The 57,671-nt window shown below is 36.5% G+C and carries 46 protein-coding genes (1 of these 46 running past the window's edge); 40 read left to right on the top strand and 6 right to left on the bottom strand.

Annotated features, from left to right (window positions below):
- The 8 genes from QZ657_RS10130 to QZ657_RS10095 form a co-directional block, all read left to right on the top strand.
- On the top strand, positions 1-2,662 hold the 3' portion of the coding sequence (locus tag QZ657_RS10130) for a TAT-variant-translocated molybdopterin oxidoreductase (RefSeq protein WP_291966665.1). 458 nt of this gene lie to the left of the window's left edge; only the last 2,662 of its 3,120 coding nucleotides appear in the window; its start codon lies off the left edge, out of view; the stop codon is at positions 2,660-2,662.
- A 32-nt stretch (positions 2,663-2,694) separates the two neighbouring features.
- A complete protein-coding gene (gene nrfD, locus QZ657_RS10125) occupies positions 2,695-4,440 on the top strand; it encodes an NrfD/PsrC family molybdoenzyme membrane anchor subunit (RefSeq protein ID WP_276471552.1) in 1,746 nt (581 codons plus the stop codon).
- 2 nt (positions 4,441-4,442) lie between these two features.
- Positions 4,443-4,973 carry a DUF3341 domain-containing protein gene (locus QZ657_RS10120; protein WP_276471553.1) on the top strand — a complete coding sequence of 177 codons (531 nt, stop codon included), beginning with the start codon at positions 4,443-4,445 and terminating at the stop codon, positions 4,971-4,973.
- Positions 4,974-4,975: 2 nt separating this feature from the next.
- Positions 4,976-5,536 (top strand): c-type cytochrome, encoded by a 561-nt coding sequence (locus QZ657_RS10115; RefSeq protein WP_291960446.1) that lies wholly within the window; start codon positions 4,976-4,978, stop codon positions 5,534-5,536.
- Positions 5,537-5,551: 15 nt separating this feature from the next.
- Complete coding sequence (locus QZ657_RS10110; RefSeq protein WP_291966664.1) at positions 5,552-6,886, top strand: quinol:cytochrome C oxidoreductase; 1,335 nt, start codon at positions 5,552-5,554, stop codon at positions 6,884-6,886.
- 32 nt (positions 6,887-6,918) lie between these two features.
- Positions 6,919-8,022: a cytochrome c oxidase subunit II gene (locus tag QZ657_RS10105; RefSeq protein WP_291966662.1), complete on the top strand. Its 1,104-nt coding sequence runs from the start codon at positions 6,919-6,921 to the stop codon at positions 8,020-8,022.
- A 59-nt stretch (positions 8,023-8,081) separates the two neighbouring features.
- Positions 8,082-9,911: a cbb3-type cytochrome c oxidase subunit I gene (locus tag QZ657_RS10100; protein ID WP_276471557.1), complete on the top strand. Its 1,830-nt coding sequence runs from the start codon at positions 8,082-8,084 to the stop codon at positions 9,909-9,911.
- A 136-nt stretch (positions 9,912-10,047) separates the two neighbouring features.
- On the top strand, positions 10,048-10,875 hold the full coding sequence (locus tag QZ657_RS10095; protein ID WP_291960448.1) for a GIN domain-containing protein: 828 nt from the start codon (positions 10,048-10,050) through the stop codon (positions 10,873-10,875).
- Here QZ657_RS10095 and QZ657_RS10090 read toward each other — a convergent pair.
- Positions 10,872-13,136, bottom strand: a complete 2,265-nt coding sequence (locus QZ657_RS10090; protein ID WP_291966660.1) for an acyl-CoA dehydrogenase — start codon at positions 13,134-13,136, stop codon at positions 10,872-10,874. The genes QZ657_RS10095 and QZ657_RS10090 overlap by 4 nt on opposite strands.
- 129 nt (positions 13,137-13,265) lie before the next feature.
- Here QZ657_RS10090 and ruvB point away from each other — a divergent pair, with 129 nt between their 5' ends.
- The 27 genes from ruvB to tsaB all read left to right on the top strand — a co-directional run bounded on the left by ruvB (position 13,266) and on the right by tsaB (position 46,134).
- The gene (gene ruvB, locus QZ657_RS10085) at positions 13,266-14,288 is read left to right on the top strand and encodes a Holliday junction branch migration DNA helicase RuvB (protein ID WP_276471560.1); all 1,023 of its coding nucleotides are present in this window, start codon (positions 13,266-13,268) and stop codon (positions 14,286-14,288) included.
- A 2-nt stretch (positions 14,289-14,290) separates the two neighbouring features.
- Complete coding sequence (gene queG / locus QZ657_RS10080; RefSeq protein WP_291966681.1) at positions 14,291-15,214, top strand: tRNA epoxyqueuosine(34) reductase QueG; 924 nt, start codon at positions 14,291-14,293, stop codon at positions 15,212-15,214.
- 230 nt (positions 15,215-15,444) lie between these two features.
- Complete coding sequence (gene gtfA / locus QZ657_RS10075) at positions 15,445-16,899, top strand: sucrose phosphorylase (protein ID WP_291966658.1); 1,455 nt, start codon at positions 15,445-15,447, stop codon at positions 16,897-16,899.
- 120 nt (positions 16,900-17,019) lie between these two features.
- On the top strand, positions 17,020-18,336 hold the full coding sequence (locus QZ657_RS10070; protein WP_291966656.1) for an MFS transporter: 1,317 nt from the start codon (positions 17,020-17,022) through the stop codon (positions 18,334-18,336).
- A gap of 122 nt (positions 18,337-18,458) precedes the next feature.
- The gene (locus QZ657_RS10065) at positions 18,459-20,753 is read left to right on the top strand and encodes an NADP-dependent malic enzyme (RefSeq protein ID WP_291960453.1); all 2,295 of its coding nucleotides are present in this window, start codon (positions 18,459-18,461) and stop codon (positions 20,751-20,753) included.
- 73 nt (positions 20,754-20,826) lie between these two features.
- Positions 20,827-21,408 carry a Holliday junction branch migration protein RuvA gene (gene ruvA, locus QZ657_RS10060; RefSeq protein ID WP_291966653.1) on the top strand — a complete coding sequence of 194 codons (582 nt, stop codon included), beginning with the start codon at positions 20,827-20,829 and terminating at the stop codon, positions 21,406-21,408.
- A 5-nt stretch (positions 21,409-21,413) separates the two neighbouring features.
- Positions 21,414-28,598: a cell surface protein SprA gene (gene sprA, locus QZ657_RS10055; RefSeq protein ID WP_412759685.1), complete on the top strand. Its 7,185-nt coding sequence runs from the start codon at positions 21,414-21,416 to the stop codon at positions 28,596-28,598.
- 122 nt (positions 28,599-28,720) lie between these two features.
- The gene (gene gcvH, locus QZ657_RS10050) at positions 28,721-29,101 is read left to right on the top strand and encodes a glycine cleavage system protein GcvH (RefSeq protein WP_276471565.1); all 381 of its coding nucleotides are present in this window, start codon (positions 28,721-28,723) and stop codon (positions 29,099-29,101) included.
- A 34-nt stretch (positions 29,102-29,135) separates the two neighbouring features.
- The gene (locus QZ657_RS10045; RefSeq protein ID WP_366934165.1) at positions 29,136-29,486 is read left to right on the top strand and encodes a VanZ family protein; all 351 of its coding nucleotides are present in this window, start codon (positions 29,136-29,138) and stop codon (positions 29,484-29,486) included.
- Between the two features lie 62 nt (positions 29,487-29,548).
- Positions 29,549-30,253 carry an energy transducer TonB gene (locus tag QZ657_RS10040; RefSeq protein ID WP_276471566.1) on the top strand — a complete coding sequence of 235 codons (705 nt, stop codon included), beginning with the start codon at positions 29,549-29,551 and terminating at the stop codon, positions 30,251-30,253.
- Between the two features lie 226 nt (positions 30,254-30,479).
- Positions 30,480-31,382, top strand: a complete 903-nt coding sequence (gene cyoE, locus QZ657_RS10035) for a heme o synthase (protein WP_291966652.1) — start codon at positions 30,480-30,482, stop codon at positions 31,380-31,382.
- Positions 31,383-31,384: 2 nt separating this feature from the next.
- The gene (locus QZ657_RS10030; RefSeq protein ID WP_276471568.1) at positions 31,385-31,966 is read left to right on the top strand and encodes a heme-copper oxidase subunit III; all 582 of its coding nucleotides are present in this window, start codon (positions 31,385-31,387) and stop codon (positions 31,964-31,966) included.
- A 97-nt stretch (positions 31,967-32,063) separates the two neighbouring features.
- On the top strand, positions 32,064-33,041 hold the full coding sequence (locus tag QZ657_RS10025) for a cytochrome c oxidase subunit 3 (RefSeq protein ID WP_276471569.1): 978 nt from the start codon (positions 32,064-32,066) through the stop codon (positions 33,039-33,041).
- A 52-nt stretch (positions 33,042-33,093) separates the two neighbouring features.
- The gene (locus QZ657_RS10020; protein WP_276471570.1) at positions 33,094-33,477 is read left to right on the top strand and encodes a cytochrome C oxidase subunit IV family protein; all 384 of its coding nucleotides are present in this window, start codon (positions 33,094-33,096) and stop codon (positions 33,475-33,477) included.
- A 125-nt stretch (positions 33,478-33,602) separates the two neighbouring features.
- Entirely contained in the window at positions 33,603-34,232 is a 630-nt protein-coding gene (locus QZ657_RS10015) for a hypothetical protein (protein ID WP_291966650.1), read from the top strand.
- The gene (locus QZ657_RS10010) at positions 34,232-34,966 is read left to right on the top strand and encodes an SCO family protein (RefSeq protein ID WP_291966648.1); all 735 of its coding nucleotides are present in this window, start codon (positions 34,232-34,234) and stop codon (positions 34,964-34,966) included. Before QZ657_RS10015 ends, QZ657_RS10010 begins: the two co-directional genes overlap by 1 nt.
- Positions 34,967-34,970: 4 nt before the next feature.
- Positions 34,971-35,504: a DUF420 domain-containing protein gene (locus QZ657_RS10005; RefSeq protein WP_291966646.1), complete on the top strand. Its 534-nt coding sequence runs from the start codon at positions 34,971-34,973 to the stop codon at positions 35,502-35,504.
- Entirely contained in the window at positions 35,494-35,712 is a 219-nt protein-coding gene (locus QZ657_RS10000; RefSeq protein WP_291966644.1) for a hypothetical protein, read from the top strand. The genes QZ657_RS10005 and QZ657_RS10000 overlap by 11 nt, the downstream gene beginning before the upstream one ends.
- 115 nt (positions 35,713-35,827) lie before the next feature.
- Positions 35,828-37,075 carry an ABC transporter permease gene (locus QZ657_RS09995; RefSeq protein WP_291960467.1) on the top strand — a complete coding sequence of 416 codons (1,248 nt, stop codon included), beginning with the start codon at positions 35,828-35,830 and terminating at the stop codon, positions 37,073-37,075.
- A gap of 36 nt (positions 37,076-37,111) precedes the next feature.
- Positions 37,112-38,368, top strand: a complete 1,257-nt coding sequence (locus QZ657_RS09990; RefSeq protein ID WP_291966642.1) for an ABC transporter permease — start codon at positions 37,112-37,114, stop codon at positions 38,366-38,368.
- A gap of 30 nt (positions 38,369-38,398) precedes the next feature.
- Complete coding sequence (locus QZ657_RS09985; protein ID WP_291966640.1) at positions 38,399-39,514, top strand: efflux RND transporter periplasmic adaptor subunit; 1,116 nt, start codon at positions 38,399-38,401, stop codon at positions 39,512-39,514.
- 95 nt (positions 39,515-39,609) lie between these two features.
- A complete protein-coding gene (locus QZ657_RS09980) occupies positions 39,610-40,311 on the top strand; it encodes an ABC transporter ATP-binding protein (RefSeq protein WP_027064946.1) in 702 nt (233 codons plus the stop codon).
- Complete coding sequence (locus tag QZ657_RS09975) at positions 40,304-41,533, top strand: ABC transporter permease (protein ID WP_291966638.1); 1,230 nt, start codon at positions 40,304-40,306, stop codon at positions 41,531-41,533. The genes QZ657_RS09980 and QZ657_RS09975 overlap by 8 nt, the downstream gene beginning before the upstream one ends.
- A gap of 1 nt (position 41,534) precedes the next feature.
- A complete protein-coding gene (locus tag QZ657_RS09970; RefSeq protein WP_291963747.1) occupies positions 41,535-42,791 on the top strand; it encodes an ABC transporter permease in 1,257 nt (418 codons plus the stop codon).
- A gap of 43 nt (positions 42,792-42,834) precedes the next feature.
- On the top strand, positions 42,835-43,959 hold the full coding sequence (locus tag QZ657_RS09965; RefSeq protein WP_291966636.1) for an efflux RND transporter periplasmic adaptor subunit: 1,125 nt from the start codon (positions 42,835-42,837) through the stop codon (positions 43,957-43,959).
- Positions 43,960-44,026: 67 nt separating this feature from the next.
- A complete protein-coding gene (locus tag QZ657_RS09960; RefSeq protein ID WP_291966634.1) occupies positions 44,027-45,367 on the top strand; it encodes a TolC family protein in 1,341 nt (446 codons plus the stop codon).
- A gap of 86 nt (positions 45,368-45,453) precedes the next feature.
- Positions 45,454-46,134, top strand: coding sequence for a tRNA (adenosine(37)-N6)-threonylcarbamoyltransferase complex dimerization subunit type 1 TsaB (gene tsaB, locus QZ657_RS09955; protein WP_291963105.1), 681 nt, complete (start codon positions 45,454-45,456; stop codon positions 46,132-46,134).
- Positions 46,135-46,192: 58 nt separating this feature from the next.
- Here the strand turns inward: tsaB and QZ657_RS09950 are convergent, their stop codons facing one another.
- From QZ657_RS09950 to QZ657_RS09935, 4 genes are all read right to left on the bottom strand, one after another.
- A complete protein-coding gene (locus tag QZ657_RS09950; protein WP_276472119.1) occupies positions 46,193-47,020 on the bottom strand; it encodes a mechanosensitive ion channel family protein in 828 nt (275 codons plus the stop codon).
- Positions 47,021-47,097: 77 nt separating this feature from the next.
- Entirely contained in the window at positions 47,098-49,149 is a 2,052-nt protein-coding gene (locus QZ657_RS09945) for a thioredoxin domain-containing protein (protein ID WP_291966631.1), read from the bottom strand.
- A 67-nt stretch (positions 49,150-49,216) separates the two neighbouring features.
- Positions 49,217-49,417 (bottom strand): dodecin family protein, encoded by a 201-nt coding sequence (locus tag QZ657_RS09940; RefSeq protein ID WP_036151958.1) that lies wholly within the window; start codon positions 49,415-49,417, stop codon positions 49,217-49,219.
- Between the two features lie 71 nt (positions 49,418-49,488).
- Positions 49,489-50,400 carry a NifU family protein gene (locus tag QZ657_RS09935; RefSeq protein ID WP_291966629.1) on the bottom strand — a complete coding sequence of 304 codons (912 nt, stop codon included), beginning with the start codon at positions 50,398-50,400 and terminating at the stop codon, positions 49,489-49,491.
- A 123-nt stretch (positions 50,401-50,523) separates the two neighbouring features.
- Between QZ657_RS09935 and QZ657_RS09930 the strand changes: the two genes are divergently transcribed.
- Positions 50,524-51,546 (top strand): type IX secretion system membrane protein PorP/SprF, encoded by a 1,023-nt coding sequence (locus tag QZ657_RS09930; RefSeq protein ID WP_276471584.1) that lies wholly within the window; start codon positions 50,524-50,526, stop codon positions 51,544-51,546.
- A gap of 37 nt (positions 51,547-51,583) precedes the next feature.
- Here the strand turns inward: QZ657_RS09930 and QZ657_RS09925 are convergent, their stop codons facing one another.
- Positions 51,584-52,759, bottom strand: coding sequence for a vWA domain-containing protein (locus QZ657_RS09925; RefSeq protein WP_291963100.1), 1,176 nt, complete (start codon positions 52,757-52,759; stop codon positions 51,584-51,586).
- Positions 52,760-52,961: 202 nt separating this feature from the next.
- Here QZ657_RS09925 and QZ657_RS09920 point away from each other — a divergent pair, with 202 nt between their 5' ends.
- The 4 genes from QZ657_RS09920 to fabD all read left to right on the top strand — a co-directional run bounded on the left by QZ657_RS09920 (position 52,962) and on the right by fabD (position 57,378).
- Entirely contained in the window at positions 52,962-55,166 is a 2,205-nt protein-coding gene (locus tag QZ657_RS09920; RefSeq protein WP_291966627.1) for a histidine kinase, read from the top strand.
- Complete coding sequence (locus tag QZ657_RS09915) at positions 55,163-55,894, top strand: LytR/AlgR family response regulator transcription factor (protein ID WP_291966625.1); 732 nt, start codon at positions 55,163-55,165, stop codon at positions 55,892-55,894. Before QZ657_RS09920 ends, QZ657_RS09915 begins: the two co-directional genes overlap by 4 nt.
- 10 nt (positions 55,895-55,904) lie before the next feature.
- A complete protein-coding gene (locus QZ657_RS09910; RefSeq protein WP_291963761.1) occupies positions 55,905-56,414 on the top strand; it encodes a gamma carbonic anhydrase family protein in 510 nt (169 codons plus the stop codon).
- A gap of 76 nt (positions 56,415-56,490) precedes the next feature.
- On the top strand, positions 56,491-57,378 hold the full coding sequence (gene fabD, locus QZ657_RS09905; protein WP_291966622.1) for an ACP S-malonyltransferase: 888 nt from the start codon (positions 56,491-56,493) through the stop codon (positions 57,376-57,378).
- The last annotated feature ends 293 nt before the right edge of the window (positions 57,379-57,671 follow it).

Below are 57,671 nucleotides of genomic sequence, written 5' to 3'. Positions count from 1 at the left end.
GTTGGCAAATGGAGAGCCGGTAGAATGGGATGTACTTAAAGCTACCGTTAAGTCTAAAATGGGTTCGCTTAAGGGTTCTGCTAAAAAAATTGCTGTTCTTACACAGACATATGCTAGTCCATCAACCGATCGTCTTATGGCTGATCTGGTCGCTGCCAATGAAAATGTGGTTCATGTTACCTATGATGCTATATCTGAAGATGCGGCATTAACTGCGTTTGAAAATAAATACGGAGAGCGTGCTTTAGCTGATTACGATTTTGAAAAGGCAGAGCTTATTGTTTCTTTTGGGGCAGATTTTATTGCCGACTGGCAAGGCGGTGGTTATGATGCGGGTTATTCTAGAGGGCGTGTTCCTAAGAATGGTAAAATGTCCAGACATATACAGGTTGAGGCAAATATGTCATTGACCGGTGCAAATGCCGATAAGCGCGTGGCCATGAAGCCAAGTGCTCAAAAGGTTGTTTTGGCTAAATTATACGGAAAATTAAATGGTACTTCTGTAGGTGGTAACACTTCAGAGTATGATGCTTTGGTTGATTCCATTGCCGTAGAGATAAAGAAAGCTGGTTCCAATGCTGTTGTTGTAACGGGATTAGACGATGTTAATGCTCAAGCTGTTGTTTTGGCAATCAATGAAATGCTTTCCAGTAAAGCCTATGATGTTGCAGCTCCTAAATATATAAGAAAAGGTAGTGTGAAGGCGGTTAATTCGCTGATTGCAGATATGAAGGCCGGTAGAGTTGGCGCTTTATTGATGGATGGTGTTAATCCTATATATTCATTGCCTAATGCAGCTGATTTTAAAGAAGGTCTGGAAAAGGTTGATTTATCTGTTGCTTTTTCTACAAATTGGAATGAAACTACTGAGGCTGTGCAATATGTGGGCGCTACAAACCACTATTTGGAGTCTTGGGGAGATATTCAAATTAAGAAGGGGCATTACAGTTTAATGCAGCCTACTATTAAAGAATTATTTGATACAAAGCAGTTTCAATCCGTAGTTTTAGGGCTACTGGGAAGTGAGCAAACGTATTATGATTATATAAAAGATACTTGGACTTCATCTGTACTTAACGGTGCAAGTTGGAATCAAGCGTTGCAAGATGGTGTTTTCAGTACCAAAACTATGGTGGTGAATACTGAAGGGGCAGCTCAAGATATTACGACTACGGAGGATACAATTGAGGTTGTTTCCAATACTTCTTTATCTTCTGCTGTACGTAGTTTAGCAAATACCACTAGTGATGGAATGGAGCTTACGTTGTATTCTAAAGTTGGTATGGGCGATGGCCAGCAGGCAAGTAACCCTTGGTTGCAAGAATTTCCGGATCCAATTACAAGAGTTTCTTGGGATAACTATGTTACTATTTCAAAAGCAGATGCTGCTGAGCTTGGTGTAGAAAATGTAAACGTTGCAAACGGCGGTATGGATGGTAGCTATGTAAAGCTTACCGTTAATGGTGTTAGTTTGGAGAGGGTGCCGGTGGTTGTTCAGCCTGGGCAGGCAAAAGGTACTGTAGGTCTTTCATTCGGTTACGGTAAAACTGTAGGATTGAAAGAAGAAATGCAGACTGGTGTAAATGCTTTTAAACTATATGACGGATTTAGCAATATTCAATCTGTAAGTGTAGAAAAAGTTGGAGGTAATCATGAGTTTGCTTGTATTCAATTACATAAAACCTTAATGGGTAGGGGAGATATCATTAAAGAAACAACTTTAGAGATATTTAATACTAAAGACCATGCGGAATGGAACGAGGTTCCTGTGGTATCTTTGGACCATCAAGAAGTTCCTGCAACTTCTGTTGACTTATGGGATAGCTTTGATCGTTCTATCGGTCATCATTTTAACATGTCTATTGATTTAAATGCTTGTACCGGTTGTGGTTCTTGTGTTATCGCTTGTCATGCAGAAAATAACGTACCTGTTGTTGGTAAGGCGGAGGTAAGAAAGTCTAGGGATATGCATTGGTTGCGTATCGATAGATATTACTCGTCTGAAGAAACCTTTGAAGGTGATAATGCCAAAAAAGATGGTTTCGACGGTTTGTCCGGTGATAATGGTTCATTAGGTGGTTTCGGTGAGTTAGAAGATCCTTCTGCGAATCCTCAGGTTGCTTTTCAGCCTGTAATGTGTCAACACTGTAACCATGCTCCTTGTGAAACTGTTTGTCCTGTAGCGGCAACTTCACATGGTAGACAAGGTCAAAACCAAATGGCTTATAACAGATGTGTAGGTACAAGATATTGTGCTAACAACTGTCCTTATAAAGTACGTAGATTTAACTGGTTCTTATATAATAACAATGACGAGTTCGATTTCCATATGAACAATGATTTGGGTAAAATGGTATTGAACCCAGATGTAAACGTTCGTTCTAGAGGTGTTATCGAGAAATGTTCTATGTGTATTCAAAAAACACAAAAGACTATTCTTGATGCTAAGAGAGACGGTCGTGTTATTGAGGATGGAGAATTCCAAACAGCTTGTTCTTCGGCATGTAGTAACGGTGCCATTGTATTTGGTGATGTTAATGATGAGAAGAGTAAAGTTGCAGAATTAAAACAAAGTGACCGCATGTATCATTTGTTGGAGCATGTAGGTACACAACCAAACGTTTTCTACCATGTTAAGGTTAGAAACACCAACGAAGCATAAACAATAGTAGAAAGTAATTATAACAAAAGTCTATGGCGTCGCATTACGAAGCACCTATACGTAAACCCCTAGTAACTGGAGACAAAGGCTACCACGATGTAACAGTGGATATTGCCGCACCAGTGGAAGGCAGAGCTAATAAGCACTGGTGGATAGTTTTTTCCATTGCCCTAGTGGCATTCCTTTGGGGAGTAGGTTGTATTATTTATACGGTCTCTACCGGTATCGGTACATGGGGTCTTAACAAGTCTGTAAACTGGGCTTGGGATATTACCAATTTCGTTTGGTGGGTAGGTATCGGCCACGCTGGTACTTTGATATCGGCGGTATTATTGTTGTTCCGTCAAAAATGGAGAATGGCAATTAACCGTTCTGCTGAGGCAATGACAATTTTTTCCGTTGTTCAAGCTGGTTTGTTCCCTATTATTCACATGGGTCGTCCATGGTTGGCATATTGGGTATTACCTATTCCAAATCAATTTGGGTCGTTATGGGTAAACTTTAACTCTCCACTTCTTTGGGATGTATTCGCGATATCAACATATCTTTCTGTTTCATTGGTATTTTGGTGGACAGGTTTACTTCCTGATTTTGCTATGATTCGTGATAGGGCCGTATTGCCTTTTCAAAAGAAAATCTATAGTCTTTTAAGTTTTGGGTGGAGTGGTCGTGCCAAAGATTGGCAACGATTTGAGGAAGTGTCATTGGTACTTGCAGGTCTTGCAACTCCGTTGGTATTATCTGTACACACCATTGTATCTTTTGACTTTGCTACGTCGGTTATACCAGGTTGGCATACAACAATTTTTCCACCTTACTTCGTGGCAGGGGCAATTTTCTCTGGTTTCGCAATGGTAAACACGTTGTTGATTATAATGAGAAAAGTATGTCATTTAGAAAATTATATTACTATTCAGCATATTGAATTAATGAATATTGTAATCATGTTAACCGGTTCTATTGTAGGTTGTGCCTATATTACCGAGTTGTTCATGGCATGGTATTCTGGTGTGGAATATGAGCAATACGCTTTCTTGAACAGGGCAACCGGTCCTTATTGGTGGGCATACTGGTCAATGATGACTTGTAATGTATTCTCTCCACAATTTATGTGGTTCAAGAAATTAAGAACTAGTATCATGTTCTCTTTCTTTATTTCTATTGTGGTAAACATAGGTATGTGGTTCGAAAGATTCGTAATTATCGTTACTTCATTGCATAGAGATTATCTTCCTTCTTCTTGGACAATGTTCTCTCCAACTTTTGTAGATATCGGTATTTTCGTAGGTACCATTGGATTCTTCTTTGTGTTGTTCTTATTGTACTCTAGAACTTTCCCTGTTATTGCACAGGCAGAGGTTAAATCTATTTTAAAATCTTCTGGGCAGAAGTATAAAGTTCTAAGAGATTCAGGTAAGCCGTTATATGAAATCAAAACGACTAATGTAGAGATTAAAGAGCCTATAACTGATGATGTTCTTATGGGCGAAGTTGTTCCTACGGTAGGTGATAAAGTAGGTGTTTCTGATCTTTTAAGTGCGGTGGGTACTTTTGATGCCACTACACAAGAGGCAGATGATTTGAAGAGGGTTAAGGGTATTGGTCCTCAGATGGAAGCAACATTAAATGAAATAGGAATTTACACTTTTGCTCAAGTAGCTAGAATGACAGAGAGCGAATATAATTTGTTAGATTCTATTACAGGGTCTTTCCCAGGTAGAGCACAACGTGATGACTGGGCAGGACAAGCAGCAATTTTATTAAATAACAAAAGATAAATATGGCATCTAAAGTTATACACGCTTTTTACGATGATGACGATGTGCTCATGCTTGCCGTTAAAAAGGTAAAGGCAGCAAAGCTTCACATAGACGAAGTATATTGTCCTTTCCCTGTGCACGGATTAGACAAAGCTATGGGCTTAGCGCCTACAAGATTGGCTATTACAGCTTTCTTGTATGGTTTGGTTGGTTTAACTGTGGCAACTCTTATGATGAATTTTATCATGATAGAAGATTGGCCGCAAGATATAGGTGGTAAGCCTAGCTTCAGTTATTTGGAGAACCTACCTGCATTCGTGCCTATTATGTTCGAGTTGACGGTGTTCTTTGCGGCTCACTTAATGGTTATTACTTTTTATTTAAGAAGTAGACTATGGCCTTTTAAAGAAGCCGAGAATCCTGATGTAAGAACTACGGACGATCATTTTTTGATGGAAATAGAAATCCATGACAACGAGCAAGAATTAAGAGATTTGTTAATGAATACTGGTGCAGTAGAAATTAATATTTCAGAAAAAAACAGTCATTAAATATGAACAGTTTTAAGAAAATAGCGATAATATTCGGGTTGGCTATCGTAGCAACGTCTTGTAAAGATGACAGCGTACCTAACTATCAGTATATGCCTAATATGTATGAGTCCGTAGGTTACGAGACTTATAGTGAGGTGGACTTTTTGCCAAACGAAGCAGAGGCTTTGGTTCCACCTGCAAATACGATAAACAGGGGTTGGTTGCCATATGAAATTGAAAATTCCCCGGAAGGTAAAGAATTATCAAGATTGCAAACAAGTCCGCTTGATACAATGAATGTTGAGAAAAATTTGGCTAAAGGTGGTCAGTTGTATACCATTTATTGTGCTATTTGTCATGGGGATAAAGGCGATGGTCAGGGTACTCTTGTTAAAAGAGAAAAGATACTAGGTGTGCCTAATTATGCTGACGAAGTAAGAAACATTAATGTAGGTTCCACATACTATACAATTCATTATGGATTGAACTCAATGGGTTCTTATGCTTCACAGATGAACACTGAAGAAATGTGGCAGGTGTCAGAATATGTAATGAAATTGAAACAAGATTTAACCAAATAATAGGTAAACAATACTATGTATACGTTTTCAAATAGACTTAAAATAGCTTCCATCGTTCTAATGATAGTAGGTGCATTAGGAATCATTGGTGGGTTTGTTATGGCTCCTGGAACTATAGCAGAGGCAAAAGAAATGGTAGCAAGTCATGACGGAGGTGATGGTGACGCCCATGCAGCTGAAGCTGAACATGCAACAAAAGAAAGTGATCACGGGGTTGCTGAATCTCATGGTGAAGAACATGATGCTTCTCATGATCAGCATTTATTGGATCAATTAAAAAATAGACCTTGGGCGGCTTTATATGTTGCGGCGTTCTTTTTTATGATGATATCATTAGGGGTATTGGCTTTTTATGCTATACAACGTGCTGCGCAAGCAGGTTGGTCTCCACTGTTATTCAGAGTAATGGAAGGTATTACGTCTTACTTGGTTCCTGGTGGAATCATTGTATTTGTAATATTGCTTCTTTCTGTTTTGCACATGAACCATCTATTTGTCTGGATGGATGCCGATGTTGTAGCACATGATGCATTGTTACAGGGTAAGTCTGGGTATTTGAACCCTACCTTCTTTTTAATAAGAGCAGCTATATTTTTAGCTGGTTGGATTGGTTATAGAGAGTATTCTAGAAAACTTTCTATTGCGCAAGATGATTCAGATGACAATTCTAACTTTAAATTAAATTTTAGAATATCTGCTGGTTTCTTGGTGTTTTACCTTATCAGTGAATCTATTATGTCCTGGGATTGGATTATGAGTGTAGAACCACACTGGTTCAGTACATTGTTCGGTTGGTATATTTTTGCCAGTATGTTCGTTTCAGGAATTACGGTTATAGCAATGGTGACCATCTATTTAAAGTCTAAAGGTCATTTGCCGGATGTTAACGACAGTCATATACATGATTTAGCAAAGTTCATGTTCGGTATCAGTATATTTTGGACATACCTATGGTTCTCTCAATTTATGTTGATATGGTATTCTAACATACCTGAAGAAGTAACATATTATGTTACTAGAATAGCAGATTACAAATTACCATTCTTCGGTATGGTAGCAATGAACTTCTTGTTCCCGGTGCTTCTTTTAATGAATAGTGATTACAAGAGAATTAATTGGTTTGTAGTTTTAACAGGTATCGTAATACTTGCTGGGCACTATATGGATATCTTTAATGCTATTATGCCTTCTACGGTAGGTAAGAACTGGTACATTGGTATTCCTGAGATAGGTTCTGTATTGTTTTTTGCAGGATTATTTATATTCTGGATTTTTAGAGCACTTTCAACGCAGCCGCTACAACCAAAAAGAAATCCTTTTATTGAAGAAAGTAGACACTTTCATTACTAGTAATTAAGTAAAGTATAACATTTATATATACAATGACGACATTATTAACTTTAGCTGTACTTGTTCTTGTAGCCATTGCCATTTGGCAATTGACTAAAATCTTTGAATTGTCACAGCTTAGAACTGAGCAGCACCAAATAGCAACGGATAGCGATAATAAAAATAACGGTTACATGTTATTTGGATTTTTGGTATTCATTTACGGAATTACCATATTCAGTTTTTGGAACTATGGTAAGTTTCTTTTACCAGAAGCTGGATCGGCACATGGTGAGGAATATGATAGCTTAATGTTGGTTTCTTTCATTATTATCTTTATCGTGCAAACCTTGACCCAAGCGTTGTTACATTATTTTGGTTATAAATATGCCGGTAAAAAAGGGCAAAAAGCGTTATTTTATGCGGATAATGATCGTCTAGAGTTTATTTGGACCATTATTCCGGTAATTGTATTGGCAGGTCTTATTCTTTGGGGATTATATACCTGGACTACTATTATGGATGTAAACGATGAGGATGATCCGTTGATTGTTGAACTTTATGCACAACAATTTAATTGGACAGCCAGATATGGTGGTGATGATAATGTTTTAGGTGGAGCCAATGTTAGAATGATTGATATTGACAAAGCAAACGTTTTAGGCTTGGATGAAGCCGATACCTATGCACATGACGATATTATTGTAAAAGAATTGCACTTACCGGTAGGTAGAAAGGTGAATTTTAAAATGCGTTCTCAAGACGTATTACACTCAGCTTACATGCCTCATTTTAGAGCGCAAATGAACTGTGTACCTGGTATGATTACCGAATTTTCTTTTACTCCTATTTATACAACAGAAGAAATGAGGACCAATCCAGATGTTATGGATAAGGTTAAAAGAACTAATAAGATTAGAGCAGAAAAATCTGCAAGTACAGGAGAGGCTCTAGATCCTTGGCAGTTTGATTATATCTTGCTTTGTAATAAGATTTGTGGTAAATCTCATTATAACATGCAAATGAAGATTATTGTAGAGACCGAAGAGGAATATAATCAGTGGATCAAATCACAATCAACTTTTGCCGAAACGGTTATGAAGGATGATACTAACCCTGCTTTTAACATGGTTAGTGCGGTTTCAGTAGCAGAGTAATTTTACTCTCAGATTAATATAGCTATAATTAGAAAATTAATATAAATAAGATTACGATTATGTCAGCAACAGCACATGCACATGTAGATGATCATGCACACGACGATCATGGACATCATCATAAAGAAACTTTTGTAACAAAGTATATCTTTAGCCAAGACCATAAAATGATTGGTAAACAATACCTTATTTTAGGTGTGTTTGTAATGGGTTTTATAGGTATTGCAATGTCATTATTGTTTAGAATGCAATTGGCTTGGCCAGGAGAGTCTTTTCCAATTTTTGAAGCTCTTTTAGGCAAGTGGGCACCTGGTGGTGTTATGGATGCCGATGTTTATTTGGCATTGGTTACCATGCACGGTACTATAATGGTATTCTTTGTACTTACTGCAGGTTTAAGTGGTACGTTCAGTAATTTATTGATTCCATTGCAGATCGGTGCACGTGATATGGCATCTGGTTTCTTGAATATGGTATCCTTTTGGTTGTTTGCAATAGCTTCTGCAATTATGATAATTTCTTTATTCGTAGAGGCAGGTCCGGCAGCTGCTGGTTGGACAATTTATCCACCATTAAGTGCTTTGCCAATGGCTCAACCAGGTTCTGGAATGGGTATGACGTTATGGTTAAGTTCAATGGCAATATTTATTGCATCATCTCTTTTAGGTTCTTTGAACTACATTGTAACGGTAATTAATTTAAGAACCAAAGGTATGTCAATGACAAGATTGCCTTTAACAATTTGGGCATTCTTTGTAACAGCTATAATAGGTGTAATTTCATTCCCTGTTTTATTATCTGCCGCATTATTATTAATAATGGATAGAAGTTTTGGAACTTCTTTCTTCCTGTCAGATATTTTTATTCAGGGTGAGGTTCTACATTATCAAGGTGGGTCACCAGTATTATACGAGCACCTTTTTTGGTTCTTAGGTCATCCGGAGGTATATATTGTATTATTACCGGCATTGGGTATCACTTCTGAGGTAATGTCTACAAATGCGCGTAAACCAATTTTTGGTTATCGTGCTATGATTGCTTCCATTTTAGCAATTGCCTTTTTATCTACAATTGTTTGGGGTCACCACATGTTTATCTCAGGTATGAATCCGTTTTTAGGATCTGTATTTACATTTACAACGTTATTGATTGCTATACCATCTGCGGTAAAAGCATTCAACTATATAACTACCTTATGGAAAGGTAACCTACAATTGAACCCGGCAATGTTGTTTTCAATTGGTTTAGTATCGACATTTATTACTGGTGGATTAACTGGTATTGTTTTAGGAGATAGTACGTTGGATATTAACGTTCACGATACATACTTCGTAGTAGCTCACTTCCACTTGGTAATGGGTATCTCTGCACTTTACGGTTTGTTTGCTGGTGTCTATCACTGGTTCCCTAAAATGTATGGTGGTAGATTAATGAACAAGAACTTGGGTTATGTTCACTTTTGGGTAACAGCTATTTGTGCCTATGGTGTTTTCTTCCCTATGCACTTTGTAGGTATGGCAGGTGTTCCAAGAAGATATTACGAGAATACAGCTTTTCCAATGTTTGATGAGTTAACTGATATTCAAGTATTAATGACTGTCTTTGCCATAATAGCAGCAGCTGCACAATTGGTTTTTGTTGCTAACTTCTTCTACAGTATATTTTACGGTAAGGTTGGTCCAAAGAATCCATGGAAATCAAATACTTTGGAATGGACTGCTGAGCAAGAACATATTCATGGTAACTGGGCGGGTCCTATTCCTGAAGTTCATAGATGGGCTTACGATTATAGTAAGGTTTATGAAAACGGAGATTATATTATTGAAGGTCAAGATTATGTTCCACAACATATTCCTTTACAGGAAAATGAAGAAGAAATGAATCATTAAAAATATTTAAGTTTTATAAAGCCCAACTAGCTATAGTTGGGCTTTTTTTTTTGGTTAAATTCTTAAGATATTATCAAGTTGTTCTAATTTTACTTAAAATTGGATAACTTCAGATAATTAAACATAAGTAAACACTATGAGAAAGTTCACCCTATTGATTACAGTATTTGTCATCTCTATTAATGGTTACGCCCAACGTAAACCCAAGATAAAAGGAAATAAAAATGTCATTGAGGTACGTGAAGATTTAGAACCTTTTAATGCTATTGAATTAGTGGATGATTTAGATATCGTTATTCAAAAGGCTACATCTGAAGGTTATGCATTAGAATTGGATGATAATTTGGTAGACGTTCTTAAATTCAGGGTAGATAATGGAACGTTAAAAATATCGTCGTTTTATAATATTACCGGAAAAAAGAAACTGGAGATTACAATTTTCTTTCAAGAGCTAAATAGTATTAAAATGATGAACGGTAAAATTAGTATGAAGGATGTCATTTCTACTGATAGGCTAGAAGTACAAACGTACGGTACTTCTAGGTTAGAACTAAATGCTACCGCTGATATTATGGATATTAATATGGAGGAAATTAGTTCTGGTGATTTTAATTTAGCGAGCGACTCATTAAACCTTACATTGAAAGATAGGATCGATGTTAAATTATACACTACGGGTGCCAGCAATAATATATATATGTATAAAAATGCATCGGCTAAAGTGGAAGGCACATCAGAATATTTAATGACAAAATTATATGGTAATACCTCATTAAAAGCATCTGATCTTCAGGCGAATCATGTACTCGTAGTTGCTGAAGATTCACCTGATATAGAAATAAGAGCCTTAAATACATTGCAACTTAGCTCAAAGGGGTCCGCTAGGACCAAACTTTATGGCGATGCAGAAATAACTATCCTTGATTTTATGGATACATCTAGATTGGAAAAAGAACGTAATTAATTTGCAATGGGAGCGGTCATTAAATGAACGGGTATGCCAAAACCATCTACCAAACTATTAAGATGTGGTCTTAATTCTGTACATAGTCGTTCTACTCGTTGTCGTATAGCTTTAGATTTGGTTCCGCTTATATATCCTTGTTCTAAATACCATGATGCATTTTTTCTAATTTCATGCAGGGCGTATAGCGTACCCAGTTTTTCAAATAATTCCTTATAAGCTGGGTCTTTAATAGTCCTATTGTGTTCAATAAACGATTTGTAAGCCAGTTCTGCGCTATAAGCTTTGCCAAGTGTCATTAAATGTGTTTGTACCTTTAAAAAGGCTTGATATGAAGGAATACCTTTTTTAATATACCCTCTAATGCGCATTGCAAGGGTATAGGTCAATCTTCTAGTTCTATGTTCTAAGGCATGGACATGAAATTTAGGGTTGTACAAGTGGTCCTTGTCGGTCTTGTTAGTGTATAGCGGATTAATAGTTGATAGCTTATCGCTAAGTTGAGAGCTCAATAATTTTAAAACAGTTGAAAAACCTGCGCTATTAAACTCAGCCTTAAAATCTGACAGAACGCCTTTGGCCGCCAATTGTAGTAATACATTGTTGTCCCCCTCAAACGTGGTAAAAATATCAACGTCACCTTTTAAATCCGCAATTCTGTTTTCTAATAGATACCCTTTACCGCCACAGGCTTCGCGGCATTCCTGTATGGTGTCGTTTGCATACCATGTAATAATGGATTTCAGTCCTGCAACTTGTGTTTCAACCTTTCTCTTGTCAGGTTGCGTTTCATCGCAATATACCGTCATCATTTTATCTAATGTAATGTGGTATACATATGCGCTTGCAACTAATGGAGTTAAACGAAGTTGGTGCGATGGGTAATCCATAAGCAGGTCTTCCTGTATTTTGACACTGTCATTGAATTGCCTTCTTTTTAATGCATGTTTTATAGCTACGGTCAGTGCAAATTTTGCACCGCCTAAGCCTGCTCTTGCTACACAAATTCTGCCGCCCACTAAAGTGCCCAACATAGTAAAGAATCGTTTGTTCGGATTCTTTATTTCTGAATAATAATCTCCATTCGCTAGAATAGTACCGTACTTGTTCAATAGGTTTTCTTTTGGCACTTCAACTTGATTGAACCAAATTTTACCATTATCAACTCCGTTAAGACCTAATTTATAGCCATTATCTTCAACTGTTACACCAGGTAGTAATTCATGTTTCTCGTTTCTCAGGGGTACTAGAATAGCATGTACGCCTTCATTTTTTCCGTTTACAATGAGTTGGGCAAATACAGATGCCATTTTTGAATGTATGGCATTACCTATATATTCTTTGTTGTCATTTTTTCCTGGTGTGTGTATAACAATGGTTTCTGAGTCTTTGTTATAAGTAGCCGTAGTTTTAATTCCTCGTACATTAGATCCGTGCCCGGTTTCCGTCATGGCAAAACATCCTAATAATTCAGCTTTACCGGTGTCTTTTAAATACTTGTCATGGTGTTTTTTTGTTCCAAGTTTCTGAATACTTCCACCGAACAACCCAAATTGAACTCCAAATTTTATAGAAAGACTTCCGTCCGCCCACATCATATTTTCAAAGATGTATGCATAACCTTCCATATCATTGGTGCCGCTATAGGCATCTGGGTAGGCCATTGCTCCGTATCCTTTATCTGCCAAAAATTTAACTTGTTTTAAAACATGATTACGAAAATCCTCTTTGTTTCGTCTTACTTCCCAAGAGAAAATTGGATCTTTTAATGCGGTTCTAAAAGAATCTATTGCTTCCGCATGATTTCCCTTTAAAATTGTGTCTATGGTTTTTGACGAATATTGAGATGATTTATTTTCTAGATCAATATGCACGTCAAATAGATAATTGTAATGATTGGGTTGAATGCCCAAGTTTATTTCAATACTTTTTATTTGATCGTTGTACGATATTTTATCGTGATAGTGCGATGCTACTTTTTGGCTAAAAGCTGTTAAGGGATAAGTTTCATGCTCCACTAACTTAACACCACTGTTATTGATTAATTGTTTCCAGTATTTAAAGGTCTCGTTCTTTGGTGGATTTTTAACGTTCATCCACGCTTTAAGCTGTTTTTTATCCTCTGTGGACAAGGTGTCATCATCAGAAATGGCTTTCTCAACCACATTTATTTCAGATGCCGATAACAGATCGTCTGACCATATGATATAAAATATAGGAATATATTGTAGTACTTGTGCTGGGTAATTTTCTTTTGTCATGCCATGAATTTACAATTTTTAGTTAGATTTCTTACAGGTATTTAACGGTCATTTAGGTATTTTAATAAATTGAATTAGCTACCGTTATAAGTTTAAAGTTATCTGGTGTTTGTCTATCTTTGTTAGTGTATGAACGAGTATTTAGACCCATCTGCTGATGGTTTCTCTAATGAGGAACTTGATATTGAAAGAGCATTAAGACCTGTAAATTTTGATGATTTTACCGGTCAGGACCAGGTTCTTGAAAACCTGAAGGTTTTTGTTGAAGCTGCGAATAGAAGGGGCGAGGCATTGGATCATACCTTGTTTCACGGTCCCCCAGGTTTAGGTAAGACTACTTTGGCGAATATTCTTGCCAATGAACTAGGGGTTTCTATTAAAATTACTTCGGGTCCTGTTCTAGATAAACCTGGAGATTTAGCGGGCTTGCTTACCAATTTAGACGAACGTGATGTTTTGTTTATTGATGAAATTCATAGATTAAGCCCTATAGTTGAGGAGTATCTATACTCTGCAATGGAAGATTATAAAATAGATATCATGTTAGAATCTGGGCCAAATGCCAGATCTGTTCAGATAAATTTAAATCCATTTACGTTGATCGGTGCAACTACAAGGTCAGGATTGTTGACCGCTCCTATGCGTGCCCGTTTTGGTATTCAAAGTAGGTTGCAATACTATTCAACCGAATTACTTTCAACTATCGTGGAACGTAGTGCAGAAATTCTACGCGTACCAATTTCTCAAGATGCGGCAATTGAAATTGCTGGCAGAAGTAGGGGTACGCCCAGAATATGTAATGCTTTGCTGAGAAGAGTGCGAGATTTTGCCGAGATCAAAGGGAATGGCTCTATAGATATGGAAATTTCAAAATTTAGTCTGAAGGCCTTGAATGTGGATGCCCATGGTCTAGATGAAATGGATAACAAGATTTTGACCACTATAATCGATAAATTTAAGGGCGGTCCTGTGGGGATTACCACTTTGGCCACGGCGGTATCCGAAAGCGCAGAAACTATTGAAGAGGTGTATGAGCCATTTTTAATTCAGCAGGGTTTTATCATGAGAACTCCACGAGGTAGAGAAGTGACAGAATTGGCATACAAACACCTAGGAAGGATTAAAGGAGGAATTCAACCTGGATTGTTTTGAGTATCGATATTAAACATAAATGGACCAATAGTATTAAAACCGAAGCCAAACGCCTCGGTTTTTTATCATGTGGAGTGTCCAAAGCAGATTTTTTAGAAGAAGAAGCTCCTAGGTTAGAGAGATGGCTCAATAATAATATGAACGGCGAAATGAGCTATATGGCAAATCATTTCGATAAAAGATTGGATCCAAGAAAGTTAGTAGAGGGGTCAAAGTCCGTAATTTCCCTTTTGTTAAATTATTATCCTAAAGAAACTCAAGATGAAGATTCATACAAAATTTCCAAGTACGCATATGGTCATGATTACCATCATGTAATTAAAACAAAACTCAGACAATTACAAGAATTTATAACGGATGAAATAGGCGAAGTCAACGGGCGGGCCTTTGTAGATTCTGCACCTGTGCTTGACAAAGCTTGGGCTGCAAAAAGTGGCTTGGGTTGGATCGGTAAGCATAGTAACCTGCTAACCCAACGGGTGGGGTCGTTTTACTTTATAGCAGAATTAATAGTTGATTTAGAACTGGAATACGACCATGCGGTAACAGATCATTGCGGTACATGTACGGCTTGTATAGATGCGTGCCCTACGCAGGCAATTGCGGAGCCATATGTAGTTGATGGCAGTAAGTGTGTTTCATATTTTACCATTGAGTTAAAAAACGAATTGCCAAACGAAATGAAAGGTTCTTTTGATGATTGGATGTTTGGCTGCGATGTTTGCCAAGATGTTTGTCCTTGGAACCGGTTTTCAAAGCCGCATAATGAACCTTTGTTCAATCCTAATCCAGAATTGCTCAGCATGACCAGAAAAGATTGGGAGGAAATTACCGAAGATGTGTTTAGAAAGGTATTTCAAAAATCTGCAGTAAAGCGAACGAAATATGACGGACTTAAAAGGAACATTGATTTTTTAAAAGAATAGTTCACTTTTTTGGAAATCTTAATATGTTTTTAGTATGTTTCCATCTTGCTGAAAATTATTTTTAATACTCTAACGTTTGAGTTTTTGCCAGGGCGTTCTAATCTTCATTTCGTCCCTAACTTTAAGCTTTTAAGTACTATATTGGATTCCTGTTTTAACAAAATGGCACTATAGCTTATTTCATTTGCAAGTGCTCATTTAAGAAAATTCGATAGAAAGAAAGATTTAAGATGAAGAATAAAGTTCAATTAATTACTTATGTAGATAGGTTGGGTAAAAGTGACATTAAGGGGCTTGACCTTTTGTTGAAAAATCAATTCAAAGATTTGTTCGGTGGTGTTCACATGCTTCCCTTTTATTATCCTATAGATGGAGAAGACGCTGGGTTTGATCCTATTGATCATAAACAAATTGATAAGAGATTAGGTAGCTGGGCCGATGTTAAAGAGTTAAGTGCATCTGTAGATGTTATGGCAGATTTGATCGTTAACCATATGTCCGCCAAATCACCTGAATTTCAGGATTTTTTGAAAAAAGGGGAAGATTCTGAATTTGCAGAATTGTTTTTGACTTTTGATACAGTTTTTCCGAACGGAGCTACTGAAAAGGATTTAATAGAAATTTATAGGCCACGATCTGGATATCCATTTACAAAAGTAAAATTTGATAACGGTCAAGAAAGGCTTATTTGGACCACTTTTACCACAAATCAAATTGATATAGATGTTCATTCTAAAAAAGGGATTGATTATTTAGAGAGTATTTTAGTTGAGTTTCAGAAGTCTGGGGTAAACATGATTCGCCTAGATGCTGCCGGATATGCTATTAAAAAAGCAGGTACTAGTAGTTTTATGATAGAAGAAACCTTTGCTTTTATAGATGAACTTACAACAAAGGCCAAGAAAATGGGCATTGCTGTATTGGTAGAGATTCATTCATTTTATAAAACTCAAATAGAAATTGCAAAAAAAGTTGACTTTGTCTATGACTTTGCTTTACCAGTGTTGGTCTTGGATACCCTATTTAACGCCAGTGCAGAGAATTTAAAAAATTGGTTGAACGTAAGTCCAAGAAACGCAATTACGGTTTTAGATACCCATGACGGTATTGGCATAGTGGATGTAGCATCTGAAAATGGACAAAAAGGGCTGATAGATGATGCAACTTTAAATGCCATTGTAGAACGTATGCACGAAAATAGTGGCAATACAAGCAGAAAGGCAACAGGAGCTGCTGCTTCAAATCTAGATTTGTATCAAGTAAATTCAACTTATTTTGAAGCGCTAGGTAAAGATGAGAACGCGTATTTAGCGGCAAGGGCCATTCAGTTTTTTGTTCCAGGTATTCCTCAAGTTTATTATGTAGGACTTTTTGCCGGTGAAAACGATATGGACTTATTGGCCAAGACCAACGTGGGTAGAGACATTAATAGACATTACTATTCCCAAGATGAAATAAATGAATATGTTGAGACGTCTTTCTTTGCAAAGTTTAAACAATTGATCATTTTAAGAAATACACATACCTCTTTTAATGGTGAGTTTATTTTGAAGGAATCGTCTAATTCTATTTTAAATATTAGGTGGGAAAATGACAGGCAATGGTCAGAATTGTACCTGGACTTAAAATCAATACATCTAAAAATCACCTATTCTAACCGTGATAAGACAGATTCATTATATTGAATTCGTGCTAGTTAAATTGCTATAACGTTATAGTGCCGGGAATTTCAAATTTCTTACCAACATTTTATGTTCTAAATTATTTAATATGCTATCTTGTTAAGCTAGTTATAATAGGATATTATGAAAATAAGCAAACCAAGTTTAAGTTTTTGGCAAATATTCAATATGAATGTTGGGTTTTTAGGAATTCAGTATAGTTTTGGATTGCAGCAAACAGCTATAAACCCAATCTTCCTATACCTGGGTGCCCCAGAAGATATGCTTCCTATTTTAAATATTGCAGGTCCTGTAACCGGTTTGATCGTACAGCCAATCATAGGTGCAATGTCAGATAAAACTTGGTCTCAGCGTTGGGGTAGAAGAAAACCTTATTTTTTGATCGGGGCAATTTTGGGCAGTTTGTGTTTGTTCGCTTTCCCAACGAGTCCTGTTTTATGGTTTGCAGTTGGTTTGTTATGGATTTTAGATGTGGGCAATAATATGGCAATGGAGCCCTACAGGGCATTTGTTGGAGATAAATTGCCGGACAATCAATTAAGTTTAGGGTACCAGATGCAGAGTCTTTTTGTAGGTGCCGGTATTCTTTTGGCGAACGGATCTATAGTGCTGTTTCAATATTTGTTCGGTGGCGAATCTGTAGAGGTTGCGGGTACAATTCCTACTTGGTTGTACTATTCATTCTACATTGGAGCCATTCTTTCTATTACGACTATTCTTTTTTCGGTTTTAAAAACTCCTGAAATTCCGCCTTCATCTGAAGAGTTGACAGATATCCTCAAAGCAAAGTCCAAACCTTTGACGGAGCGTATTGCCTTGCCCTTTAGAGAAATTGCAGAATCTATAAAGAAGATGCCAAAATTCATGTGGAAGGTAGGCGCCGTGTATTTGTTTCAATGGTATGCTTTATTCATTTATTGGCAGTATACTACACCATTGTTTAAATTGACTATGGGTTATACTACGGGAGAAGCTGCTTCACAATCCGCACAAATGAGTTTAACGTACAATATTGTCACCATGGTCGTGGCTTTGGCCTTGGTACCGCTTACACTTAAGTTTGGTGGAAAAAAGGTATATGCGTTAAGCTTGTTCGGTACTGCCATTTCTTTATTCACTATTCCGTATATCACAGATCCCGTAATGGTTTTGGTGCCAATGGTTTTATTTGGTATCGGTTGGGCGGCTATGATGGGTATACCTTATACGATGGTATCAAAAGTAGTTCCTCAAGAAAGACGTGGCGTATATATGGGAATCCTAAATATGATGATAGTAATTCCTATGGGGATAGAGACCCTTACCTTTGGTCCAATTTATAAATTCTTACTTGGAAATAATGCAATTAATGCCATGTTGTTTGCAGGAGCCTTTTTTGCGATATCTGGTTTTCTGGCATTAAGACTTAATGTTTCGAGTAAAGAAAGTATGGTTGATTAGTGATATCATATTTAGCTAAAAGCTTTTTTGATCGGTGGTATTTATTTTGTTTGTATAAATACGTATCCTCATAATGCTTTCTTACAGAATACCTTTAAATTTGTTTTTTTAAATAGAAGCGTATGAGCAATGAAAAGCTAAGAAGAGAAGCACTTATTTATCATGCCAAGCCACAACCTGGTAAGATAAAAATAGTTCCTACTAAACCTTATAGTACACAACGTGATCTGGCTTTGGCATACTCACCTGGTGTTGCAGAGCCATGTCTAGAAATAGCAAAGGACAAGGATAACGCCTATAAATATACATCTAAAGGTAATTTGGTTGCCATTATTTCTAATGGTACCGCTGTCCTTGGACTAGGAAATATTGGTCCTGAGGCATCAAAACCTGTGATGGAAGGTAAAGGTCTTCTTTTTAAGATTTTTGCAGATATAGACGGTATTGATATTGAAGTGGATACTGAAGATGTAGATAAGTTTATTGAAACCGTTAAAATGATCGCCCCAACATTTGGAGGCATAAATCTTGAGGATATTAAGGCTCCAGAAGCTTTTGAAATTGAAAGAAGGCTAAAAGAAGAGCTGGATATTCCTGTTATGCACGATGACCAGCATGGTACGGCCATAATTTCTGCAGCTGCATTATTGAACGCATTAGAGCTTTCCAACAAAAAGATGGAAGAAGTTCGCATTGTTATCAGTGGTGCGGGTGCTGCCGCAGTATCATGTACTAAATTGTATAAGGCGTTTGGCGCTAAAGCTGAAAATATAGTAATGCTTGATAGTAAAGGTGTTATTAGAAAGGATGCCGATAATTTATCACCTGCAAAGAAAGAATTTGCTACCGATAGAAAAATAGACACGCTAGATGAGGCTATGGTAGATGCCGATGTTTTCGTTGGTCTTTCTATAGCCAATATTGTTACTCCGGCCATGTTGAAATCTATGGCGGAAAACCCTATTGTGTTCGCTATGGCAAATCCAGACCCTGAGATTGCCTATGATTTAGCAATTGCTACACGTAAGGATATAATTATGGCAACGGGAAGATCCGATCATCCTAATCAAGTAAATAATGTACTTGGTTTTCCATTTATTTTTAGAGGTGCGTTAGATGTCCGGGCAACAGCAATCAATGAAGCTATGAAAATGGCGGCAGTAAAAGCTTTGGCAGATTTAACTAGACAGCCCGTACCAGAGCAAGTAAATATTGCTTATGGCGAAACAAGATTGACTTTTGGTAAAGAGTATATTATTCCCAAGCCTTTTGATCAAAGACTAATATATGAAATACCACCTGCCGTAGCCAGGGCAGCAATGGAGAGTGGTGTTGCTAAGGCACCAATAGATGATTGGGATAAATACAGAGAGGAGTTGATGCTTCGCTCGGGCAACGATAATAAAGTGGTTCGTCAACTTCATGCCAGGGCACGTAGCCATACCAAGAAAATTGTATTTGCCGAAGCTGACCATTTAGATGTTCTAAAAGCGGCCCAGATAGTTTATGAAGAAGGTATTGCAATTCCTATTCTGTTAGGTAGAAAAGATATCATTCTTGAATTAAAGAAAGAGTTGGAGTTTGATGCTGACCTTGCCATTATTGATCCAATGTCAGAAGAATTCGATGAACGCCATATACGTTATGCTACCAAATACTGGGAAAGTCGAAAGCGAAGCGGAGTAACCTTTTACAGCGCAAAAATAAAAATGCGCGAGCGTAATTATTTTGGCTCCATGATGGTAATGGAAGGCGATGCGGATGGAATGATTTCTGGTTATTCAAGGGCATACCCTACGGTGGTAAAACCAATTTTAGAAGTTGTTGGTAGAGCAAGTCAGGTTAAGAAAGTGGCTACGGTAAACATTATGATTACCGATAGAGGGCCGTTGTTTTTGGCCGATACTTCAATAAATATAGAGCCCAATGCAGAAGAATTGGCTGATATTGCACAAATGACAGCTAATGTTGCCTCTAATTTTGGCTTTAATCCCGTTTTGGCAATGTTGAGCTATGCTAACTTTGGTTCCTCAACACATCCTAATGCTAAAAAGGTTAGAGAAGCGGTTCGTATTCTTCATGAAACTCAGCCAGATTTAGTGGTAGATGGGGAAATACAAACCGATTTTGCATTAAATAGAGAACTTCATGAAAGTAAATTCCCGTTTTCTAAGCTTGCAGGCAGAAAAGTAAACACTCTTATATTCCCAAATTTAGAATCGGCTAACATTACCTATAAATTACTGAAAGAATTGAATAGTGCAGATTCTATAGGACCTATTATGGTAGGTTTGCGCAAAGCGGTTCATATTATGCAATTGGGTGCCAGTGTAGATGAGATAGTTAACATGGCGGCAGTAGCGGTAATTGATGCTCAAGAGCGCGAAAAGCGCAAAAAAGCTAAAGGTTCAAAATAATTTTTACGTAATTAATAACTGAAATAGGGAAATTGGTAGCTATACTTATTTCCCTTTTTAATTTAAATAGATCATGATACATCACTTAAAAGGAAAACTAGTAGAGAAAAACCCAACTCATGTTATTATTGAATGTGGTGGTGTAGGGTATTTTGTAAATATTTCTTTAAATACTTTTTCCAAGTTGCCGGAGCAGGAAAATATTTCCATTTTTACGCACCTTCAAGTGAAAGAAGATTCTCACACATTGTTCGGGTTTGTGGAAAAATCTGAACGTGAAATTTTTAGGTTATTGTTATCTGTCTCGGGTATTGGGTCAAGTATAGCCAGAACCATGCTTTCATCTATGTCTCCCTCTCAGGTCAGGGATGCCATTGCCAATGGGGATGTTGCTTCTATACAAGCGGTAAAAGGTATCGGTGCCAAAACGGCACAACGTGTAATTTTAGATCTTAGGGATAAGGTCTTAAAAGTTTACGATATAGACGAACTTTCGTTAAGTACAAACAATACAAATAAAGATGAAGCGTTATCTGCTTTAGAAGTTCTGGGCTTCGCACGCAAACAATCAGAGAGGGTTGTCGATAAAGTGCTTGGTCAGGATGCTTCGCTAAGTGTCGAGGGCATAATAAAACTCGCGCTCAAAAATTTGTAAAAAGTTTGAAAAACGGGGTAACTAAATTTCTTAAAATTTCTTTTAAGCACGTCTTTGTATTCTTTATGTTTTTGGGTTCTATAACCAGTGTTGTAGCTCAAGGAACAGAAGAACAGCAGGTAGACTCGGTAAAGACAGGATACGATCTTGGAAGAATTCTTATTGAGAATCCAGAAAGCATTGTGTCTAAATATATTTATGACCCTAAACTTGATCGTTATATCTATAATGAGAGTGTGGGCGATTTTAATATTGGTTATCCTATAATTCTTACACCGGATCAATATTTTAAATTGATCAGGGAAGAAGGAATTAAATCATATTTTAAAGAAAAATCCGATGCTTATTCGGGTAAAAAAGAAGGTAGTGAAGAAGCACGTAAAAATTTACTTCCCAACTTCTATGTAAATAATGATTTCTTCTCTACAATTTTTGGAGGTAATACTATTGAGATAATTCCCCAAGGATCCGTTGCAATGGATTTAGGTGTTATTTGGCAGAAAAATGACAACCCTTCTTTATCGCCTAGAAATAGAACTAACCTTTCGTTTGATTTTGATCAACGTATAAGTCTTAGTATGTTAGGTAAGATCGGTGAGCGCTTGCAAGTGACCGCTAATTATGATACCGAGGCAACTTTCGATTTTCAGAACATTGTAAAATTAGATTATACGCCTACTGAAGATGATATTATCCAGTCTATAGAAGTAGGTAACGTGAATATGCCACTTAATAGCTCTTTGATTCAGGGAGCCCAAAGTTTATTTGGTGTAAAAACAAAATTACAGTTTGGCAAAACCTCTGTGACCGCAGTTTTTTCTGAACAACGTTCACAAAATAATACCGTAGTTGCTCAGGGTGGGGGTACTTTAAATGATTTTACGTTGACCGCCCTGGACTATGACGAAAATAGACACTTTTTCCTGGCACAATATTTTAGGGACAATTATGATGATGCCCTATCTGCCTATCCGTATATACAGAGCCAAGTACAGATTACCCGAATAGAAGTATGGGTTACCAACAGAACTCAGCAAACATTGAATGTACGTAATGTAGTGGCAATTCAAGATTTAGGTGAATCTAATATTGCCAAGACCAGGGTAGGTCAAAATAATGGTAGTGGGGCTGGCTTCTTCAACGGTCCGGCAGATGTAAGACCTAGAAATAACGCTAATGACTATGACCCCGCTTTAATACTTTCTGGAGGTGGTGCCTTAAACGATAATATTAGGGAGATTGCAACTGTTGAAAGTGGATTTAATGCGGGTAGTTTTGCCGGAGGATATTCTCCAAACCAGGGTTTTGATTATGCGTACCTAGAGAATGCAAGAAAATTAGAGCAGGGTAGGGATTATGATTTCAACTCACAATTGGGTTATATATCCTTAAATCAACGCCTAAGTAACGACGAAGTTTTGGGTGTTGCCTATCAGTACACCTTTCAAGGTCAAGTTTATCAAGTAGGTGAATTTGCAAATGGAGGTATAGAAGCTACTACCGTTACACAAGACGTTAGTGCCGTAATTGAGAATAATACATTAATACTTAAACTTCTTAAAAGTAATATCACCAATATCTCTGATCCTATTTGGGACTTGATGATGAAGAATATTTATGCTACAGGAGCATATAGTTTAAGTCAGGAAGATTTTAAGATGAATATTTTATATTCTGATCCTACTTCAAGAAATTATATAACCCCGGTAGAAGAAGGTCCGGGTTCTGGTTGGCCAGAAGGTTTAGAAGAGACTATTCTATTAAATGTATTTAACTTGGATAGATTAAATGTCTATAACGATATACAACCTGGTGGAGACGGATTTTTCGATTTCATTAGTGGGCAGACTATAGATGTGCAAAACGGCCGAATCATCTTTACCAAAGTAGAACCTTTTGGAGAGTTCTTATATGAAAAGCTACAGAATGGTAACAGTGGCCAGTATGATGTTACTTCTGGTTATAATGCCAACCAAGAGCAATATGTATTCAGGGATATGTATGCTTTAACAAAAACTGCGGCACTTCAAGATCCGGAGAAGAATAAGTTTTTGCTAAAGGGCTCTTATAAATCTGAAGGAAGTAATGGTATTTCTATAGGTGCATTTAACGTACCTCAAGGTTCTGTGACGGTGACCGCAAATGGTAGGACTTTGCAAGAGGGTATAGATTACACGGTTAATTATCAATCTGGTACGGTTCAAATTTTAGATCCAAGTTTAGAGGCTTCAAATGTGCCTATTAACATATCGGTAGAGAATAATGCTGTGTTCGGTCAGCAAACGCGTCGTTTTACCGGTGTAAACGTAGAGCATCAATTCAATGAAAAATTTGTTTTGGGCGGTACGTTATTGAATATGAACGAACGTCCGTTAACACAGAAATCTACCTATGGTGTAGAGTCTGTAAACAATACTATTTTTGGTTTAAATACTAACTTTTCTACAGAGGTGCCTTTCTTGACCCGTATGGTGAACAAGCTGCCAAATATAGATACAGATGTGCCTTCCAATATATCGGTAAGGGCAGAAATGGCGGCCTTGATACCCAATTCTCCTAAAAATGCTGATTTTGAAGGGGAAACAACTACGTATTTGGATGATTTTGAAGGTGCGCAGGCATTAATAGATATTAGGGCATCGTTAGGGTGGTCTCTTGCGAGTATGCCTTTGGAGTTTGGTAATGATGATCAACCGTTTGGTAGTTCGCCGGAAGATTTAAATAACTTATTGAACGGTTACGGTAGGGCCAAGTTATCTTGGTATACTATTGATCCCATATTTTATACTACGCAAAGACCGGCTTCTGTTAGTGATGACGATCTTTCCATCAACGCTACCCGTAGGGTTTATATTGATGAAGTTTTTCCAGAAACAGATGTGGCGCAAGGGCAAACCCAAGTACAGACCACTTTGGATATGGTTTACTATCCAAATGCTAAAGGACCGTATAATAACAACCCGGATTTTGAAACTGAAGCTCCGTCGGAAAAATGGGGCGGTATGATGCGTTCTTTGAGTAGTACGGATTTTGAGCAGAGTAATGTGGAGTTTGTTCAGTTTTGGGTAATGGACCCATATGTTGATGGTATTGCCAATGGTGCGGGTGAATTGGTGCTTAACCTTGGTAATATATCCGAGGATATTTTGCGCGATGGTAAAAAGCAATATGAAAACGGTTTGCCCGGTGTAAACAGTAACGATTTTGTTTCGCCTACCTCTTGGGGCGAAGTGCCCGCAACGCAATCTTTGGTCTATGCTTTTGATGCTGACGAAAATAATAGGGTTTTGCAGGATACCGGTTTTGATGGTTTGGATGATGTGCGTGAAGCAGATGTATATACCAGTAACCCGGGCAGTGATCCTGCATTGGATAATTATGTATACTATTTAAATAGAGAAGGTAGTATTTTAGAAAGATATCAAGACTTTAATAATCCACAAGGGAACTCGCCTGTTTCGGTAACAAATACGGACAGGGGCTCAACTACATTACCAGATGTGGAAGATGTAGATAGAGATTTAACAATGAATACCGTAAATAGCTATTATGAGTACCGTATTGCTATTAAGCCGAATACTACTATTAACGATAAGTATGTAACCGATATCATTGAAGGTACAGCAAGTGGGGAACCAAGAATATTAAACGGAGATGAGGTTAATTACCGTTGGATACAATATAAAGTTCCATTGAGCGACTTTACAGATGCCATAGGCGGTATAACAGATTTTAGGTCTATCAGTTTTATGCGTATGTACATGACAGGGTTTAATAGTCCTACAGTTTTGCGTTTTGCAACTTTAGATTTGGTTAGGGGAGATTGGCGTACCTATACAAGTACATTACAAGATAAAAATATTGATAGTGATCCCTCTGACGACGGTACTACCTTAGATGTAAATACCGTAAACATAGAAGAAAATAGTAGTAGAACCCCAATACCGTATGTATTGCCTCCTGGTGTGGTTAGGGAACAGTTAAATAATAACAACACCATTATTCGCCAGAACGAGCAATCCCTTTCATTGACAGTTTCTAATTTAGAGTCTGAAGATTCACGCGGAGTGTTTAAAAATTTGAACGTTGATATTCGTCAATATGAGAAATTGAAAATGTTCATACATGCCGAAAAAATTATAGATAGTGATTATGCGGATACCTCTACACCTTTGGTAGGTTTCTTGCGTATGGGTACAGATTTTACCCAAAACTACTATCAAATAGAATTACCGTTAGAGTTTACGCCTTTTACGGCGGTTTCAGATGATGAAATCTGGCCAGAGAACAACGAGATGAATATTTTGCTTAGCGATTTGACAAAAGTAAAGTCGCAATGGATTGCAGATGGTGAGCTTAGTGATGTTCGGTTCTTTGAAATTGATAATGGTGAAGTAATACCTGTTGGTGAGTTTGATGTTCGTACACCAGGTAGAATACGTATTGGTATTAAAGGTAACCCTTCTTTAGGTAGTATACGTACTATGATGGTGGGGGTTAAAAACCAGGATATTTTACCGGCAAGAGGTGAAGTATGGTTTAATGAACTACGCCTTGCAGGATTGGATAATAACGGTGGTTGGGCCGCAATTGCCGCAGTTGACGGTAATATTGCAGATTTTGCCAACTTTAGTGCAACGGGTAGTAAGAGTACTTCTGGTTTTGGTTCAATAGATCAAATGCCAAATGAGCGTGCACGTGAAGATGCCGTTTCATATGATGTTGTTACCAATGTTAATGTTGGGCAATTGCTTCCTAAAAAATGGGGTATTCAATTACCGTTTAATTACGGAATATCAGAACAGATGATCACACCGGAGTTTGATCCTGTATATGATGATTTAAAACTAGCGGATAGAATAGCAGCCGAAGATACCCAAGAAGGTAAAGATGAGGTTTTAGAGCAGGCAGAAGACTATACAAAGCGTACCAGTATTAACTTAATTGGTGTGCGTAAAGACCGTAGTGAAGAGGCCGATGCTAATTTCTACGATATTGAAAACTTCACCTTTAACTATAGTTATAACGAAACAGACCATAGGGATTTTGAAATTGCTGAGTTAAAAGAACAGAATGTAAATACCGGTTTTGTATATAATCATAGTTTTGAACCGGTTGAAATTGCACCGTTCGCCAAAAAGGATTCGCTCTTAACGGGTAAATATTGGAAATGGTTGAAAGATTTGAACTTAAACTTGTTACCGTCAAATATTGGGGTTACCTCAAATATCAATAGGCAGTTTAATGCACAACGTTTTAGGGATGTTTATACCGATGGTGAGGACAGAATAGAATTGCCGGAGCTTCAGCAGCGTAATTATTTATTTAATTGGCAGTATGCGGTCAATTATAATTTGACCAAATCACTTAGATTGAACTTAACAGGTTCCAATAATAATATCGTTAGAAATTACTTGAACGAAGATGAGCCTGTAGAATCAATAGATAGAATTAGAAATGAATTAGGTTTATGGGATGGCTTTTTTGATGTAGGTGAGCCAAACAGACATTCTCAGCAAATGCAATTGAACTATGAGGTGCCATTTTCTAAAATACCTGCGTTAGATTTTATTAGTACACAATATTCTTACACCAGTAATTTTGATTGGCAAAGGGGTGGTGATGCATTGTTCGAGGTTGCCGGTGAATATATCAACACCGTGCAAAATGCAAATACACATACAATAACTTCGTCTTTGACCATGCAAAAGTTCTATGATCTTATCGGACTTAAAAAGCGTTCCGCTCCAAGAGCATCAACTGCCGGTCCTATACGAAGGGATAAATCTGGTGCTGTCTCCGAAGATCAAGAAAAAATTAAAGGTAAAACAAGTGATTTGTTCAATACCGTAGTAGATATTGTTACCATGGTAAAAAGATTGAATTTCAACTACAGTGAGAACAATGGTACCGTACTTCCTGGGTATACACAATCTGTAGGCTTTGTAGGTACTACGAAACCCACTATTGGTTTCTTGTTCGGTAGTCAGTCAGATGTTCGTTATGAAGCGGCTAGAAATGGTTGGCTAACCGGTTTTCAAGAATTTAATGAGCAATTCATCCAAAGAACAAACAAACAATTGAACATTACCGCTACTGCGCAACCAACCAAAGATATTACTATAGATTTGGTCGCGGACAGACAATATTCTGATAGTTATCAAGAGAATTTTAATGTTGTTGATCAAGAATATAATCTTCAGTTGGGCAATAACTATGGTAGTTTTAGTATCTCTACTATGATGATCGGTACTGCATTTGGTAAGAGTGATGAGTTTGACTCAAGTACCTTTCAACAGTTTAAGGATAATAGGATTACAATAGCTAATAGATTAATTTCCGATCGTTCACAACCTGTAGGTGAGTTAGATGAAGATGGTTTCCCGCAATTGTATGGTAAAACGCAACAAGATGTTTTGTTACCGGCATTCTTTGCAGCATATACGGGCCAAGATGCCGAACGCGTAAACTTAGATACGTTTAGAGATATTCCAATACCTAACTGGAGTATTAAATATACGGGTCTAATGAAGAGCAAATGGTTTAAAAAGAAATTCAAGCGTTTTTCTTTAAGCCACGGGTATCGCGCATCATATAGTATAAACTCGTACCAAACGAATTTAGAAAAGGTTCAATTGATCAAAGATGGTGAAAATGCTATTAATGCAGAGAATCTAGATGTTTTGCCCGATCTTATTTTAAACAATGTGGTGCTTACAGATCAATTTAACCCATTGGTAAGGGTAGATTTTGAAATGAAGAATTCTGTTAGTGTATTGGCGGAAGTAAGAACAGATAGAACATTGTCATTAAGTTTTGATAATGATTTAATGACCGAGATTAATGGTAAAGAATATACGGTTGGTTTAGGGTATCGTTTTAAAGATGTAAAATTTGTAACCAATATTGGAGGTAATAAAACAAGGCTAAAAGGTGATTTAAATCTGAAAGCGGATGTAACTTTAAGAGATAACATTACTATTATTAGAAATTTAGATATTAATAATAATCAAATAACCTCTGGTCAGAATCTAATGTCATTGAAGTTTACTGCAGATTATGCGCTAAGTAAGAACTTAAATGCATTGTTCTTTTATGATCATTCATTCTCTCAATTTGCAGTCTCCACTGCTTTTCCGCAAACAACCATTAATACCGGGTTTACAATTCGCTACAATTTTGGCAACTAATTTGGAAACTTAATAAAAAGTTGAATACAGATTAAATGAGGCCTTATTAAACATTTATAAATGTTTTGATAACCTAAGTTGAAAACTTTACATTTGCCGAAGTAAAATAATAAACGATTATAATGAATATACCAGCCGAATTAAAATATACAAAAGATCACGAGTGGGTAAGGATCGATGGTGATGTTGCCACTGTAGGTATTACAGATTTCGCACAAGGTGAATTAGGTGATATTGTTTATGTAGAAGTAGATACTCTTGATGAAACTTTAGAACGAGAAGCTATTTTTGGAACAGTTGAAGCTGTAAAAACTGTTTCTGACTTGTTTTCTCCTTTATCCGGTGAGATTATCGAGTTTAATGAAGCACTTGAAGATGAGCCGGAAAAAGTAAATAGTGACCCATACGGTGAAGGTTGGATGGTAAAAATTAAATTTAGCAATGCTAGCGAATTAGATGATTTGTTGAGCGATGCTGCATATAAAGAGATAATTGGTGGTTAAAAACACTATTTATAAAATACTTTTCATAAGCTGGATGATGTTTGTAACATTTTTCAGCTTATTTTCTTTTTCGGGAATTGGTGCCTCTAGCTTCAATATTCCGCATATGGACAAAATCGTACATTTTACCTTCTATTCTGTAATGGTGGTGCTGGGTTACTTGGCTATACCCAAAAATAAAGAACAATTGGTAGGCAGGGCTAAGTTGTTGTGGTACATTGTTTTATTCGCGATAGTCTACGGCATAATTATTGAAGTATTACAACATGTGGCAACTTCTGACAGGCATGGTGATCCGCTAGATGCTTTGGCAAATTCTACCGGAGCTCTTGTAGGATTGTTGGTCGTTAGATTTCTGTTTTTTCGAGTGCCCTCGTTAAAATGAAAATTTTAGTTGCATTTTTATCGATTAATTAGTTAAATTAGCAATCACTAAATTGAAAATATATGGAACCTAAAAAGAATCCTAAAGCGGATTTAACAAAGAACAGTAGTCTTTATTTCGTTATCGGTTTGTTCGCAGTAATGCTATTTACATATGTAGCATTTGAATGGAAAACGTATGATGAGGTGAATGATTATGATATTTCTATGAATGTGGATGATCTTTTAGATGAAGAAGTTCCAATGACAGAACAGATTAAAACTCCACCACCACCACCGCCACCAGCTGCACCAGAAATTATTGAAGTTGTAGAAGATGAAGAAGAGGTTGAGGAAACTGTAATCGAGTCTACTGAAACTAGTCAAGAAGAGGAAATCGTTGAAGTTGAGGACGTTGTTGTTGATGAAATCGAAGAAGACGTTGATGTACCTTTCGCAGTTATTGAAGATGTGCCTGTATTCCCAGGTTGTGAAAATGAAAGCGATAAAAGGGCTTGTTTCAACAAAATGATACAAAAGCACATTGGTAAGAATTTCCGTTACCCAGAAATTGCTCAAGAAATGGGTGTTCAAGGTAGGGTTAGTGTAATGTTCGTTATACAAAAAGATGGTAGTATTGGTAACGTTAGAATGCGTGGTCCAGATAAAAACCTAGAAAAAGAAGCAGCTAGAATTATTAGTAAGTTGCCAAAAATGACCCCTGGTAAGCAGAGAGGTAGAGCGGTACGTGTTCCGTTTAGTATTCCTATCAATTTTAAATTACAATAGTATTTAGTTACTGTTTCAATACATATAAAATCCCGGGCAAAATGCTCGGGATTTTTTTTATCATTTTTTTTAGCTCAATTGTCTTTATAAAGACAAGTCTTGTGTTGTTATTTTTTCCGTTGTAGAATGGTATACAGAAGGGCACTTTCAATAATACTAGAAATAAAGCATTTAGGTTGCAGAAATATGACTGGGGCGTTATCTTTGCACCCCTATTAAAAGAAATATGAAGATGGCTGTTGGTTCGGAAAATGAAAGTGCTGTTGCATTGATTTTTGCCGATTTTAAGGAGATTACCAAGGCTAGATTAGCTGTAAGTGTCGTCTTTTCTTCTATTGCCGGTTATTTCCTTGGGGCCAATGAAATACTATGGGGGCAAGTGTTGTTATTGGCATTTGGCGGTTATTGTATGGTAGGTGCAAGTAATGCTTATAATCAAGTTATTGAGAAAGATTTAGACGTTTTAATGAAGCGTACTAAAAATAGACCTATTCCTGCTGGTCGTATGACGGTGAACACGGCCATGATACTGGCCATTGTTTTAACATTACTGGGTATTTTGTCATTATATCTCTTGAATCCGAAAACAGCAATGTTCGGGGCTATTTCCATTTTCTTGTACACCAGTGTCTATACTCCTTTAAAAACAATAACACCATTAGCTGTTTTTGTTGGTGCCATACCAGGGGCAATTCCTTTTATGTTGGGTTGGGTGGCAGCTACAGATGATTTTGGTATAGAGCCCGGTACTCTTTTTATGATTCAGTTTTTTTGGCAATTTCCACATTTTTGGGCGCTTGGGTGGATGTTGGATGACGATTATAGGGCTGGCGGATTTAAAATGTTGCCAACAGGTAAAAAAGATGCGGCTACGGTGTTGCAAATTATTATGTACACTATATGGATGATGGCGGTTTCTATCATTCCTGTTTTTGGAATTACCGGTAGGTTGCAACTATCAATAGTTTCGGCCATAATTATCTTTTTAATGGGGGCGGTAATGTTGGCGTTTGCATTTCAATTGTATAGAAAGAGAGATAATGTATCTGCAAGAAAATTAATGTTGGCAAGTGTCAGTTACATAACACTGATGCAAATGGTTTACGTAATAGATAAATTTTTAGCTTAATTATGGATTTAACACAAGGTACCGAGGCAGAGAAGAACGCCAGGGCGAAGAAGATGATGCTTTGGTTTGGAATTATTAGCTTGTTAATGGGTTTTGCTGGATGGACAAGTGCTTACATTGTAAGTAGTTCAAGAGAAGATTGGTCAAGTGATGTTTCACTGCCAAATGCTTTTCTGTACAGTACAATCGTTATCATTATTAGTAGTATAAGTTATATGTTGGCAAAAAAGGCTATTAAAGATGGTGAAAATGCCAGCGGTACTAAATGGCTTTGGATTACGTTAGGTCTAGGTATACTTTTTATCTTTTTGCAATTTTCGGGTTTTTCTGAAATGGTGGCACAAGGGTATTACTTTACCGGACCAACTAGTAGTATTAAAGTTTCATATGTCTTTTTGATTGCAATGGTGCATGTAGTGCACGTTGTGGCAGGTATGATTTCTTTATTGGTGGTTTTGTATAATCAAAACAAGGGAAAATATAGTAAAGAGAACTATTTAGGTGTTACCTTAGGGGCAACATTTTGGCATTTTTTAGATTTATTGTGGGTCTATTTGGTGTTATTTATGTTCTTTGTAAAATAAAAAGTGTATCAAAATAAGTTTTGGGTCAAATTGCGTTTTTAAATAGTTCAAAAAAATGTAAATTTGCTAAAGTTTTATTAAAACTATAATTAATTATATGAATTCTACGGTGACTACGGGAACGGAAACAAGCGTATGGGGTGGTGGCAATCAACCTTTAGGAGCAAGCTACGGAAAAATGATGATGTGGTTTTTCCTTGTGTCGGATGCCTTAACTTTCTCTGGATTTTTAGCGGCATACGGCTTTTCAAGATTTAAATTTATTGAAACATGGCCCATAGCGGACGAAGTGTTTACACACGTTCCTTTCTTTCATGGTAACTATCCTATGATATATGTTGCCTTTATGACTTTTATTTTGATCATGTCATCGGTAACAATGGTATTGGCGGTAGATGCTGGTCATAAAATGAAAAAGAATGCCGTTACCTGGTATATGTTCGCTACTGTAATTGGCGGTATTATATTCGTTGGGTCTCAAGCTTGGGAATGGGGTACTTTTATTAAAGGTGATTTTGGTGCTTTAGAGACAAAGGGAGGTAGAATCTTACAGTTTGTAGATGCTACTGATAATGAGAAAAGAGTTGCTTTATCTGAATTTGCAACTTCTATTCCTAGTGAAAGAACCGTTCATGAAAGAAAAAATGGTGTTTGGTTTTATGACGAGGCTACTAGAACTAGTGTTTCTCTTAACGAGGTAGTTGAAGGTTTTAAGGCAAACCCTAATGTATTGATCAGAACAGAGCTTATTAACGAAGAAGGTAAGAAAACCGTACTTGATAGAAAAGCTTCGTTGGCTAAATTGGCAGATGCAACACAAGTTGTAGAAGGTGCTAATTTGGTTCATAATGAATATGGCAGCAGATTATTTGCAGATTTCTTTTTCTTTATTACAGGTTTTCACGGTTTTCACGTATTCTCTGGGGTAGTAATAAATATTATTATTTGGTTTAATGTTATTCTAGGTACTTACGAAAGAAGAGGACATTATGAAATGGTAGAAAAAGTTGGTTTATACTGGCACTTTGTAGATTTAGTTTGGGTATTCGTATTTACCTTCTTCTACTTGGTATAATCCTTATAGAAACAATCAGCATAATGTATAAAGAATTTTAGATTAAAGTAACATGGCAGACGGACATAAATTAGAAATTTTCAGAGGACTTGTAAAGTTCAAATCCAATACACAGAAAATTTGGGGAGTTTTAGCGTTTTTAACGCTTATAACTGCTGTAGAAGTAGTATTAGGTATCATCAAACCAGAATCGTTGACCGATACTTACGTATTGGGTATGAAGCTTATTAACTGGGTTTTTATTATTTTAACTTTGGTTAAAGCATACTATATTGCTTGGGATTTTATGCATTTACGTGATGAGAAGTCGGCTTTAAGACGGGCAATAGTTTGGACACCGATATTTTTGGTTATTTATTTGACATTTATACTGCTTGTAGAGGCAGATTATATCTATAACGTATATAAAGAAGGTTTCGTAGGATGGAACTTCTAAGTTATAATTAACAGTATTAAAAGACGGTTTTATAGCCGTCTTTTTTATTTTTGTATAGTTTGTAATATATTGATTATCTCTGTTGTAACCGTTTAAGTGTTTCAGTGTACCAGTCTTCCTTATTTATGAAAAAGACCTTTGTTCTAGTTGTTTTATTTGTGCTGCCAATAGTGGCCTATTTATTCTTTGCTTCAGGTGTCACTAATTTTGGTAAGCTGTCTCAATTGACCAAAAATGTTGCAGAGCTTGAGTTTTCGGATTCAACAAAATTTAAAGATAAGATTACCGTTCTGGGTTTTTTAGGGGCTGATGTGGAAGGTAGAAAAGGTAATGCCTTTAACTTGAACCAAAAGATATATAAGCGTTTTTACGAATTTACGGATTTTCAATTTGTAATGATGGTTTCTAATAATACCATTGAGGAAGTTAACGCCCTTAAAAAAGAGTTGGCTACCTTGGCGGACAATGATAAGTGGAAATTTGTTTATGCCAGTGATGAGGAGATAAAACAATTATTCTCTAGCCTTAAAACCGATATTGAGTTGGATAAGAATAATAGTACCCCTTATGTATTTATTATTGATAAGGACTTAACTCTAAGAGGTAGGTCAGATGATGAGGATGATGGTACAAAGTATGGCTTCAATTCTACACTGGTATCTGATCTTAATAACAAAATGGTGGATGATGTAAAGATAATATTGGCAGAATATCGTCTAGCCTTAAAAAAGAATAATGCAGAACGTTCTAAATAATGAATAAAAAGTATACTTACGTTTGGGTTTCACTTATCGTTCTAATTTTTGGGATCATAGTAATACCAAGAATTGTAGATAGACTTTCCTCTGGTTCGGTCGTTGAAAATGACCGATTAAATTCAGAAGGTAAAAATAGTGATGATGAAGAATTAGCCTATATTTTGTTAGATGGCAAAAGGAGAAAAGTGCCTTCCTTTCAATTTATAAATCAGGACAGCGTTTTGGTGTCCGATAAGGATTATTTGGGTAAGGTGTATGTGGTAGATTTCTTTTTTACCAGATGTCCAAGTATCTGTCCTGTAATGACGACTAATTTGGTAGGTGTTCAAGAGCATTTTAAGAATGCTGATGATTTTGCACTGGCTTCGTTTAGTATTACTCCAGATGTAGATACACCGCAAGTATTAAGAGCTTATAAAGAGAAGTATGGGGTTACCGGTGAAAATTGGAATTTTATGACCGGTGATCAAGAAGGTATTTATGAATTGGCAAACGCAGGTTTTAATATTTTTGCTGCTGAAATGCCAGATGTACCTGGTGGTTTTGAACACTCAGGTCTATTTGCCCTGGTTGATAAAGAGGGATATTTAAGATCAAGAATAGACGAGTACGGTAATCCAATTGTTTATTACCGTGGAGCTATATTAGAGGAAAAAGGGGTCAACGATCATGGTGAAACCGAAGAAATAGGTATTTTAAAGGTTGATATTCAAAAATTATTAGAGGAATAGGATTATGCAGACTAGTGCAAAAGAAGAGAAAAAATTTAATAGGTTAATTACTGTAGTTTCAATTATAATACCAATTGTAGTGGCTATTCTTTTTCGAGTCAAGTTGCCAAACGTAGAGCCACTGTCCTTTTTGCCACCTATATACGCCACAATTAATGGATTAACAGCGGTTTTATTGTTGGTAGCGGTTTGGGCTATTAAAAATGGGAATGAAAAACTACATCAGAATTTAATGACAACAAATATTGTATTGTCATTACTGTTTTTGGTTATGTATATAGCATACCATATGACATCTGATTCTACTAGCTATGGAGGTGAGGGAGCAATTAAGTATGTGTATTATTTTATATTGATTACCCACATAGTGCTGTCAATTGCTTTAATTCCTTTGGTTTTAAGGACATATGCCAAGGCATATTTAAAAAAGTTTGACGAGCACAGGGTTTTGGCCAAGTATACTTTTCCTGTTTGGTTATATGTTGCCGTTACCGGAGTAGTGGTTTACTTAATGATATCTCCTTACTATGCGTACTAAACATTTTTTCTTATTGGTAGTGGTTTCACTTATATTGATTCCAATTGATGTAGAAGCGCAATGCGCTATGTGTAGAGCCGTTTTAGAAAGTGAGTCTTCTGGTAGAGCAGCTGAAGGTATTAATAATGGTATCGTTTACTTAATGGCCGTCCCTTATGTTTTGGTGGCCGGTCTTTTCTATTTTATATATAGAAAAATGAGGGCTTAAGCTTTTTTTTTATTTTTTTCCATAAAAAGTGTAACATTATCTTCTTTGGTTAGTCTTATGATTGTGTGATAGTTAAATCGCGCTCATCAATCAATCAAACTAATCAATCCATATTATGTTCGACTTAGAACGTTGGCAAGAAATTTTCGATACTATTCGCAAGAATAAGTTACGCACATTTCTAACCGGACTTTCCGTTGCTTCAGGAATTTTCATTCTAGTTATTTTATTGGGTTTTGGTCAAGGCATGCAAAATGGTATTGCCAAAGAGTTTGAGCAAGACGCTGCCACAAGTGTTTGGGTTTGGCCCGGTGTAACCACTATTGGTTATAAGGGTATGAATCCTGGTAGACCTATTCAGTTTAGAAATGAGAATTATGATATGGCCGGTACTTTGTTCGAAGATCAAATAGAGAACAAATCTCCAAGGTTATTTGTTAGAGATGTATTTGTAAATTATGGTAATGATGCTTTGGCATATAATGTGCAGGGCGTCTCTCATCAATTTCAGTTTATTGAAAATGAGTTTATGACGCTGGGTAGATTTCTGAATCAGCAAGATGGCGATACTAAAGCTAAAGTGGCCATCATCAGCAACAAGATCAATAGAGAAGTGTTTCATGAGTTGGAGACTCCTATAGGGGAGTTTTTAGATATTTCCGGTATTCCTTTCAAGATTGTTGGGGTTTATGGTGATATTGGAGGTGAACGCGAAGAAGATCGTATTTATATTCCCGTGAGCACTGCACAGCAAGTTTTTAATGGTGCGGATTATTTGAATAACCTCTCTTATACATTGCCTCCGGTAGATGATTTTGAAACTGCCGTAGCACAATCCATAAAATTTAAAAATGAATTGAAATCATATTTGCAAAATGCGCATATGGTTGCACCAGAAGATACTAGTGCCATACAGGTCTATAATCCAATGGAAGAAGCCAAACGCTTTTATTCCTTAATGGGCGGTATTAAATTTTTCTTTTGGTTTGTTGGGGTATGTACTATAATTGCGGGTATAGTAGGTGTTAGCAATATCATGTTGATTGTGGTTAAAGAACGTACAAGGGAAATTGGTATTCGTAAAGCTCTGGGTGCAAAGCCATGGTCTATTGTGGGTATGATTTTACACGAAGCTATTTTTATAACTGCCATAGCAGGTTTTACAGGTCTCATATTAAGCATGGGTCTGTTAGAAATTGTAGGTCCGCATGTAGAGGTGGATTATGTTTTAAATCCCTCCGTAAATTTCAACGTTGCATTGACCACAGTATTTGTTTTGATTTTTGCAGGAGCTATCGCGGGATTTTTTCCTGCCTGGAGAGCAGCTAAAATTCATGTAATAGAAGCATTGCGAGACGAATAAAAAAAGAAAACTTAATTAACTAACTAACATGTAATCATGTTCAATAGAGACCGGTGGAAAGAAATTCTAGAAGTGCTGTCTAGCAATGTATTTAGAACATTGGCTACCTCTTTTGGCGTGGGGTGGGGTATATTCATTTTAATTATTCTGTTAGCGGCGGGTAAAGGTCTGGAGAATGGTATTCGTGCAGATTTTGGGGACATTGCTACCAATACCATGTTCATGTGGTCCCGTAATACGACCATGTCATATAAAGGTTTGCCAAAGGGCAGGCGCTTTAGTTTTAAATTAGAAGATGTGCAGGCCATAAGGGATAATGTTCCTAATTTAAGGATCATATCCCCCCGAAACCAATTAGGCGGTTTTGGTGGCGGTAACAATGTGGTTCGTGGCTTAAAAACAGGGGCTTTCAATGTCTATGGGGATTATCCTGAAATAATTCGTCAAGAGCCTATGACAATTACGGCCGGTAGGTTTGTTAACCATAATGATATACAAGATAAACGTAAGGTAGCAATTATAGGTAACGGCGTAAAAAATGAACTTTATGATCAAGACGAATCAGCTTTAGGTACTTATATAAAAATTCAAGGGGTCAACTTTATGGTCGTAGGTACCTATCAAAAAAAAGATGATGGAGGTGGGGAAGAAGGGCAAAAACAAATTTATGTTCCCTTTACGGCATTTTCACAAGCTTTTAATATGGGCAATGATGTGGGTTGGATGGCGATTACCGCTCAAGATGGAAATTCTATCTCAAATTTAAAAGAAGACATTGTTGGAGTGGTCAAAGAAAAAAGAAAAATTCACCCAGATGATAAACGTGCCGTTGGTTATTTTGATCTGTACGAGCAGTTTAATAGGGTGGAAAGTCTTTTTGGTGCGTTACGATGGGTGGCTTATTTCGTTGGGGTACTTGTTTTATTATCGGGAATTATTGGGGTAAGTAATATAATGCTCATTGTTATAAAGGAACGAACAAAAGAAATAGGAATACGGAGGGCATTGGGTGAAGGGCCTTGGTCGATAAAAAAACAGATTTTAATGGAGTCTATTTTCTTAACGATTATTTCGGGAATGATTGGAATCGTTTTCGGGGCGACATTTATTTATGGCGTAAATGCGGTTTTAGATTCCGTAGGTCCCGTGGACATGTTCGTTAATCCTAGTGTAAGTTTGGGCGTGGTAGTAAGTGCTTTGGTCATTTTAATATTCTCTGGCCTGTTGGCAGGTTTCATACCTGCACAAAGCGCAATTAAAATAAGACCTATTGAGGCTTTAAGAACAGAATAAATTCATCAATAAAATATAATCGATCACAAAATGAAAAAGTCAACAACAATTGTAATTTTATTAATTATAGTACTGGCCTTTGGTGGCTCAATGTTTTATTTGTACTCAAAGAATGCGGAGGATCCGGTGGTGTATGATACGGAAGAACCTAGCAAGCAGACCATAATTAAGAAAACAATGGCTACGGGAAGTATTCTTCCATTAGAGGAAGTGCTTATCAAGCCAAATATTTCAGGGGTTATCGATAAGATTTTTGTAGAGGGCGGTGATTACGTGAAATCTGGTGATTTGCTTTGTACCATTAAAGTGGTCCCCAACTTAAGTGCTTTGAACGATGCTAGAAATACTATAGATGAAGCTAAAATAAATTTAGATGATCAATTGCGGAATTTGGAACGTCAAAAAGGTCTGTTTGCCAAAGGGGTCATTTCTAAAGTAGACCTAGAGCGTGCACAAGTAACTTATGACCAATCTAAACAGTCCTATGCAGCCGCAAATAAACGCTATGATATTGTAAAGACCGGTACCACCTCTGGGTACGGTAATGCGGCAAATACCCAAATACGGTCTACGGTTAGTGGTATGGTATTAGAGGTGCCGGTAGAAGTAGGAAATCAGGTAATAGAAAGCAACAATTTTAATGAAGGTACTACCATAGCCGCAATTGCAGATGTAGATAAAATGATTTTTGAGGGTAAAGTAGATGAATCCGAGGTAGGAAAAATTAAAGAAAATCTTCCGCTAGAGATTACGGTTGGTGCTATTGAGGACAAGGTGTTCGATGCCGTTCTGGATTATATTGCACCAAAAGGAAACGAGGAAAATGGCGCTATTCAATTTGAAATAAAAGGGACACTTAAAAAACAAGATTCCGTATTCATCAGGGCAGGTTTAAGTGCCAATGCCTCAATCATTTTGGCTAGGGCAGATAGTGTGTTGGCCGTGAAGGAGGCCTTGGTGCAATTTGATGATAAAACGAAAAAACCATACGTAGAAATTGCAACAGGTGACCAAGAGTTTGAAAGAAGGGATATTGAGTTAGGTATAAGTGATGGTATTCACGTACAGATCAATTCTGGCATAAACGAAGGCGATAAAATTAAGGTTTGGAACGAGGTAAAGCCCGATGAGCTTGCCGAAAATTAAAAACCAAAAAAAATTAATTCAATTCATGTAACAAATATTACACTACATAGTCTAATGAATAGGCAGTGTAAAAATTGTTCAAAACAACAACCAACATGATTCAAATTAAAGATCTTCACAAGTCCTATAAAATGGGCAAAAATTCACTTCACGTTCTTAAAGGAATAAATTTTAATGTTGAAGAAGGTGAGCTAGTAGCTATTATGGGTTCTTCCGGCTCGGGCAAATCTACCTTACTGAATATTTTAGGAATGTTGGATAGCTCTGATTCAGGAGAATATATATTAGATAATGTTCCCATAAAAGATTTAAACGAAACCAAAGCTGCCAGATATAGAAACAAATTTTTAGGTTTTGTTTTCCAGTCGTTCAATCTTATCAATTATAAAAGTGCCGCAGAGAATGTTGCCTTGCCTTTATACTATCAAAAAGTGCCAAGAAAAGAACGTCAAGAAAAAGCTTTAAAATATTTGGAACAGGTTGGTCTTAAGGAATGGGCGGGTCATTTGCCAAGTGAACTTTCCGGTGGTCAAAAACAACGTGTTGCCATTGCCAGGGCATTGGCGGCCGAGCCTAAGGTATTACTTGCCGATGAGCCTACAGGTGCATTGGACAGTAAGACATCTTACGAGGTAATGGACCTTATACAGAAAATTAACGATGCAGGAAATACAATACTGATCGTAACCCACGAGCCAGACATAGCGGATATGTGCAAACGTATTGTTCATTTAAAAGATGGGGTTATCATTGAGGATAAGAAAATAGAACAAGTAAGAGCCGAGCAGTATGTTTGATAGAGACATTTGGCAAGAAATATACCATAGCATAAGCAACAATAAGCTTAGAACTTTCCTTACCGGATTTTCGGTAGGTTGGGGTATATTTATTTTGGTACTGCTTTTAGCATCTGTAAAAGGAATGCAAAACGGCTTTACACTTCAATTCAGTGATGATGCTACCAACTCTATTTTTGTGAGAACGGGTACTACATCATTGGCCTATGGAGGTTTTGAAGCTGGGCGCAGAATACAAATGACAAATGATGATGTCGATTATATTAAAAGAAGTTTTCCTAATGATGTAGAATATATAAGCCCTAGGGTGTATCAAAATACATCGGCCCGTTACAAGAGCGAAACGGGTAGTTATAATATACAAGCGGTTCACCCTGATCATCAGGCTATTGAAAAGACCATAGTCAACAAGGGGCGCTTTATTAATACCAACGATTTGATCAATGCCTCTAAGGTAGCGGTAATAGGTAGAAAGGTTGAAGAGGATTTGTTCAAAAACGAAGATGCCATTGGTAAGTTTGTTGAATTCAACGGTCTACCCTTTAGGGTCATAGGAACATTTACGGATGATGGTGATGATAATGCGGAAAGAAATATCTATGCGCCAACAACTACTTATCAAAAAATGTACGGGCAAACCGATCATATCGATCAAATTGCTTTGACTTATAACCCTAATTATGATTTAACCGAAGCACTTGCATTTTCTGATAGGTTGGAAAATGTTTTTAGAAGAAGGTTTAAAATTGCCCCACAGGACCAAGCAGGTATTCGAATCTTTAATTATGCAGAGGTTTTTGAGGATATCAGCAATTTTACTGGTGGTTTGGATATCGCCGTTATAATTGTGGGTCTTTTAATTTTATTATCTGGTATTGTTGGTATCGGTAATATTATGGTGTTCATAATTAAAGAACGAACAAAAGAAATAGGCGTACGTAAAGCACTTGGTGCCGAACCTTGGTCCATTATAAAATTGGTGTTGTTCGAGTCTGTTTTTATTACGGCTTTATCCGGTTTTATAGGACTGGGAATAGCAACAGGATTATTGGCTGCTATAGGACCTAATATTCAAACGGGCGCTTTTGCAAATCCTTCGGTAAGTATGTCCATGGTGGTAACCGCAACTATAATTTTGGTTGTGGCAGGTGTACTTGCAGGGTTGATTCCGGCAATGAAAGCGGCAAGAGTAAAACCAATTGTAGCATTAAGCGATAAGTAATATGTGGATATTTGATAGAGATTTATGGTCAGAGATTTTTGCCACATTAGGTAAGAACTTGTTTCGCACATTTTTGACAATGCTGGGGGTAATCATAGCTATGATTATTCTAGTATTGCTTTTAGGTGGAGCAAATGGAATGAGCAATGGCTTTCAAAAAATATTTGCCGGTACCGCATCTAACAGTCTTTTTGTTTGGAGCCAGAGCACTTCAGAACCTTACAAAGGTTTTGAAAGGGGCCGTAGAATTCAGTTCAAATTAGAAGATGCAACTATTCTTAAAGAACAAATTCCTGAAATAGAGGTTTTGGCACCAAGAATAGAATTGGGGAATCACAGAGGCATCGTCACGGTATACAGAAACGGTCTAACCAGTGGTTCTGCAGTATATGGTGATTATCCCAATATTGATGATATCATGAAGAAGAAACTGGTAGAAGGCAGGTTCTTGAACGAGAATGATATGACCGAGTCAAAAAAAGTCTGTGTTATTGGCGAAGAGACCTATAAACTGTTATTTGAAAAAGGAGAAAACGCTATTGGTGAAGATGTTCGTATTAACGGTGTGTTCTTTAATATAGTGGGTATTTATAAGCCCAACCAAAATATAAATATTGACGGTGAAAATTCAGTTTATATTCCGTTCTCTACATTTCAAAAAGCCTTTGGTTCAGGAGATAGAATGGGATGGATGGCCATTTCTGTTCAATCCGATATAAAAGTACCTGTAGTTGAGAGCCAGATAAAGCGCTTGCTTAAAAATAAATACGATATCAACCCAACAGATGAACGTGCTATTGGAAGTTTTGATATGTCCGAAGTGTTTAACAATGTATCTGCTTTTACGGGTGTATTACAAGGGGTGTCGTTTTTTGTGGGAATTTTGACCTTACTGGCAGGGGTCATTGCTATTAGTAACATTCTATTGATTACGGTAAAAGAACGTACAAAAGAAATAGGTATTAGACGTGCTTTGGGAGCTACACCAAAAGTGGTAAAAAGACAAATTGTGCTAGAGTCAATCGTAATTACGGTTTTTGCAGGTTTGGTAGGCTTTGCAATAGCCATAGGGTTTTTAGCTCTTGCAAATAATATGATAGGTGAAAATAGTGATATGCCTTTTTATAATTTAATGATCAATATACCGCAGTTTATAGGTTCTTTTATTTTAATGGTAGGTCTCAGTGTATTGATAGGATTGATACCAGCAAATAGAGCTATTAGAATAAAACCGATTGACGCATTAAGAGAAGAGTAACAGACCAAACAACAAAGAATAAATAACAATCAAATAGTTGAGCATGAACAAGTATGTAAAGTATGCATTAATAGGAGTAGCAGTGATAGGGATACTGGCTGCCGTAACCTATTTTTTAAAGAAAAATAGTACTCCTTTAAAAACATATGAAACGGAGACCGTTGAAAAAAGAGATATTACCAACAAGGTTGTTGTTACCGGTAAGGTAATTCCACAAGATGAAATTGAGATCAAACCTCAAATTTCCGGTATTATACAAAAAGTATATTTAGAAGAAGGTGTTCAGGTAAAAGCGGGAGATTTAATTGCTACAATTAAAGTAGTACCAAATGAGCAGTCTTTAAACCAAGCTCGTGGTAGGGTAAACAATGCTAAAATATCTTTGAGCAATACAAAGATTGAGTATGACCGTAACAAAACCTTATTTGATAAAGGGGTAATCTCTAGTCAAGATTTTAATGCCTTGCAATTGCGTTTTGATCAAGCTACACAAGAGTTACAGAATGCACAGGCAGACTATCAGATTATTAGAGTAGGTTCAGCAGGTGGTTCGTCTAGTGCAAATACCAATATTAGGGCTACGGTTACGGGAACTTTATTAGAAATTCCGGTAGAAGTAGGTGATCAAGTTATTGAAAGTAACAATTTCAATGACGGTACTACCATTGCTTTTATAGCAGACATGTCTAAAATGATTTTTGAGGGTGAAGTAGATGAGGCCGAAGTGGGCAAACTTAAAGTAGGTATGCCTTTGGAAATTAGTATGGGTGCTTTGCAAGATGAAAAATTCAGTGCAAAATTAAAGTTCATTGCTCCTAAAGGCGTGGAAGAAGAAGGTGCCGTTCAGTTTAAAATAGAGGGTGATTTAGTAGTATCCGATAGTACAAATATTAGAGCTGGTTATAGTGCTAACGCGGCAATAGTTCTAGAAGAAAAGAAGGATGTACTTTCAATTAAAGAAGCATTATTACAGTTTGATAAAGAAACCAATAAGCCTTACGTTGAGGTAGAAGTAGGGGACAATGAATTTGAAAAAAGAGAACTTGAACTTGGTGTAAGTGATGGTATAGATGTAGAAATTGTTTCTGGTATAGATGAGAACTCTAAAATTAAAATCTGGAACAAGCTAGAGGCAAAGAGTGAAGATAATGGTCCTAATGAGGATTAAGAATAATCAATCAAATCAAAAAACGAATCGGGCAACCTAGGTATAGGTTGGTTTAAAAAAGAATAAAATGAAAGTAAAAATCACGGGATTACTACTGTTATGTTCTGTTGTAATAGGCATGGCTCAGCAAAAAAAGTGGACATTGGAAGAGTGTGTTTTATATGCTGTGGAAAATAATTTGACCGTAGCGCAAGCAGAATTGAATTTAGAAAGTGCAAGAATAGACCAGTCAGATGCCATGGGAGCATTATTACCAAGTCTAAATGGTTCTTTGAGTGCTTCTGCCAATACAGGTCTGGCTTTGGATCCCACTACAAACAATTTGGTTTCTGCTACCATATTTTCTGCTTCGGGCAGTATGACATCTTCAGTAACTTTATTTGATGGTCTTAGAAATTATAACCGTATAGAGAGAGCAAAGCTCAATGTAATTAGTGGTCAGTATCAACTAGATGATTTTAAGGATGATATAAAGTTGAGCGTTGCCAATGCGTATCTTCAGGTGTTGTCCAATAAAGAATCCCTTAAAGTTTTTAAGGCACAGAATGCGGTATCATTACAAGATTTAAAACGTACCAGCGAATTGGTGAATTCAGGAGTAGTGCCTCGTGGAGATTTATTGAATATTGAGGCTACGGTTGCAGATCAAGAACAACAGATTGTCAATGCAGAGAGCATGATACTAATATCTAAAATAAGTTTGGCACAATTGTTAGGTATTACGGATTATGAAAATTTTGATATTGCGGAAGAAGAGTTCAATATACCACCATCGGATATTTTAGATAATTCGGCAAAAGTTATTTTTGATAAGGCCTTGACCTTTAGAAATGATATAAAGTTTGCTATGTCTGGAATTGAATTAGCCCAGAAAGACTTGGAAATCGCCAAAGGTGCAAAATACCCCAGTGTTGGAGCTTTCATAAATTATAATACCAGATATTCCGATCAAAATAATGACCCATTTACAGGAGAGGCAATACCGTTTAAGGACCAATTATATATTAATGATGGTATATCTTATGGGGCTCAAATGAGTATTCCTATTTTTAATGGGTTCAGTGTTAGAAATAATATTAAGAGGGCAAAAATTAACGTTGATCAGGCTAGAATCGATTATGAAAGAACTATGTTGGAATTGGAAACTAATGTAAATCAAGCTTATGTCAATGTAATCAGCTTTTACAAGGCATACGAGGCTGCGGAAAAGACATTGGAAGCAAGACGTTTAGCTTATCAATACTCCAAAGAACGTTTTGATGTTGGTTTGATGAATTCTTTTGATTTTAGTCAAGAACAATCCAGAGTTGATAATGCCGAAGCAGATGTTGTTAGAACTAAATATGATTACATTTTTAGATTAAAGATATTGGAATTTTATTTCGGTGTTCCTATTTCTTTGGAGTAGGATAAATTGAGTTATAATTGAAAAAGCCCGTAACATTTTCATGTGTACAGGCTTTTTCATTTTATAGTATGTAATACCTTTGCAATATGGGAGTATTATTAAACCTAGAAACATCATCCACCAATTGTTCTGTGTGCGTTGCTAAAGATGGAGAAATTCTTGCAATAAGGGAATTGAATTCCGCTAATTATTCACACGCAGAAAAGCTGCATATCTTCATAGAAGAAGTAATGCTGGAGGCATCCTTGAAGATGAAAGATTTAGAGGCTGTAGCGGTCAGTAAAGGACCGGGCTCGTATACGGGTCTACGAATAGGCGTTTCTGCTGCAAAAGGTCTGTGCTACGCTCTGGGCATTCCTTTGGTAGCTGTTTCTACCTTAAAAAGTATGGCATCGCAAATTAAAATTAAAAACGATGCCGTTTTGATACCGGTTTTGGATGCTAGACGTATGGAAGTGTATTCCTGTGTGTTCGATGATAATGGCAATGAATTAAGGGAAACAAGAGCGGAAATTATAGATGAAAACTCTTTTCAGGAATATATAAACGATAAACATATTCACTTTTTAGGTAGTGGTGCAGAAAAGATAAAAGAATTTTTTCCTTTAGAATCTATTACCTTCCATTGTGAAATAGTGCCTTCGGCCAAGCAAATGGCTACTATTTCATCGAATAAATTTTATGCTAAGGATTTTGAGGATGTTGCGTATTTTGAACCTTACTATTTAAAGGACTTTGTGCTTCAAACTAAAAAAGCAAAATCATAATATTTGAATATTAAAAAAGCCCTTGAGTAATAAAGGGCTTTTTTATTCAACAAATGGTTTAGTTCACTTTCATCTGTGTAACCACTCTTTGTGGGAAAGGAATTTCAATTCCTGCAGCATCAAAACGATATTTTATTTCTTCCATTACATAAAAATGTGCGGCCCAAAAATCAGCGTTGTTCGCCCAAAAACGTAAGGTAAGATTTACCGAACTATCACCTAATTCACCTACGTAAACTTCAGGGGCGGGAGTTTTATGTATTGTATCCCTTTCATTACAAATGGCCAAAAGAATTTCTTTAGCTTCTTTAATGTTAGAAGTGTAACCTATACCTACATCTATTTTATCCCTTCTGGTATCTTGTGCATTGTAATTGGTAATGGTATTGTTAGAGAGCTGACCATTGGGTATAATTGCAATTTGATTTCCAAATGTGCTTACTTTTGTAGTGAATATCGATATTTCTTTAACGGTACCATCCACACCTTGGGCAGATATAAAATCTCCAATTTTAAAAGGTTTAAAAAGTAATATTAATACTCCGCCGGCAAAATTGGCTAAAGAACCTTGAAGGGCTAGACCAATGGCCAAACCAGCAGAAGCTAAAATAGCGACCAATGAACTTGTTTGAACTCCCAATTGGGTAATAACGAGTATAAAAAGTATAATTTTTAAAGCTATACTGATAAAGCTTTGTAAAAAGGTTTCTAGCGCTAGGTCATAATCTTTATTGGCGAAGAACTTACGTATCATTTTATTTAAAAAACGTATTACATAGGTTCCGGCAATCAATAGAAATATTGCCCATAATATACTAGGCAACACGTCCCAAAGCCATGCTATTGCATTATCTGCATGTTCTTGCAGATTCATTATTTTATCCATCATTTTTTTTATTTTTTTAATCAGCCAAGCAGACCAATAATGAATGACCCGGATATGTCATGTCTATTCTACGATTGTTATATATTAGAAGTAACAAGGTTTAAAGCTTTACTAGGTTCTTCAACGGGCATTTGACAGCTACCGTGATTACAAACATAGATAAGTGTCTTGTTCATAACATATCTGTTCATCAATAAAGGTAAGTTGCTAATTTTAGCATTAGATGCAGCAAATATAGCGTTTGGCAAGTAGTTCTTTAACAGTGTTCTGCAAATGAGTTCAAAGTTTTCACCGATAACGACCAATTCATAGAAATCCTCGCTCATTAGCTGTGATAAGTGAAGCCAATTGGCATGATTTTGTGGATTCTCAATAATTGATGATTTCATGCTTTGCATCATATTATGCAAGCGAACATCAAAATTATCTTCTGGAAAATATTTTGAAAGCTTATGTAGGTTGTGTGCCATCATAGAGTTTGATGACGGAATTACATTATCTGCTACTTCCAAAGTCTTTCTAATAAGGTTGTCATTGTTAATGCTAGTGAAAAAGAAAAGACCCGTATCCGGATCTGAAAAGTTATCAATAACATATTTTGTTAGGTCCAAGCTTAAATTAAGCCACTTTTCATCAAAAGAAACTTCATATAAACCAATGAAACCGTCTATAACTGAAGCATAGTCTTCAAGAAAACCATGAATAGAACTTTTACCATTTTTAAAATTGCGGTATAGACCACCTTCTTGGGTAAGCATATTGTGCAAAATGAAATTGGCGTTGTTAACGGCTAGCGATAGATATTTCTCGTCTTCCAAATACCTATATGCATCGGTTAGTCCTTTTAATGCCAGTCCGTTCCAAGAGGTGAGAATTTTATCATCTAATCTTGGCCTATTTCTTTTTTTTCTTTTGTTTTTTAATAAAGACAAACATTTAACGATAATTTCTTGTAACTCTATTTTGGTGATAGAGTGCTTCATGGCAATTTCTAGAGCATCGCCATCCCTGATCAGTACATAGTTATCTTCCTCCCAGTATCCGTACGAGTTTATATTGTAATAATCGGCAAAAATTGGATAGTCATCTTTTAGTAGTTGTTGAAGTTGTTTTTCTTGCCAAACATAAAAGGCACCCTCTACCAGTTTGTTGTCATCGGTTATGCTGTCTGCGTCTAAAGAAGAGTAAAATCCGTTACTTTTATCCAAAAGTTCTTCTTCTAAAAAGGCAATGCTTTTTTCAACTACGCTTTTATATAGTTCGTTTTTTGTAGCGGCATAAGCATTGGCGTAAAGGCTAATCAATAGTCCGTTATCATAAAGCATCTTTTCAAAATGGGGTACATGCCACTTCGTATCTACGGAATATCTGGAGAATCCGCCACCAACATGATCAAAAATACCTCCCCAAGCCATTCTGGTCAAGGTTGTATCAACGTATTCACTTACCGCATCATTGTTTTTGGCGTGAGAATAATATTTTAAAAAATGGAGATTGGTAGGCATCATAAATTTTGGTGCCCGTTTGTAACCGCCTAAAAATGTATCGAAGTATTTTGACCAATTTTCAACAATGTCATCAATTTCAGAGGGTTTTACCAAACCTTCATCCTTGCCTGTACTTATCGCATTAATTTCCTTTAATCCTGTCGCCATGTTTTCGGCATATCCAATAATTTTACTAGGGTCGTCGATATAAAGTTGTTGTAATTGGTTCAATACCTGTATCCACTCTTGTTTTTTTACAAATGTTGCGCCCCAAAAAGGTCTTCCGTCCGGCAATGCAAGAATATTTAATGGCCAGCCGCCACTACCGGTCATCATTTGTAAGGCATCCATGTAAATATGGTCAATGTCTGGTCTTTCTTCCCTATCTACTTTTATATTGATGAAATGGGCGTTCATGGTAGCGGCCACTTCTTCATCTTCAAAACACTCATGTTCCATAACATGGCACCAATGGCAAGCGGCGTAACCTATACTAATGAGGATTAGCTTGTTTTCTTCTTTGGCTTTTTGTAGTGCTTCATTGTTCCAAGCTTCCCAATTTACAGGGTTATGCGCATGCTGTAGTAAATAAGGACTACTTTCTTTGCTAAGATTGTTTGTATATTTTTTTGAGGTAGACATGGGATTAATTTTATTTTGAAAACAAAAAAAAGCGCCTTTTGGCGCTTTTGGTCTTGTTAAGCAACTGCTATTTCACTTCAAAAGTGATTTTTACGTTTACTCTATAATTTTTGATTTTACCATCTTCAACTGTTGCACTTTGCTCGTTGATGTAAACTGATTTAATGTTTTTTACTGATTTAGATGCTTCTGCCACTGCTTTTTTAGCTGCGTCTTCCCATCCGTTATCAGAATTTGCCAATATTTCAATTACTTTTAAAACTGCCATAATTATTAATTTTTAGATTTTCTACAAGTTACAAATTCTAATGGCAATGTTTAATTCAATTGATTCAATAATTAGCCGTTTAACGCAACCACTTCATTTACCTTATCGCCCATCATATTCTTTAACATGGTTTCAATACCATTTTTAAGGGTGAAGGTAGAAGAAGGACATCCACTACAGGCGCCTTGTAAAATAACATTTACGGTTTTACTTTCCTCATCGTAAGATTTGAACATAATATTGCCACCGTCACTAGCTACTGCCGGTTTTACGTATTCTTCTAAAATGTCAACTATTTCTTGAGAAGTTTCGTCTAGTTCAATGTTGTTTTCTGCAGTTATAGTTTCAGATACCTGAGCTTCTTGACCAATTGCTTTTGCATTGTCCGCTACAATTTCTTTGCCTTCCGCAATAAAATTTCTGATTACTTCACGTAATTCAACCGTAATATCGTTCCATTCTGCAACTTCATATTTAGATACGGAAACGTAGTTCTCATCTATAAAAACTTGCTTTACGAACGGGAATTGAAATAGCTCCATAGCCAATTTAGAATCTCTGGCCTCATCAATATTTTTAAACTCAAAAGCCGATCCTACTATTTTTTTGCTGGCAACAAATTTCATGGTAGATGGGTTTGGCGTTACCTCGGCATAAACCGTTACCGGTACAGGTTTATCCATGTCCTCTTCTATAACAATAGGCTCGCCGGCGTTTAAATATTCTACTAATTGTTGTGCAACTTCATCTTTTACATCTTCCCATTGAACAATGTCAAATCGCTCCAGGCCAATAAAATCTCCAGAGATATATACTGTTTTGATAAAAGGTAAATGAAACAATTGCTGCGCTAAAGGTGAGTTTTTAGCATCGTCAATATTCTTGAATTCGTAGTTTTTTCGTTGTACTAAAATATGATTAGTTTCGAACTTTAATATATTTGGGTTATTGGTCTTTACGACCGTAATCGAATACTCTTTCATTTCGTCAAAAATTTTAAGCAAAAGTACAAAGGAAATCTTAGTTTAGCAGCACATAATAATGTTCAGGTTAAGTCGTTATTAACTTTGTAATAGCGAAACTAATTCTAGTTTTAACATCCCAAGATGAAATACAACTTTTTATTGATATTGATTTTCCTTTTTGTTGGTTCTAAATCTACCGCACAAGAAGGTATTCCTGTTTATTTTGATTATTTATCAGATAATTACTATCTGGTTTTTCCATCTATGGCAGGTATTAGCGAAGGAGGAAAAGTTAGGGCTACGGCTAGAAAACAATGGTTTGATGTTGACGATGCACCGAGTTTACAGACCATTAATGCTCATTTTAGGTTAGGAGATTCGCCAAGTGGTATTGGGGCAATTGTATTTAATGATGCCAATGGGTACCATTCTCAAACAGGTTTAAAATTAACATATGCGCACCATTTAAGAATGGGAAGTAATGACGTTAGAGTTTTAAATCAACTTTCTTTTGGTTTAAGTGCCACAATTTTACAAAGTAGTTTGGACGAGACCGAGTTTAGGTCTACTACTCCAGACCCGGCAGTGTCAGGAATTAAGCTTAGTTCATCCTATACAAATGTGGATATTGGTATTTCTTATAATTATCAAGAATTTTACACCCACTTTGCGGTTACCAATGCACTTACAGGAAGTAAAAGGAATGTATATTACAGAGACAGGCAAGATAATCCAGATCAATTGGTGATCGATAATATTAGAAGATTTTTAATCTCTACCGGTTATGTTTTTGGTAGAAGCGAATGGCAATTTGAACCTTCTGTACTGTTTCAATTGACAGAATTTACCAAGGAGAAGACTATTGATATGAATGCCAAAGTATACAAAGATGTAGATTTTGGTCGTATTTGGGGAGGTATCTCCTACAGAAGAAGTTTTGATGGTGCCCAGTTTCAGGACAACGGCACTTTTGGTGAACAGCGATTGCAGTTGGTTACCCCTATAGTTGGTGCAAACATTAATAATTTTATGGTCTCTTACAACTATTCGTATCAAATGGGAGATATCCGTTTTGACAATGGAGGTTTTCACCAAATAACCTTAGGTTATGATTTTGGTCAAACAGGGCGTAAATATGATTGTTACTGTCCTGCAGCCAACTAGTAAAAGTCTGCCCTTGGTAGAGCAGACCTTTAATTGATTATTCCCAGCTGTAATTTTTGGACTTGGCTTGTTTTTTTATTGCCTTGATCATAGCGTTCTCAAGCTCGCCTGATTTTTCATCTTTTTGATGTTCTGCTATATAGGCTAATCTTTTCTTATTGTACGCTTGTATTTCTTTTTGAATCTCTTCTCTTTCGGTCTTTTTAGATTCAATATATATTTTGATCTCATTTTCGCTTTTGCCCTGTAACTCTTCGGGTAGTTCGTTATTGTCTACTGAGCTGATTTCAAATTCGGCATCATCATACGCATCCACTAAATCCCATTTTTTATTATTGTAGAGTCTAGAACTTTTGCTGACCGCTCTTTTAACTGCAACGGCTTCTTCCATTTCCATAGCATTGCTGTCTTGTACTTCTTGAGCAATAATTTTTGATTTACCCATAGAACCATAGGAAATATAGGTGGTATTTAATTTAGAGTTTAGTTTAATGATAATGTCGTCATACGGTGTATTAATATGAACAACTTTCTTGTTATGGTCTATGGCCATATATTCTCCACCTGTAATAGAAGCACCATTTTTCCAATCGGTATTCACTCCTAAATCATAGTTTCCGCAGAAAATGGTATTTACTACTACATCTTTCTCTTTGGCATTTGCTAAAGCAGTTCTGTAATTATACCTGCCCTGGTTAAAAGGCTCGTTACCGGCAATAAAAATCATACGTAATAAATCAGGATTTTTGTTCCAAGGTAATTGGTGTAAAGAGGTCTGTAATACCTTGCCACAGTATTCCTCACCTCCGTTGGTAGTCAATGAAAACAACTTTTCCGATATTTCGTCCAGATCACTACTAAATCCAAGTACTTGCTGAATATACCCTTCATTGGCGGAAAGATTGTCGTTTCCATATTGATATAGGGCTATTTGTAAATTTGGTCTAGAGTCGTTACCACATTTGGCATAGCCAAATTCGTTCACAATATCCCAAAGCTGAGATTTTGCCTGGTTAATTAAGCCGTCCATACTATTACTGGTATCCAATAATAAAGCTATTTGAACAATATTGTCTTCTTTTGTTTCTATAGGTTCAGTTGCATGTGCAATTAGTTCAATTGGTTTTTTCTTTTCGGTAATATTACAGGCATAAACGGTAGATAGTGTTAATAATGCTATGCCAATTGATCCAAGTTGTTTAATTGTTTTCATCCTTATCGTTTTAAATTCAGAGCTAAACTAGCGGCAAAGTATTTCTTGTAATAACCATAATGAGGGAATGGACCATTTCACTTAGTAAAGTGGTTTGCAGCGTTTGTAAACCTATATTTTGATAGGGTAAAAACTACTAATATGGGTATTTGATATTTTTTAGTGCCACAATAATCAGCTAAGTTTACCGTAGTTATAGCAGATGAAAAATTATAGTGTTTACATATTAATGTATTTTCTTCTGGGATGGAATATGCTTCATGCCCAGTTACAAAATAACGCCCTACGATTTAAACTTGAAGGTAGGGTAGAAGTTAGAAATACAGGGAAACCAATTTCTGGTGTTTCTATATCCAATACTTTAGGAGACTATGTAATAACTAACGGTTTAGGAGAATTTGAGATTAATACTAGAATTGGAGATCAACTCATTATTCAACATGATGATATTGAAACTTTAAGGTATGATGTGCAGAAAAATGATGATGTTTTAATTTTAGTTGAAGATTTTGATTCATCATCTGTAAGAAGCAGTTCTAAGTCTTTGCCAGACATAGCCGTAAAACATCAACAATTGTTAGATTCTGCAGAAGAATATAAAGCTAAAGATATTGAAAGAAGTATAGATTTGGTGGCACAATCTATTTCTATACTGGGTAAAAGAGGTAGAAAGAAAGAATTAGCCAGATCACTTTCCAAACTTGGCGAAATCTATCAATACCACAAACAATTGGATCTGGCCATTGATAATTACGAAGACGCGTTAGAGAATAATAAAACCATTGCCACATCCTTATTGTTAGGTAGAGCTCTTAACCAAACTTCAAGATATGATGAAAGTATAGATTTGCTTTATCCATTATTGGATTTCAAATTTATGCCACCAAAACAAAGTGCCGTACTTTATGAACTATTGGGCGATGCCAAAAAAGGAGTGGGGAAGACAAATGAAGCTTTAGATTTTTATAATAGAGGTTTGTTGATAGCAGATAAGAATCAGATTACTTCAAAAATGATCGATTTAAATTCTAAGATAGCAGATACATATTCTTTAGGTGACAGGAATATGGAAGCAGAAGCTTATTACGATAACTCTTTGGAGCTTGCAACGCAATCCGCCCCAAAAAGGGCTTTGCAGGAGAAAGAAAAAGTAGCGGATTTTTATAATACCAAAAGTAGGTTCAATGAAGAAATTAATATGCGTAAAAGCAGTCTTCAAGAGTTAAAAAAGCTTAGTTCTCCAAATGCTGGTGTAAAGAAATTAGAACTTGGGGACACTATAACTTCTCAGCGTATAAATTACAAAATTGCAAACGCCTATATTTCTCAAGACAAGTATAATGAGGCAATACCTTTTTTGGAGAAGAGTATTGTTGAAGCAGATTCAGATGATGATTTGGTAGTGCAGAAAGATGCTACCAGAAAATTATCGGAGGTGTACAAAGTTAAAGGCGATTTTACCAAAGCTTTAGATACCTACCAAACCTATGTGGCATTGGTAGATTCTTTGTACGTCCGTAAGGAACAGGAGATTTCTAGGGCAAATCGTTTTAATAGGGAAATATCCAATGCACAAAATAGACTTACCGGACTAGAGCAGGAGCGAGAATTGTCTCAAAGTAAATATGACCTTGCCTTAACTGAGCAAGAGTTGGTTAAAGAAAGTAATAAGCGACAACAGTTAGTAATTTATTCATTAATATTTGGATTGCTATTGACCTTGTTGGCCGCTTTTTTCTTTTATCGTAGCAATCAACAACAAAAACTGGCAAATAACTTATTGGCACTAAAGTCGTTGAGGTCGCAGATGAATCCGCACTTTATATTCAATGCATTGAATTCAGTAAATAATTTTATTTCAAAAAGTGATGAACGCAGTGCAAATAGATATTTAAGTGATTTCTCTAAGTTAATGCGTTCCGTTCTTGAGAACTCCGAGGAAGATTTTATTCCCTTGGAAAAAGAATTACATCAGTTGGAACTGTATATAAAACTGGAGCACTCTCGTTTTGAAGATAAATTCGATTATCAAATACATGTTGATGAGAACGTACAGGTCTCCAAATTTCAAATTCCGCCCATGCTATTGCAACCCTATATAGAAAATGCTATTTGGCACGGATTGCGATATAGGGAAGAAAAAGGAGCATTACTGGTGACCATAAAAGAGAATACGGCAGATTCCATAATTATTACAATAACCGATAATGGTATAGGTAGAAAGAAATCTGCAGAGATCAAGACCCAAAACCAGCGTAAGCAGAAGTCTAAGGGAATGGGCATTATTAAAAAACGTGTGGCTATTTTGAACGATATGTACACAGATAAAGTAGATATCAAAATTTCAGATTTGCAGTCAGACGGTACAGGAACTAAGGTCCTGTTCATTTTAAAAAGAGAAAAATGAGCTTAAATGCAATTTTAGTAGAAGATGAGGCAAACAGCCGTGAGATATTAAGAAATTATATTGCCAAATATTGCCCTGGCGTAAATTTAATAGGCGAGGCTTCGTCCATTAAGGAAGCGCTGGTCTTAATTGCGGAAAATGACTTGGATCTGGTTTTTTTAGATGTGGAAATGCCCTTTGGTAATGCATTTGATTTACTGGATCAGTTACCAGATAGAACTTTTGAAACTGTTTTTGTCACGGCTTATGATCACTATGCTAAAGATGCATTGAATAACCATGCCGCTTATTATTTAACGAAACCTATAAATATAGATGAGTTGATAAATGCCGTGGAGTATGTGGAAGGTGTACGAGAGAAAGAAGCAAGTTTAGAAGGAGAGGTTTTAAGTACTAAATCTAACGGAGTAGAAGGGAAGTTGACATTGCCCCAGCAAGACGGATTTCAAGTATTGAATATTGCCGAAATATTATATTGCAAAGCAGATGACAATTATACGGAGATTTATCTTTCAAATAAGAAAATACTGGTAAGCAAAACTTTAAAGTATTTTGAAGATGCCTTAAACGATTATCCTTTTGCACGGGTACATAAATCTTTTCTTGTAAATGTGAACGAGGTGGTGAAGTATCGAAAAGGAAAAGGTGGTAGTGTGGTAATGTCCAACGGAAAAGAAGTAATGGTATCCGCTTCTAAAAAGAAAGATTTTCTATCTTATTTTAATTAAACGAAATACAATGATAAAAGCGGTTAGAGGAAAAGAACCTATTATAGGTGAAGATTGTTTTATTGCTGAAAATGCAACTATAGTAGGTGAGGTGACTATGGGTAAGCAATGTAGCGTGTGGTTTAATGCTGTATTACGTGGCGATGTGCACTATATTAAAATGGGTGATAAGGTTAACGTGCAAGATGGCGCAGTAATACATTGTACCTATTTAAAATCTCCTACTACGATCGGTAATAATGTATCGATCGGGCATAATGCCATTGTGCATGGATGCACTGTTCATGATAATGTGTTAGTAGGTATGGGAAGTATTATAATGGATGATTGTGTTGTAGAGAGTAATAGTATAATTGCGGCCGGAGCTGTGCTTACAAAAGGAACGCATGTACCGTCTGGAAGTATTTTTGCCGGTACGCCTGCTAAGAAAATAAAAGACATTAGTCCAGAATTAAGTTCTGGGGAAATTAATAGAATTGCCGAGGCATATACTATGTATTCCGGTTGGTTTAAGGAGTAAAGGTTGACCCAAAAAACCAATTACTTGTTGCAATCTATCTAAATTATGTACTTTTGAGCCACCAAAACTAAAAGTTATGAACGCGTACGTTTTTCCTGGGCAAGGTGCTCAATTTGTTGGAATGGGTTTAGATCTATATGAAAAATATCCTATTGCAAAAGAGTTATTTTTAAAGGCAAATGAAATATTGGGCTTTGACATTACAGAAGTAATGTTCAGGGGCACTGCCGAAGGATTAAAAGAAACTAAGGTTACACAGCCAGCAATATTTTTACATTCCGTTATTTTAAGTAAAGTAATGGGAGAAGCTTTTAAGCCAGATATGGTTGCGGGTCATTCTTTAGGAGAGTTTTCTGCCTTGGTGGCAAATAATACATTAAGTTTTGAAGACGGTTTAAGATTGGTATCTCAACGTGCTTTGGCAATGCAGAAAGCTTGTGAACTTAAACCATCTACTATGGCTGCGGTTTTAGGTTTGGAAGATGCTGTTGTTGAAAATGTTTGTGCGGATATTTCGGGAATTGTTGTTGCTGCAAATTATAATTGTCCCGGTCAATTGGTGATTTCAGGTGAAATTTCGGCAGTTCAAGAAGCTTGTGAAAAACTAAAAGAAGCAGGTGCTAGACGTGCCTTGATGCTTCCTGTTGGCGGAGCATTCCACTCGCCGCTGATGGAGCCTGCTAGAGAAGAATTAGCTGCTGCAATAGCTAATACTACGTTCTCAACACCTAGCTGTCCAATATATCAAAATGTACCGACAACCGCGGTTAACAATGCTGAGGAAATTAAAAAGAATTTAATGCTGCAATTGACAGCACCTGTAAAATGGACGCAGAGTGTTCAGCAAATGGTAAAGGATGGTGCTACGGTTTTTACTGAAATAGGTCCAGGTAAGGTATTACAAGGTTTGGTAAGAAAAATTGAGCCAAGTGTTACCACACAAGCCCCAGAGCTGGCAGAGTAACCAATGTTTCTTTAATATTACCATTTAACCTATAAATCCTTTTTTCAACTGTTTCTGAGCGGTTTACCTTGATTTTTTTGTAATATTGAGACCCTCTTTTTGGTTGCGGATTTAGAACTTTTCCAATCACACTGCAGGGTATGATAAAGAATGCTATGAAAATAAGTGTATATAATAGTTTTTTGACTCTTAATTTTAAAAGAAGTTTTAAGAAATTCCTTTTCGTTTTCGGATTCCTTTTTTTAGGTGCTTTTTCACAGAGTGCTTATGCACAAACAGTTTCGGTTGAAAAT

Origin of the sequence: Maribacter sp. (assembly GCA_020629415.1) — a bacterium.
GTDB classification, from domain to species: Bacteria; Bacteroidota; Bacteroidia; order Flavobacteriales; family Flavobacteriaceae; genus Maribacter; species Maribacter huludaoensis.
This window is presented reverse-complemented; position numbering and strand designations above follow the sequence as displayed.

What these genes read in the sequence shown, in the direction of transcription:
- nrfD (WP_276471552.1), top strand. Translation starts at nt 2,695, where the DNA reads ATGGCGTCGCATTACGAAGCACCTATACGTAAACCCCTAGTAACTGGA.
- QZ657_RS10120 (WP_276471553.1), top strand. Translation starts at nt 4,443, where the DNA reads ATGGCATCTAAAGTTATACACGCTTTTTACGATGATGACGATGTGCTC.
- QZ657_RS10115 (WP_291960446.1), top strand. Translation starts at nt 4,976, where the DNA reads ATGAACAGTTTTAAGAAAATAGCGATAATATTCGGGTTGGCTATCGTA.
- QZ657_RS10110 (WP_291966664.1), top strand. Translation starts at nt 5,552, where the DNA reads ATGTATACGTTTTCAAATAGACTTAAAATAGCTTCCATCGTTCTAATG.
- QZ657_RS10105 (WP_291966662.1), top strand. Translation starts at nt 6,919, where the DNA reads ATGACGACATTATTAACTTTAGCTGTACTTGTTCTTGTAGCCATTGCC.
- QZ657_RS10100 (WP_276471557.1), top strand. Translation starts at nt 8,082, where the DNA reads ATGTCAGCAACAGCACATGCACATGTAGATGATCATGCACACGACGAT.
- QZ657_RS10095 (WP_291960448.1), top strand. Translation starts at nt 10,048, where the DNA reads ATGAGAAAGTTCACCCTATTGATTACAGTATTTGTCATCTCTATTAAT.
- QZ657_RS10090 (WP_291966660.1), bottom strand. Translation starts at nt 13,136, where the DNA reads ATGACAAAAGAAAATTACCCAGCACAAGTACTACAATATATTCCTATA.
- ruvB (WP_276471560.1), top strand. Translation starts at nt 13,266, where the DNA reads ATGAACGAGTATTTAGACCCATCTGCTGATGGTTTCTCTAATGAGGAA.
- gtfA (WP_291966658.1), top strand. Translation starts at nt 15,445, where the DNA reads ATGAAGAATAAAGTTCAATTAATTACTTATGTAGATAGGTTGGGTAAA.
- QZ657_RS10070 (WP_291966656.1), top strand. Translation starts at nt 17,020, where the DNA reads ATGAAAATAAGCAAACCAAGTTTAAGTTTTTGGCAAATATTCAATATG.
- QZ657_RS10065 (WP_291960453.1), top strand. Translation starts at nt 18,459, where the DNA reads ATGAGCAATGAAAAGCTAAGAAGAGAAGCACTTATTTATCATGCCAAG.
- ruvA (WP_291966653.1), top strand. Translation starts at nt 20,827, where the DNA reads ATGATACATCACTTAAAAGGAAAACTAGTAGAGAAAAACCCAACTCAT.
- gcvH (WP_276471565.1), top strand. Translation starts at nt 28,721, where the DNA reads ATGAATATACCAGCCGAATTAAAATATACAAAAGATCACGAGTGGGTA.
- QZ657_RS10045 (WP_366934165.1), top strand. Translation starts at nt 29,136, where the DNA reads ATGATGTTTGTAACATTTTTCAGCTTATTTTCTTTTTCGGGAATTGGT.
- QZ657_RS10040 (WP_276471566.1), top strand. Translation starts at nt 29,549, where the DNA reads ATGGAACCTAAAAAGAATCCTAAAGCGGATTTAACAAAGAACAGTAGT.
- cyoE (WP_291966652.1), top strand. Translation starts at nt 30,480, where the DNA reads ATGAAGATGGCTGTTGGTTCGGAAAATGAAAGTGCTGTTGCATTGATT.
- QZ657_RS10030 (WP_276471568.1), top strand. Translation starts at nt 31,385, where the DNA reads ATGGATTTAACACAAGGTACCGAGGCAGAGAAGAACGCCAGGGCGAAG.
- QZ657_RS10025 (WP_276471569.1), top strand. Translation starts at nt 32,064, where the DNA reads ATGAATTCTACGGTGACTACGGGAACGGAAACAAGCGTATGGGGTGGT.
- QZ657_RS10020 (WP_276471570.1), top strand. Translation starts at nt 33,094, where the DNA reads ATGGCAGACGGACATAAATTAGAAATTTTCAGAGGACTTGTAAAGTTC.
- QZ657_RS10015 (WP_291966650.1), top strand. Translation starts at nt 33,603, where the DNA reads ATGAAAAAGACCTTTGTTCTAGTTGTTTTATTTGTGCTGCCAATAGTG.
- QZ657_RS10010 (WP_291966648.1), top strand. Translation starts at nt 34,232, where the DNA reads ATGAATAAAAAGTATACTTACGTTTGGGTTTCACTTATCGTTCTAATT.
- QZ657_RS10005 (WP_291966646.1), top strand. Translation starts at nt 34,971, where the DNA reads ATGCAGACTAGTGCAAAAGAAGAGAAAAAATTTAATAGGTTAATTACT.
- QZ657_RS10000 (WP_291966644.1), top strand. Translation starts at nt 35,494, where the DNA reads ATGCGTACTAAACATTTTTTCTTATTGGTAGTGGTTTCACTTATATTG.
- QZ657_RS09995 (WP_291960467.1), top strand. Translation starts at nt 35,828, where the DNA reads ATGTTCGACTTAGAACGTTGGCAAGAAATTTTCGATACTATTCGCAAG.
- QZ657_RS09990 (WP_291966642.1), top strand. Translation starts at nt 37,112, where the DNA reads ATGTTCAATAGAGACCGGTGGAAAGAAATTCTAGAAGTGCTGTCTAGC.
- QZ657_RS09985 (WP_291966640.1), top strand. Translation starts at nt 38,399, where the DNA reads ATGAAAAAGTCAACAACAATTGTAATTTTATTAATTATAGTACTGGCC.
- QZ657_RS09980 (WP_027064946.1), top strand. Translation starts at nt 39,610, where the DNA reads ATGATTCAAATTAAAGATCTTCACAAGTCCTATAAAATGGGCAAAAAT.
- QZ657_RS09975 (WP_291966638.1), top strand. Translation starts at nt 40,304, where the DNA reads ATGTTTGATAGAGACATTTGGCAAGAAATATACCATAGCATAAGCAAC.
- QZ657_RS09970 (WP_291963747.1), top strand. Translation starts at nt 41,535, where the DNA reads ATGTGGATATTTGATAGAGATTTATGGTCAGAGATTTTTGCCACATTA.
- QZ657_RS09965 (WP_291966636.1), top strand. Translation starts at nt 42,835, where the DNA reads ATGAACAAGTATGTAAAGTATGCATTAATAGGAGTAGCAGTGATAGGG.
- QZ657_RS09960 (WP_291966634.1), top strand. Translation starts at nt 44,027, where the DNA reads ATGAAAGTAAAAATCACGGGATTACTACTGTTATGTTCTGTTGTAATA.
- tsaB (WP_291963105.1), top strand. Translation starts at nt 45,454, where the DNA reads ATGGGAGTATTATTAAACCTAGAAACATCATCCACCAATTGTTCTGTG.
- QZ657_RS09950 (WP_276472119.1), bottom strand. Translation starts at nt 47,020, where the DNA reads ATGGATAAAATAATGAATCTGCAAGAACATGCAGATAATGCAATAGCA.
- QZ657_RS09945 (WP_291966631.1), bottom strand. Translation starts at nt 49,149, where the DNA reads ATGTCTACCTCAAAAAAATATACAAACAATCTTAGCAAAGAAAGTAGT.
- QZ657_RS09940 (WP_036151958.1), bottom strand. Translation starts at nt 49,417, where the DNA reads ATGGCAGTTTTAAAAGTAATTGAAATATTGGCAAATTCTGATAACGGA.
- QZ657_RS09935 (WP_291966629.1), bottom strand. Translation starts at nt 50,400, where the DNA reads ATGAAAGAGTATTCGATTACGGTCGTAAAGACCAATAACCCAAATATA.
- QZ657_RS09930 (WP_276471584.1), top strand. Translation starts at nt 50,524, where the DNA reads ATGAAATACAACTTTTTATTGATATTGATTTTCCTTTTTGTTGGTTCT.
- QZ657_RS09925 (WP_291963100.1), bottom strand. Translation starts at nt 52,759, where the DNA reads ATGAAAACAATTAAACAACTTGGATCAATTGGCATAGCATTATTAACA.
- QZ657_RS09920 (WP_291966627.1), top strand. Translation starts at nt 52,962, where the DNA reads ATGAAAAATTATAGTGTTTACATATTAATGTATTTTCTTCTGGGATGG.
- QZ657_RS09915 (WP_291966625.1), top strand. Translation starts at nt 55,163, where the DNA reads ATGAGCTTAAATGCAATTTTAGTAGAAGATGAGGCAAACAGCCGTGAG.
- QZ657_RS09910 (WP_291963761.1), top strand. Translation starts at nt 55,905, where the DNA reads ATGATAAAAGCGGTTAGAGGAAAAGAACCTATTATAGGTGAAGATTGT.
- fabD (WP_291966622.1), top strand. Translation starts at nt 56,491, where the DNA reads ATGAACGCGTACGTTTTTCCTGGGCAAGGTGCTCAATTTGTTGGAATG.